The 55,772-nt window shown below is 56.3% G+C and carries 55 protein-coding genes, 1 pseudogene and 1 riboswitch (1 of these 57 running past the window's edge); of the genes and pseudogenes, 17 read left to right on the plus strand and 39 right to left on the minus strand.

Annotation, left to right across the window (positions count from 1 at the left end; translation table 11 throughout):
• Nucleotides 1–53 precede the first annotated feature (53 nt).
• Nucleotides 54–1,556 carry a UvrD-helicase domain-containing protein gene (locus AD949_RS06235; RefSeq protein WP_048836367.1) on the minus strand — a complete coding sequence of 501 codons (1,503 nt, stop codon included), beginning with the start codon at nt 1,554–1,556 and terminating at the stop codon, nt 54–56.
• Between the two features lie 155 nt (nt 1,557–1,711).
• Here AD949_RS06235 and AD949_RS06240 point away from each other — a divergent pair, with 155 nt between their 5' ends.
• The 6 genes from AD949_RS06240 (at nt 1,712) to AD949_RS06265 (ending at nt 7,586) form a co-directional block, all read left to right on the plus strand.
• Entirely contained in the window at nt 1,712–3,178 is a 1,467-nt protein-coding gene (locus tag AD949_RS06240) for an AMP nucleosidase (RefSeq protein ID WP_371277366.1), read from the plus strand.
• Nucleotides 3,179–3,221: 43 nt separating this feature from the next.
• On the plus strand, nt 3,222–3,653 hold the full coding sequence (locus AD949_RS06245; protein WP_048836369.1) for an acyl-CoA thioesterase: 432 nt from the start codon (nt 3,222–3,224) through the stop codon (nt 3,651–3,653).
• Nucleotides 3,654–3,841: 188 nt separating this feature from the next.
• On the plus strand, nt 3,842–4,666 hold the full coding sequence (locus AD949_RS06250) for a ferritin-like domain-containing protein (protein WP_048836370.1): 825 nt from the start codon (nt 3,842–3,844) through the stop codon (nt 4,664–4,666).
• A gap of 96 nt (nt 4,667–4,762) precedes the next feature.
• Nucleotides 4,763–5,968: an acyltransferase family protein gene (locus AD949_RS06255; RefSeq protein WP_048836371.1), complete on the plus strand. Its 1,206-nt coding sequence runs from the start codon at nt 4,763–4,765 to the stop codon at nt 5,966–5,968.
• 606 nt (nt 5,969–6,574) lie between these two features.
• Nucleotides 6,575–6,781, plus strand: a complete 207-nt coding sequence (locus tag AD949_RS06260; protein WP_048836372.1) for a hypothetical protein — start codon at nt 6,575–6,577, stop codon at nt 6,779–6,781.
• A 37-nt stretch (nt 6,782–6,818) separates the two neighbouring features.
• Nucleotides 6,819–7,586 (plus strand): SDR family NAD(P)-dependent oxidoreductase, encoded by a 768-nt coding sequence (locus tag AD949_RS06265; protein WP_082064790.1) that lies wholly within the window; start codon nt 6,819–6,821, stop codon nt 7,584–7,586.
• Nucleotides 7,587–7,672: 86 nt separating this feature from the next.
• On the opposite strand, the gene AD949_RS06270 is transcribed toward AD949_RS06265, so the two are convergent.
• From AD949_RS06270 to AD949_RS06280, 3 genes are all read right to left on the minus strand, one after another.
• The gene (locus AD949_RS06270) at nt 7,673–9,049 is read right to left on the minus strand and encodes a hypothetical protein (RefSeq protein WP_048836374.1); all 1,377 of its coding nucleotides are present in this window, start codon (nt 9,047–9,049) and stop codon (nt 7,673–7,675) included.
• A 188-nt stretch (nt 9,050–9,237) separates the two neighbouring features.
• Nucleotides 9,238–9,564 carry a hypothetical protein gene (locus AD949_RS06275; protein ID WP_048836375.1) on the minus strand — a complete coding sequence of 109 codons (327 nt, stop codon included), beginning with the start codon at nt 9,562–9,564 and terminating at the stop codon, nt 9,238–9,240.
• Between the two features lie 244 nt (nt 9,565–9,808).
• Nucleotides 9,809–10,822, minus strand: a complete 1,014-nt coding sequence (locus AD949_RS06280; RefSeq protein ID WP_174766753.1) for a DMT family transporter — start codon at nt 10,820–10,822, stop codon at nt 9,809–9,811.
• A gap of 198 nt (nt 10,823–11,020) precedes the next feature.
• Nucleotides 11,021–11,086: riboswitch (Fluoride riboswitch) on the plus strand.
• An 83-nt stretch (nt 11,087–11,169) separates the two neighbouring features.
• On the opposite strand from AD949_RS06280, the gene crcB reads away from it, so the two are divergent.
• Both crcB and AD949_RS06290 read left to right on the plus strand, forming a co-directional pair.
• Nucleotides 11,170–11,622 carry a fluoride efflux transporter CrcB gene (gene crcB / locus AD949_RS06285; protein WP_048836376.1) on the plus strand — a complete coding sequence of 151 codons (453 nt, stop codon included), beginning with the start codon at nt 11,170–11,172 and terminating at the stop codon, nt 11,620–11,622.
• A gap of 278 nt (nt 11,623–11,900) precedes the next feature.
• The gene (locus AD949_RS06290; RefSeq protein ID WP_043551757.1) at nt 11,901–12,107 is read left to right on the plus strand and encodes a cold-shock protein; all 207 of its coding nucleotides are present in this window, start codon (nt 11,901–11,903) and stop codon (nt 12,105–12,107) included.
• Between the two features lie 94 nt (nt 12,108–12,201).
• On the opposite strand, the gene AD949_RS06295 is transcribed toward AD949_RS06290, so the two are convergent.
• Nucleotides 12,202–13,143 carry a metallophosphoesterase family protein gene (locus AD949_RS06295; protein ID WP_048836377.1) on the minus strand — a complete coding sequence of 314 codons (942 nt, stop codon included), beginning with the start codon at nt 13,141–13,143 and terminating at the stop codon, nt 12,202–12,204.
• Between the two features lie 158 nt (nt 13,144–13,301).
• Between AD949_RS06295 and AD949_RS06300 the strand changes: the two genes are divergently transcribed.
• Nucleotides 13,302–14,258, plus strand: a complete 957-nt coding sequence (locus tag AD949_RS06300) for a DMT family transporter (RefSeq protein WP_048836378.1) — start codon at nt 13,302–13,304, stop codon at nt 14,256–14,258.
• Nucleotides 14,259–14,302: 44 nt separating this feature from the next.
• On the opposite strand, the gene AD949_RS06305 is transcribed toward AD949_RS06300, so the two are convergent.
• Nucleotides 14,303–14,692, minus strand: a complete 390-nt coding sequence (locus tag AD949_RS06305; RefSeq protein ID WP_048836379.1) for a VOC family protein — start codon at nt 14,690–14,692, stop codon at nt 14,303–14,305.
• Between the two features lie 182 nt (nt 14,693–14,874).
• Between AD949_RS06305 and AD949_RS06310 the strand changes: the two genes are divergently transcribed.
• Nucleotides 14,875–15,408, plus strand: a complete 534-nt coding sequence (locus AD949_RS06310; RefSeq protein WP_048836380.1) for a GNAT family N-acetyltransferase — start codon at nt 14,875–14,877, stop codon at nt 15,406–15,408.
• A 275-nt stretch (nt 15,409–15,683) separates the two neighbouring features.
• Here the strand turns inward: AD949_RS06310 and AD949_RS06315 are convergent, their stop codons facing one another.
• A complete protein-coding gene (locus tag AD949_RS06315) occupies nt 15,684–16,166 on the minus strand; it encodes an RrF2 family transcriptional regulator (protein ID WP_048836381.1) in 483 nt (160 codons plus the stop codon).
• An 89-nt stretch (nt 16,167–16,255) separates the two neighbouring features.
• On the opposite strand from AD949_RS06315, the gene hmpA reads away from it, so the two are divergent.
• The 4 genes from hmpA to AD949_RS06335 all read left to right on the plus strand — a co-directional run bounded on the left by hmpA (nt 16,256) and on the right by AD949_RS06335 (nt 19,760).
• Entirely contained in the window at nt 16,256–17,512 is a 1,257-nt protein-coding gene (gene hmpA, locus AD949_RS06320; protein WP_048836382.1) for an NO-inducible flavohemoprotein, read from the plus strand.
• Nucleotides 17,513–17,541: 29 nt separating this feature from the next.
• Nucleotides 17,542–17,946 (plus strand): DUF488 domain-containing protein, encoded by a 405-nt coding sequence (locus tag AD949_RS06325; protein ID WP_048836383.1) that lies wholly within the window; start codon nt 17,542–17,544, stop codon nt 17,944–17,946.
• Nucleotides 17,947–18,322: 376 nt separating this feature from the next.
• Nucleotides 18,323–19,168, plus strand: coding sequence for a formyltetrahydrofolate deformylase (gene purU, locus AD949_RS06330; RefSeq protein WP_048836384.1), 846 nt, complete (start codon nt 18,323–18,325; stop codon nt 19,166–19,168).
• Between the two features lie 16 nt (nt 19,169–19,184).
• Nucleotides 19,185–19,760 (plus strand): CPBP family glutamic-type intramembrane protease, encoded by a 576-nt coding sequence (locus AD949_RS06335; protein WP_048836385.1) that lies wholly within the window; start codon nt 19,185–19,187, stop codon nt 19,758–19,760.
• A 32-nt stretch (nt 19,761–19,792) separates the two neighbouring features.
• On the opposite strand, the gene AD949_RS06340 is transcribed toward AD949_RS06335, so the two are convergent.
• The 12 genes and pseudogenes from AD949_RS06340 to AD949_RS06395 all read right to left on the minus strand — a co-directional run bounded on the left by AD949_RS06340 (nt 19,793) and on the right by AD949_RS06395 (nt 34,398).
• A complete protein-coding gene (locus AD949_RS06340) occupies nt 19,793–21,343 on the minus strand; it encodes a PepSY-associated TM helix domain-containing protein (protein WP_052944580.1) in 1,551 nt (516 codons plus the stop codon).
• Nucleotides 21,340–21,642, minus strand: a complete 303-nt coding sequence (locus tag AD949_RS06345; protein WP_048836386.1) for a hypothetical protein — start codon at nt 21,640–21,642, stop codon at nt 21,340–21,342. The genes AD949_RS06340 and AD949_RS06345 overlap by 4 nt, the downstream gene beginning before the upstream one ends.
• Nucleotides 21,639–21,932, minus strand: a complete 294-nt coding sequence (locus AD949_RS06350; RefSeq protein WP_048836387.1) for a hypothetical protein — start codon at nt 21,930–21,932, stop codon at nt 21,639–21,641. The genes AD949_RS06345 and AD949_RS06350 overlap by 4 nt, the downstream gene beginning before the upstream one ends.
• On the minus strand, nt 21,929–24,211 hold the full coding sequence (locus AD949_RS06355; RefSeq protein ID WP_048836388.1) for a TonB-dependent siderophore receptor: 2,283 nt from the start codon (nt 24,209–24,211) through the stop codon (nt 21,929–21,931). Before AD949_RS06355 ends, AD949_RS06350 begins: the two co-directional genes overlap by 4 nt.
• Nucleotides 24,212–24,526: 315 nt before the next feature.
• Complete coding sequence (locus AD949_RS06360; RefSeq protein ID WP_048836389.1) at nt 24,527–26,710, minus strand: pyrroloquinoline quinone-dependent dehydrogenase; 2,184 nt, start codon at nt 26,708–26,710, stop codon at nt 24,527–24,529.
• Complete coding sequence (locus tag AD949_RS06365) at nt 26,703–27,095, minus strand: hypothetical protein (protein WP_048836390.1); 393 nt, start codon at nt 27,093–27,095, stop codon at nt 26,703–26,705. The genes AD949_RS06360 and AD949_RS06365 overlap by 8 nt, the downstream gene beginning before the upstream one ends.
• A gap of 183 nt (nt 27,096–27,278) precedes the next feature.
• Nucleotides 27,279–27,860 (minus strand): nicotinamide riboside transporter PnuC, encoded by a 582-nt coding sequence (pnuC, locus tag AD949_RS06370; RefSeq protein WP_048836391.1) that lies wholly within the window; start codon nt 27,858–27,860, stop codon nt 27,279–27,281.
• Nucleotides 27,857–29,071 (minus strand): phosphotransferase enzyme family protein, encoded by a 1,215-nt coding sequence (locus tag AD949_RS06375; protein ID WP_082064791.1) that lies wholly within the window; start codon nt 29,069–29,071, stop codon nt 27,857–27,859. The genes pnuC and AD949_RS06375 overlap by 4 nt, the downstream gene beginning before the upstream one ends.
• Before the next feature lie 5 nt (nt 29,072–29,076).
• Nucleotides 29,077–31,424 (minus strand): annotated as a pseudogene (locus AD949_RS06380) (TonB-dependent receptor).
• A gap of 207 nt (nt 31,425–31,631) precedes the next feature.
• Nucleotides 31,632–32,894, minus strand: a complete 1,263-nt coding sequence (locus AD949_RS06385; RefSeq protein WP_048836440.1) for a cation:proton antiporter — start codon at nt 32,892–32,894, stop codon at nt 31,632–31,634.
• A 97-nt stretch (nt 32,895–32,991) separates the two neighbouring features.
• Nucleotides 32,992–33,402 (minus strand): hypothetical protein, encoded by a 411-nt coding sequence (locus AD949_RS06390; RefSeq protein ID WP_244463411.1) that lies wholly within the window; start codon nt 33,400–33,402, stop codon nt 32,992–32,994.
• A 558-nt stretch (nt 33,403–33,960) separates the two neighbouring features.
• The gene (locus AD949_RS06395) at nt 33,961–34,398 is read right to left on the minus strand and encodes a hypothetical protein (RefSeq protein WP_048836393.1); all 438 of its coding nucleotides are present in this window, start codon (nt 34,396–34,398) and stop codon (nt 33,961–33,963) included.
• 402 nt (nt 34,399–34,800) lie between these two features.
• Here AD949_RS06395 and AD949_RS06400 point away from each other — a divergent pair, with 402 nt between their 5' ends.
• Nucleotides 34,801–35,505, plus strand: a complete 705-nt coding sequence (locus tag AD949_RS06400; protein ID WP_048836394.1) for an MgtC/SapB family protein — start codon at nt 34,801–34,803, stop codon at nt 35,503–35,505.
• Between the two features lie 96 nt (nt 35,506–35,601).
• On the opposite strand, the gene AD949_RS06405 is transcribed toward AD949_RS06400, so the two are convergent.
• The 8 genes from AD949_RS06405 to AD949_RS06440 are packed head-to-tail and all read right to left on the minus strand — an operon-like array spanning nt 35,602 to nt 42,793.
• Complete coding sequence (locus AD949_RS06405) at nt 35,602–38,037, minus strand: hypothetical protein (RefSeq protein WP_048836395.1); 2,436 nt, start codon at nt 38,035–38,037, stop codon at nt 35,602–35,604.
• A complete protein-coding gene (locus AD949_RS06410; RefSeq protein WP_141325340.1) occupies nt 38,034–38,600 on the minus strand; it encodes a hypothetical protein in 567 nt (188 codons plus the stop codon). Before AD949_RS06410 ends, AD949_RS06405 begins: the two co-directional genes overlap by 4 nt.
• 11 nt (nt 38,601–38,611) lie before the next feature.
• Nucleotides 38,612–39,139, minus strand: coding sequence for a phage fiber-tail adaptor protein (locus AD949_RS06415; RefSeq protein ID WP_048836397.1), 528 nt, complete (start codon nt 39,137–39,139; stop codon nt 38,612–38,614).
• Entirely contained in the window at nt 39,136–39,564 is a 429-nt protein-coding gene (locus AD949_RS06420) for a hypothetical protein (protein ID WP_048836398.1), read from the minus strand. Before AD949_RS06420 ends, AD949_RS06415 begins: the two co-directional genes overlap by 4 nt.
• Nucleotides 39,564–40,637, minus strand: a complete 1,074-nt coding sequence (locus tag AD949_RS06425) for a hypothetical protein (RefSeq protein ID WP_048836399.1) — start codon at nt 40,635–40,637, stop codon at nt 39,564–39,566. The genes AD949_RS06420 and AD949_RS06425 overlap by 1 nt, the downstream gene beginning before the upstream one ends.
• Nucleotides 40,634–41,209 carry a DUF2612 domain-containing protein gene (locus AD949_RS06430; RefSeq protein ID WP_048836400.1) on the minus strand — a complete coding sequence of 192 codons (576 nt, stop codon included), beginning with the start codon at nt 41,207–41,209 and terminating at the stop codon, nt 40,634–40,636. The genes AD949_RS06425 and AD949_RS06430 overlap by 4 nt, the downstream gene beginning before the upstream one ends.
• Nucleotides 41,209–42,417 carry a baseplate J/gp47 family protein gene (locus tag AD949_RS06435; RefSeq protein WP_048836401.1) on the minus strand — a complete coding sequence of 403 codons (1,209 nt, stop codon included), beginning with the start codon at nt 42,415–42,417 and terminating at the stop codon, nt 41,209–41,211. The genes AD949_RS06430 and AD949_RS06435 overlap by 1 nt, the downstream gene beginning before the upstream one ends.
• Nucleotides 42,418–42,439: 22 nt before the next feature.
• Entirely contained in the window at nt 42,440–42,793 is a 354-nt protein-coding gene (locus AD949_RS06440) for a hypothetical protein (protein WP_048836402.1), read from the minus strand.
• A 387-nt stretch (nt 42,794–43,180) separates the two neighbouring features.
• On the opposite strand from AD949_RS06440, the gene AD949_RS06445 reads away from it, so the two are divergent.
• Entirely contained in the window at nt 43,181–45,304 is a 2,124-nt protein-coding gene (locus AD949_RS06445) for a catalase (protein WP_048836403.1), read from the plus strand.
• A gap of 232 nt (nt 45,305–45,536) precedes the next feature.
• Here the strand turns inward: AD949_RS06445 and AD949_RS06450 are convergent, their stop codons facing one another.
• The 4 genes from AD949_RS06450 to AD949_RS06465 all read right to left on the minus strand — a co-directional run bounded on the left by AD949_RS06450 (nt 45,537) and on the right by AD949_RS06465 (nt 48,363).
• Nucleotides 45,537–46,250, minus strand: coding sequence for a Gp138 family membrane-puncturing spike protein (locus tag AD949_RS06450; protein ID WP_158319957.1), 714 nt, complete (start codon nt 46,248–46,250; stop codon nt 45,537–45,539).
• Complete coding sequence (locus AD949_RS06455; protein ID WP_048836404.1) at nt 46,247–47,215, minus strand: hypothetical protein; 969 nt, start codon at nt 47,213–47,215, stop codon at nt 46,247–46,249. Before AD949_RS06455 ends, AD949_RS06450 begins: the two co-directional genes overlap by 4 nt.
• Nucleotides 47,216–47,247: 32 nt before the next feature.
• Entirely contained in the window at nt 47,248–47,631 is a 384-nt protein-coding gene (locus tag AD949_RS06460; protein ID WP_048836405.1) for a phage baseplate plug family protein, read from the minus strand.
• A gap of 192 nt (nt 47,632–47,823) precedes the next feature.
• On the minus strand, nt 47,824–48,363 hold the full coding sequence (locus AD949_RS06465; protein ID WP_048836406.1) for a DUF4142 domain-containing protein: 540 nt from the start codon (nt 48,361–48,363) through the stop codon (nt 47,824–47,826).
• 436 nt (nt 48,364–48,799) lie between these two features.
• Between AD949_RS06465 and AD949_RS06470 the strand changes: the two genes are divergently transcribed.
• Nucleotides 48,800–49,294 (plus strand): hypothetical protein, encoded by a 495-nt coding sequence (locus tag AD949_RS06470; RefSeq protein WP_048836442.1) that lies wholly within the window; start codon nt 48,800–48,802, stop codon nt 49,292–49,294.
• 117 nt (nt 49,295–49,411) lie between these two features.
• Here the strand turns inward: AD949_RS06470 and AD949_RS06475 are convergent, their stop codons facing one another.
• From AD949_RS06475 to AD949_RS06510, 8 genes are all read right to left on the minus strand, one after another.
• Nucleotides 49,412–49,705 carry a hypothetical protein gene (locus AD949_RS06475; RefSeq protein ID WP_052944585.1) on the minus strand — a complete coding sequence of 98 codons (294 nt, stop codon included), beginning with the start codon at nt 49,703–49,705 and terminating at the stop codon, nt 49,412–49,414.
• 279 nt (nt 49,706–49,984) lie between these two features.
• The gene (locus tag AD949_RS06480) at nt 49,985–50,761 is read right to left on the minus strand and encodes a phage baseplate protein (RefSeq protein WP_048836408.1); all 777 of its coding nucleotides are present in this window, start codon (nt 50,759–50,761) and stop codon (nt 49,985–49,987) included.
• Between the two features lie 44 nt (nt 50,762–50,805).
• Entirely contained in the window at nt 50,806–52,347 is a 1,542-nt protein-coding gene (locus AD949_RS06485; protein WP_143224149.1) for a hypothetical protein, read from the minus strand.
• A gap of 132 nt (nt 52,348–52,479) precedes the next feature.
• Nucleotides 52,480–52,947 (minus strand): hypothetical protein, encoded by a 468-nt coding sequence (locus AD949_RS06490; RefSeq protein ID WP_048836410.1) that lies wholly within the window; start codon nt 52,945–52,947, stop codon nt 52,480–52,482.
• Nucleotides 52,948–53,114: 167 nt separating this feature from the next.
• A complete protein-coding gene (locus AD949_RS06495) occupies nt 53,115–53,552 on the minus strand; it encodes a phage tail fiber protein (protein WP_048836411.1) in 438 nt (145 codons plus the stop codon).
• A 155-nt stretch (nt 53,553–53,707) separates the two neighbouring features.
• A complete protein-coding gene (locus AD949_RS06500) occupies nt 53,708–54,874 on the minus strand; it encodes a DUF3383 family protein (RefSeq protein WP_048836412.1) in 1,167 nt (388 codons plus the stop codon).
• Nucleotides 54,871–55,650, minus strand: coding sequence for a phage neck terminator protein (locus tag AD949_RS06505; RefSeq protein WP_141325338.1), 780 nt, complete (start codon nt 55,648–55,650; stop codon nt 54,871–54,873). The genes AD949_RS06500 and AD949_RS06505 overlap by 4 nt, the downstream gene beginning before the upstream one ends.
• Nucleotides 55,599–55,772: the end of a hypothetical protein gene (locus tag AD949_RS06510; RefSeq protein WP_048836413.1), read on the minus strand. It continues 216 nt past the right edge of the window; 174 of the gene's 390 nt are visible here — the last part of the coding sequence; its start codon lies beyond the right edge, outside the window; the stop codon is at nt 55,599–55,601. Before AD949_RS06510 ends, AD949_RS06505 begins: the two co-directional genes overlap by 52 nt.

A 55,772-nucleotide genomic window follows, 5' to 3' on the forward strand; every position in this document is an offset into this window, starting at 1 on the left:
GCTCTGCTCTGCTCTGCTCTGCTCTGCTCTGCTCTGAAAGAGCTATCGTCTGGCTAAACAGTTTTCCAGAACTCAAACAACGCTTCCGGTAAAGATAATGTCAGCCGCGCACGAGTGCAGGCCACATAGAGCAAATTGATTTCCTGATCACAATTATCCAGATCACGCTTCAGCTTTGCCTTCAGGCGCGGGGAAAGCGGGCCGTTTTCCTGCTCCAGCTTTCTCGCACGGTCCTGAAACTGCGTGCGCCGCCTGCTCCATTCTTCGGGGGAGAGGAAGTCATCCAGCATGATAACCGCATCAAACTCCCGCCCCTTGGCCTTGTGCGTGGTAGAGCAGACAAGGCTGACCTCATCCGCGCTCTCGCGGTAGAGCGTCTGAATGGTTTTTATTTTTTTATCAAGCGTATCCTTGTGTTTTTCCACAATACCAAACAGCCGTTTGGCAACCGGGTCCGCATCCCGCCCTTCCGCCGCGTTTTCCAACTCCCGCCATGAGCCATACTCCAAAGCTGCCCCCTCCGGCTTGAGAGAAGGCTGAAACTGGCGTTGATACAGGCTATAGGCCGCCAGAATTTCCTGCACCATATCATTAACCCCGCCTAGCACATGGAACGGACGCGTGCTGTCGGCCAGCCCTTCAAACAACCGGGCATTCGTGCGGGCTAGAACGAGTGTATTATGCTCGGGCTTTACGCCTTTACGGTGCAACTGCACCCGGCTTTTTACCGCAGGGTTACCGTGTAGCAGGTGTGCTGGTTTACGGGAGTGGTGCGCAAGAATAGCGTTAGCCATACGCGCCACAGGTTCACCAAAACGCCAGCTATGGGTCAGCGGCAGGCATGGACCTTCCAGATCACGAATGGCTTCCACCGCGCCGCGAAACGCATAGATGGACTGGTTCGGGTCCCCCACCGCAACAATAGGCAGGCCGGATTTTTTCAGGATGGAAATCAGAACCGGGTTCAGGTCTTGCGCTTCATCCACCATAACATAGTCATAACCGGTAATTTTTTGTTCACGCTCGAACTTCTTCAGGTAAAGATCATGCGTGATCGGCAAATCATGTTTTTCAAACGCAACCAGATATTTATAAGCCTGCGCCACAAACTGGCGAACAAGCCTGTTACGCCCACTATCTGGCTCCGGGCAGTGATCTGCCGTTATTTTGGAACCTTCACTAATCAAAAAATTGTTCAGCGTTTTTAGCACCACATCCGGCGCACCGCCTGCCTTGCTGCCCAGCAGTTTTTCCAACCGCCAGAGGTCACGCGCCATGTAGCGTCCCTGCACCTTGCGGCCAAGTTCCCCAATATTCAGGCTGCGATAAGCGTAGCTGTTGGCCGTGCGGGCCTCAATCTGGCGGGAAAACCGAGCACGGGCCTCTTTGGCAATGGCGGTGTTAAAGGCCAGATACAGCCCGCGATGGCGCGTCCATGTCTTGCTGAACCATTCCAACGTGGACGTCTTGCCGCACCCGGCCCCGGCAATCACGCGAAAGCTGGACGTCGGTGCCGTGTCCAGAATGGCGGTCTGTTCCGGGGTGATGGCTATCATCGCGCGTCTCGGGCCTCGTCTGTCAGCAGTTGGGGGCGTATAGCGCACTTTTTCGTGCGCAGATACGCCGCGCAGCGCAGAAAACCGTCCCCCGGCCTGCCTTACCCCGGCGGACACGGTTGCCTATCGGCCATGTTCTCGCGTTATGGTGCGGTATGACTTTAACAAACCCCGACATGACCGCTCTGCGCGCTACCGCCGGGACGGATTTTGAAGCCTTCACTACAGCAGACGCCGCCATTGACCGCCTGTGCGCCCTGTATGACGCCAGCGTCCAGCGGCTCCACGGCGCATTCCGTGACCGGCAGGGCTGTCCGCCGGATCAGGCCACCTATCCCTGCCTTGCGTTGGAACTGCCCCCCGGCACCCCCATCAAGGGTCGTCCGCCGTTTGATGTGCTTCTGGACCCCGGCTTCTACAGCACCACCATCACCCGCCCGGCCCTGTTCCGGGACTATTTGCGGGAACAGATTACGCCGCTGCTGCATCACTACGGGCAGCCGGTGCTGGTTGGGTGCTCGCACCACCCCATCCCGCTGCCTTATGTGCTGGAAGAGACCGTAACCAGCCTGACAGAAGCGGACTTGCCCCTGTTGCAGGAACAGTTCGCCCTACCCAACCTGCACACCACGGATGACAGCATCGCCAACTGCGAACTCCTGCCCGACCCCACCCGACCGCGCCCGCTGGCGCTGTTTACGGCGGAACGCACGGATTATTCTCTCGCCCGCCTGCATCATTACACCGGCACCACACCCGGTTCTTTCCAGCGATTCATCCTGCTCACCAACTATCAGCGTTATGTGGATAGCTTCCGTGATTACGCCCGCACGCAGGTGGATGCCGGAGCGGACTACACCGCGTTTATCGAACCCGGAGAGCATATCTATACCGGCCCCGGCAGCGCTGCCCCCCACACGCCCTCCGGCAGCCTGCCGCAAATGCCCGCCTACCATCTGTGCCGCCCGGACGGCGACGGCATTACGCTCATCAATATCGGCGTCGGCCCCGCCAATGCCAAAACCATTACAGACCATCTGGCCGTACTGCGCCCGCATTGCTGGCTGATGGTCGGCCATTGTGCAGGCCTGCGCCGCTCCCAGATGCTGGGGGATTATGTTCTGGCCCACGGTTATGTGCGGGATGACCACGTTCTGGATGCCGACCTACCTCTCTCGGTGCCGGTGCCCCCCATTGCCGAGGTTCAGGTAGCCATGCAGGAGGCCACCACGCTGGTGACAGGCCTGCACGACTCCGCCATCAAGACCCGCCTGCGCACCGGCACAGTGATGACCACCGACAACCGAAACTGGGAACTCCGGCTGGCGCAGCTCTTTACCCAGATCAACATGAGCCGCGCCATTGCCGTGGACATGGAATCCGCCACGATTGCCGCGAATGGCTTCCGCTTCCGGGTGCCCTACGGCACGCTGCTCTGTGTTTCAGACAAACCTCTTCACGGAGAACTGAAGCTGCGCGGCATGGCCAATACGTTCTATCGTGAGCGCGTAAGCCAGCATCTGATGGTAGGGATAGAAACCATGCATCTGCTCAGGCAGCAGGGGGTAACCCGGCTGCATTCACGCAAACTGCGCGGTTTTGATGAACCTCCCTTCCGATAACACACCCTCTGTTTTTTTTACTGAAATAAGGACCCTCAACATCATGGCTGACGCTTCTGCTTCTCATTTGCCCAGCGGTATTCCCACCATCCGCGTGGTCGCCATGCCGAGTGACACCAACCCCGCGGGGGACGTATTCGGCGGATGGATCCTCTCCCAGATGGATCTTGCCGCGGGCACCACGGCGGCCATCCGAGCCAACGGGCGCGCCGCAACGGTTGCCATCAATGGCGTTATCTTTATGGAACCCGTGGTGGTGGGGGATGAAGTCAGCATTTACACAAACATCACGCGGGAAGGTCGCACCTCGCTCACCATCCATGTGCAGACATGGCGGCGCGCACGCCACACGCATCTGACCTCCAAAGTGACGGAAGGGGATTTCACCTTTGTCGCACTGGATGAAAACCGTCGTCCCCGCCCTCTGCCCCCGGCAACAACCTGTAACTCCCCCAACATTACCCCGATGGTCTGAACAGCACCCCCGCCCCCTCTTTCTGCCCGACTGGCGCCGCTGCTTCTGTATTTTTTTTGTCATGGCATTCCGTCTCGGCGGGGAATGGTCTAGAGCAACAGTCTGGGCCATCTCGCGAACATGCGCACCGCGCAGGCGGCCTGACGCCTACAGGTTTAAAGAGCAGCAGGACGGGAGACCCGGCGCAGATGAAACATTGGCAGATTGACCAGCTACCATGGGATGAGTTTGACCCCTCCCGCGTGGACCCTCAGCTTGTGCCCGCCATCAAGGCCGCCGCCGTGGTGGAACGCAACAGTGTGGATTACGCCCTGTATCTGAACAATGTGTTTCATGATGACCCGGACTTTAAACAGGCGGCGGACCACTGGGCCGTAGAAGAAATCCAGCATGGAGACGCGCTAGGCCGCTGGGCGATGCTGGCCGACCCGGAATGGGACTATCAGGCCGCTTTCCAGCGTTACCGGGAGTTCTATCATATCCCGCTGGAAGTTGAGGAATCCGTCCGTGGCTCCCGCACGGGGGAACTGATTGCCCGCTGCATGGTGGAAACCGGCACGTCCTCCTTCTACTCCGCGCTGGCTGACGCCGCAGAAGAGCCCGTGCTCAAAGCCCTGTGCAAACAGATTGCCGCAGATGAATTCCGGCATTTCAAACTGTTTTATGACCATATGCACCGTTATCTGGAACGCGAGCGCATCAGCACATGGCAGCGTGCCCGCATCGCACTGGGCCGCGTGACGGAAAGTGAGGATGATGAACTCGCCTCCGCCTATTACACCACCAACGAGCCCCCCTCCCTGCCTTACGACCACAATCGCTGCATTGCGGCCTATATGTCCCGCGCCATGAAGAACTACCAGCCGCGCCACCTGCGCCGGGTGACCAGCATGGTGTTCAAGACCATCGGCCTCACTCCGCACAGCAAAGTGCAGGATCTGGCCTTTTTCGTCACGGAAAAGCTGTTCTTCAGCCGCCAGCGCAAATTTGCCCGCGAGGCCGGGATTTCCTGAACGGCGCTACAGGCCGTTACTCGTTCCGTTTTCGTCTTATTTTCACCATGAAAGCCCGCCAGAACCGTCCGGACATCATTCTGGACAGATCTGCGCATGGCCTCCCAGCTTTCTGAAACACCGCCTGTCACCCCCGGCCTGCGCAACCGGCGGATCGACCTTCTACGCGGCATTGCCATCCTTCTGGTGCTGTTCCACCATTTCTGCATTGCCTATCCGCTCGGCCATTCCGCGCTGGCCGCGGCACTGACACCGGAAGGCGTGCGGGCTGTGGCGCGCAACGGCAATTATGGAGTCACGCTGTTTTTTGTGATTTCCGGCTTTCTCATCACCAGCAACGCACTGGCCCGCTGGGGCAGTCTCGCCGCCATACAGGCCCGCGTCTTCTATAGTTTTCGCATAGCGCGTATTGTACCGTGCCTGTTGCTGCTGCTGGTTCTAGTTAATGGGCTGGCACTTGCCGGGGTACCCATTTTTGCCACGCATATTCCGGGCGTTTCCCCGCTGGCCGCCATGCTCCGCGCCAATCTGGCCGCCCTCACCTTCAGCACCAACATCTTTATTGCCCATTATGGCTGGGCCAATTACGCGCTGGGCGTGCTGTGGTCCCTGTCCGTGGAGGAAGTGTTTTACCTCACCTTCCCGCTGGTCGCCCTCACGCTCCGTCGCCAGCCGCTTATCATGCTGTTCTGGGGGTTAATTGCACTGGTAGGCCCGTTTTACCGCATGGCGCATCAGGATGATGAGGCCGGTTTCCTGTTCGCCTATCTGGCGTCTTTTGACGGCATTGCCATCGGCTGCATGGCCGCTGGTCTCGCCACGCGCTGGCGGCTGGACGGGCTGATCGGACGCCTGCTCCAGCCTACTGTTCTCCTCGGGATGGCCACACTCTACCTGTGGCGGTCCATCGGGGCCACCAATATCTGGGGCGTCTCCGCCATGGCGCTGGGGACTGCGGTGCTGCTGATCGCTTCCGCCCATCATGAAAACGGCCCGCTTGCCACCCGATCCCGCCTGCTGCGTGGACTGGAATGGACAGGCCGCCTGAGTTACGAACTCTATCTGTTCCACCTGATTATTCTGGGCCTGCTCCGCACCCTGCTACCCCCCGCGACTGTGCCCGCAACCGGATTTGAACGTCTGGCTCTTCTTGCCGTCTTCTTCATCGGCTCCGGTCTGTTGGCCAGCGCGATCAGCCGCACGTTTTCTGAACCGTTAAACCGCATCCTGCGCCAGCGTCTGAACCAACTTGGAAAACCCTCCTCACCGTGCGGGATTTCACCAGAACAACCCAGACCTTGACGCTGCACAGTTATTTTCAAGCACGAATGGTATAAGAAATGATTTTCAGAAATAGTATTTCATAAACAAAAGAGTCATCCCCACACGCCTTTCAGGTCCACCCTTTAAACTGAACTCTTATTGTCCCTTTAGGCGGATATATAAAAGGACTTTTAGGAGCATGACGCCATAAAGGAACCACTTCGAAAAAACACCTCTTTAAATCTTAAATTTTTTCTAGAGAGAATATGTAGTCTGCTCCCATAAACTGTCCGTCCGATATGCGTTTTATTGTGTCATATCGTACACGCGCAACATCCGTGAAGTGAGCAATAGCATTATTGACTATACATAGTCCTTTTCCATAAAGGCGAGACCTTCGATATCGCCTTTTTTGATAAACTAACGTCAAAACACCACCCTCAAGCATCATTTTTGTCCGGAGAATTGTAACGCCATCATCCGAGCAGCCTACGATCAGGCACACGTGGCCACCCTCCGCACGCTTTGCAGCAATGGGCAGCAGAGGCAGTTCGATCATCACCCAAAGAGCATCACAAACAAAAGGGGTGACGTTGCCCGCACATTGGTGAACCAAGAATCAAATTTCCGCAGAAACTTCGAAAGATGCCGCTGTCTGTGCCTGATGAAGAACGGGGGCAGGCTTTGCTGGACGCCATGGCGCCGTCTGAAGGCTATAACGTGAAGCAGCCTGCCTCTAAACCGCCTGCGCAGAAGTCGCAAAGCTCAGCCGAGCTGAGACTGAGGCTGGAACTGGGGCTGGGACTGGCCTTATCGGTGAACCGTGACAGGGCCCGCCTTTTAGGCGCATGATGGGGTAGGATTTCGCCATGTTATGGAGAAAAGAGCAATGACACGTCCTCTCAAAACAGTTCTGATAACGGGTGCCACGGCAGGGTTTGGCCATGCCATTGCGCTGCGGTTGGTGAAGGATGGATACCGTGTGATTGCCACGGGCCGTAGGCAGGAACGGCTGGATGCGCTGGCGCAGGAGGCTGGTCCCGCGCTGCTGCCGGTCCGACTGGACGTAACAGACCTTGCGGCTGTGCAGGCACTCCCCGCCTCCCTACCGGAAGGTTGGCGTGAGGTGGATGTGCTGGTGAATAATGCCGGTCTGGCACTGGGTCTAGAAAAAGCGTGGGAAGCAAAGCCGTCTGACTGGGAGCGTATGATTGCCACCAATGTAACGGGCCTTGTGGAAATAACCCGTGCGCTGCTGCCGGGTATGGTGGCGCGTAACAGCGGGCATGTCATTTCATTGGGCAGCACAGCAGGCACGTATCCCTATCCCGGTGCAAATGTTTATGGGGCGACCAAAGCATTTGTGGACCAGTTCATGCAGAACCTGCGGAGTGACCTGCTAGGCAAACAGGTGCGGGCGACCACCATTGCGCCGGGCCTGTGTGGTGGCAGTGAATTTAGTGCCGTGCGTCTGGGTGATCAGGCAAAGGCTGATGCGGTTTATACCGGGACCAAGCCTCTTTTGCCGGAGGATATTGCGGAAACCGTGGCGTGGATTCTGGCGCTACCTGCGCACGTAAACATTAATCATGTGGAAATGATGCCCACCTGTCAGGCGTCCGCTGGCCTTGCTGTGGATCGGACAATGGCTGACTGAGCAAAACGAGGCGTCTGTGTGCTGATTCTGAGAAGATAAGGCGCCGTGCCCTACGGAGGGAGCACGGCATTTCGGCATCAGGGCAATCAGACTGCGTGGCTGAACAGACCATGACGCTCCATTGGCAGCACGTTATGCTGGGCAGACTGTGCCATGGCATGGTTTGTGGCCAGCACGGCAGCGGCTGCGGTCTGAAGTTCCGGCTGTGCGGCGGCACTCGCCCATTCAGGTACGGGAGCCTGTGCGGCGGCAACAGCGGCAGGTTGCGCCGTGTGGGGGGACGCAGCAAGGAAATCCGCCATGACATTGGCGGACAGCGCCTTGAGGGACGTCTGTGGTGTCGTGTTACCGTTACCCAGCTTGGAAATAACGGCATTGACCAGAGTGTTATGCTCGTTAGCATCCTTACCGGGGTTAAAAGGCTGCGGATAAGGCTGGTTCGGCAGTTCCATATAGGTGCCGTCCGGTTTTTGCAGTTCTGAAGGAACTGGAATTAGGCGGTGTGCGCCTTGTGCAATGGCCTCGTAAATATTGGTGGCACCATTCCCTGAGCGCGTGTCCTGCTGGGCAATGCGGGTGGCGCGCAGGCTGTCTAGCTGGTTGGTAATCCAGCCATCTTTCAGGGACAGATGCACAGGGGATGTTACAACCCCGACCGTCGGCACCCACTGGCTGTGGCCAAACAGGTCTTTCCCCAGATACACATAGCCATCAATCATGTTGGGGTTGCCTGCGGCACTTCCGCCGAAAAACTCAACATCCACAGCACGGGCAATAATGTCGGCTTTGACGTTAATCGGGCACGAGGAATTGACCAGCGTTGGCACGCCAACATTGAGTGCATTAACAAAATTATCGATCAGAACTGGAAGAGAGCCAGATTGCACGGACAGGCCAAGCTGTTCGATAACCTGATTGCCCGTTACGCACAGCGCATTGGCGGTGGTGGCGACAAATTTGTCATATTCCTGCGGGTTTGCCAGAATTTGCTGACCAACGGTAATTTTCCCGTCGTATGGCGTATTCCAGTAATAAAAAGACCCGCCCCAACCACCCAGAGTCATGTGCCCAACGTTCAGAGAGGCCTCAATATCATCCCGCAGCATGGTGTTGATCTGCTGGAGTGAGCCGGATTTTAATGCATCCTGAATAACGGAGCCCGCAATAATGTCTGACAGCGGCTGAAAGGTAACGGACCCGCCATCCCAATGTGATCCATAAGCAGTCGCGGCGTGGATGAAGATGTTGCCAAAGCTCGTCATGTCATTACCATTGATGGTAATGGCCTGCTGGTACCAGAAGGTGCTATCTGGGCTGAGGGTATTGCTGCCGGTGCTGTTAGCCTGCGCAATGAAGGATACAATATCCTGATAGCCTTTAAGAACATTTTCCGTGCCGCCATTTGTATCGGCGCGGAGCTTTGCAAGCTGTTCTTCTGTCAAGGCAAGGGGAGCATATGACATGCGGTAATCCTTTGTTTGAAAGGATATTTCAAAGTAAGGCCATGAGTCAGGGCGTGACAACTCCGGGGTAGAAAACTGGTGTAGACGCACGTCTCCCACCCCGGAAAAGGCTCGTTTTTACTCACAGGTCTTTTTGAAACAGCCTGTGTTTTTAGTGTAAAAAGAAAAGAGAAATGGAAAGAACGGGATTAGTTGATTCCGTGGATCCATTCATTTTCGTAGTGATAGTCCGGCGCGATGGTACCGCCGAGAGTCTGAGCAAAGGTGTTCAGGCCCTGCGTGGCTTTGTAGATAACGTAATCGTTAAACTGGTGCAGCGCGCCTGTAATGGGTCCGCTGAGTGCTGTCAGCACCACGCCAATGGGGGCAATGGCGTCCTGAAAACTGTTGATCGTGTTATCAATGCCGATGATGGTGTTTCCAGCCAGTGCGCCAATGCCTACAAGCGTGGGGGGAATGAGGAAAGAGCCGCCACCGGAGACGTCATTCAGTTCGGATTCAGAAAGTGTGCGCATGAAAATGCTCCAGAAATATGAGGGCTATAGTTGGGGTTTTGATAAGCTCATCAATGATTAAAATCATGTAACTAATCTTGAGCGGAAGTCAAAAGACTTTTTCTCGAAAATGAGACAATTGACGTTAATAAAACATCAAATGAGTACACGTTTTTGAAAGAACTCTACTTGCCCAGCGTCTAAACAAAAAAAGCCCGACGCATGGAGATGCGCCGGGCAAGAAAAAGTCTCACGGTGGAGGCCGCTATCGGGTGGGGGAAATTTTGTCCGCAATGGCCTGCTGGCGGTCCCGCATTGCCTGCTCCTTGGCCTGTTTGGCAGCGATTTTTTCCGCAGCTTTGGCCGCCTTGCGAGCGTGCATGCGCTCTAGACGTTCCCTTAACGCCATGCGTTCATACCGGATGCGCTGACGGATCCAGTTGAGCAGCCCGGAAAGGGTAACAACCAGAATCCCCACAAACGTCCAGCCATCCAGCGGTTGATGGAAGACCAGATAGCTGAGCGCCACGCCCCACACCATCTGGCTATATTGCGGCAGGGCGACGCGGTTGGCCGGGGCGCGGGCGGTGGCCATCATCATCAGAAATTGGCCAAAGGCGGCCAGAAACCCGTATCCGAACAGATAGACCCACATGGTCACGCCGTGCGGCCATGTCGCGTGGGCCCACATCAGCAGCCCGTTACCCACCAATGGGCCGACTAGGCTGGAACCAAACAGGGAAAGCCGTGCGCTATCCTGCCCCGCCAGACGGTAGGCAATGACACTCACAGCGTTGGCAACGGCGGCAATCAGGGCGCACAGATGCCCAAAATGCAGGGCACGCACACCGGGGCGCAGCACAATCAGCACACCAATAAAGCCGAGCACCACGGCCAGCCATGCCCATGAGGTCACTTTTTCCTTCAGCAGCACGACCGAGAGGATGGTGACAAACAGCGGCATGAGGAACATCAACGAAAGCGCTTCTGGCATAGGCAACAGCATGAAGGCTTCCACGCTGGCTGCCGTGGCCGTAAAGGTGCAGAACGCCCGCAACACCCACATGCCGGGCTCCTGCGTGCGGAACACATCGCTGTAAGACTCTTCAGGCTTACGGATAAAAGGCAGCAGAAGGAGACCGAAGACCCCGCCAGAGAAGGCAACCTCAAACGGGTCAAGCTGCCCGCCAAGCAGTTTGGAGAAGGCATCACTGATAGCGAAGGAGGCAAACGCCCCCAGAGCCAGCGTAATGCCGGAGAAAAGAGTTTTGGGGTCCATAGACTGCCTGTGCTGTTCTGCTGGTTGCGTCGGTGGGTGAAAGGTGTGGTTCTTGCACACCGGCATGTTCCGGCTTCTGCCCGCGCACTAAGCAAAAAATGGCGCAGGTTGGAAGTACATTTGCGCCTGTTGGGCTGGCAGAGGTGCAGGGTTGCATTTCTCTGCCAGCTTGAGCCGTCGTGGCGAACGCCTTATAAAAAGCCGCAAGGGGATGGGGTTCACCCTTTAACCGCCCCAGTAAGGGCTGATGACTCCTGCCGTATCCATCTGGCGGGAGACGTGCGTCTTGTTCCCGCCGCAGCGTGGCGGGCTTTCAGCACCACCCGCTGGAATGAAGGGCTCTGGGAATGTCTTTTACTGCTTGTCTTCTGGTCATGCTGGGCGGTGCGTTGGGTACGCTGGCGCGCTATGGCGTAACCCTGCTAACGGCCCCTTTTAGCCGAACCATGCCGTGGGGAACCATGGTGGGGATCAATGTCGTGGGGTCTTTTATCATCGGGTTTTTCAGCACACTAACGCTGGCCGACGGACGGTATCCGGTGTCTGACAACATGCGTCTGTTTGTCATGATGGGCCTGTGTGGTGGCTACACTACTTTTTCTTCCTTTAGCCTGCAAACGCTGGATCTTCTGCGTAGTGGCGCGTGGGGACGGGCACTGGCGACTGTAACGCTCTCTGTCCTGCTGTGTCTCAGCGCTGTCTCGCTCGGCCATCTATTGGCCACGCGTCTAAACGGCCAACCCGTACCGCTCACACAGGCGGAGGCGCAGAGTGATCTGGAAGGGGAGATGGAAGGCTGAGACCCTCTAACTGCAAGTGTGTGAAGTGGGAAATTCCCGTCCTAAAAAAGGCAATGAGCCTCCCTCAGTAACGGATAAAGACGGACTTCTGGCTCCTTTTAGTCTTTAAAGATGTGCTTTAATCCTTGCATTCCATCCCGGATAGGCGCATGGCTTAGCTCAGCGGGTGCTTTTATCCGGGTTTTCGGCGCGTGTTGCGTTCGGTATATCTCCTTAAAAGTTATGATTTCGTGTGTGTTTTGTGCACGACCGCTTTTGTTTGTGAAGGAGCCTTTGTTATGGCAACAGGCACCGTAAAATGGTTTAACCCCACCAAGGGTTTTGGTTTCATTCAGCCGGAAGATGGTGGTCAGGATGCGTTCGTTCACATCTCTGAACTTGAGCGCGCTGGCATGCACACTCTGAACGAAGGCCAGAAAGTCTCTTATGAGCTCGAAGCTGGTCGTAACGGCAAGACATCTGCGGTAAGCATTAAAGCGCTCTAACGCTTTAAACCGCAGATTTGCTGTGTGAAAAAGCCGCCCTTTGGGGCGGCTTTTTTGTTGGCGCGGGGTATGCTTCCACACCGGATTGGTGTTTTCAGGTATTACGCGGGTCTACGCTTTGAAAGCCGTAGGTTTCATAACGTGTTTTTAAAGCGCCATTTTTGACATCCACCACCATAAAACCTTCCGGTGTGCCAAGACGTGTGCCATGCCACCAGTTACCGCAGACCGCGCCGCCGGTAATATAGGGCACACCATGCCATTCCACGCGTTCCAGAATATGCGTGTGACCCTGTAGCACGCCAATCACGTTGTATTTGTCAAACAGCGGCAGCACCTCATACGCATTGACCACACTTATACCGTGGTGTTTCTGCGGTTTTTCCGGCGGGGCGTCATAGTCCTCAATTGCTGTGACCAGCGGAATGTGGGTGACAATAATAATGGGCATACCTTCCGGCTGGCCAGCAAGATCGCGGCTTAGCCACGCAATCTGCAGGGCATCAATCCGGCCTTCATACATCCGGTCTACCGTAATACCGATGGAATCCAGCACTACAAAATGCACGCCTTTATGGTCAAAGGAATAATAGAGCTGGCCGAACTGGTCCTCGAAATATTTTTTGCCGTAAAACGGGTCCGTCGGCTGTGCGCCGCTTTTGGTATAAACGCCAAAACAGTCATGATTGCCGATGGTGTGATGCACCGTCATGGTGAGATCATCCGCCGTGCGCTTATAGAGATCCATCAGCATTGTGGCGCGGCCCGCATTCACGCCGAGGGCATCAAACACATGGTCTCCGCCCTGAATGGCAAAATCTGCCGGAACGGTGCGGGCTTTCAGAAAGGCGCTGTGGCAGCCTGCGTTGGCGTTCAGTTCAGGCTGAAGATGGGTGTCCGTAATGAACAGGAAGGTAAATGGATCATGCTTGCGCAACGGCGGCCGGTTAGGCACGGCGGCGAGGGAGCGGGTAAGCGGAGCGAATGTCAGGCCCGCGGTCAGCGAGAGAAATGTGCGGCGGTTGAACTGGACCATGAGCGGCGGTTTCCGTATCCATTGAGAGGGTGAACTGCTGGCCTCCACTGTGCGCAAAACGCCGTGCGCTGCCAGATCTGTCACAAATGTTTAATATATGCGCGGCCGTGTGGACGGATTTGGCGCGCATAGCATCTGCGGGAAGGATAGCAGACCCCATGGCGACAAAGCCGAAGCCGATGAGCCAGACAGGACAGGGTATTCTCTGTGCGGCAGGCGCTGGAGCCTTGTGGGGGGTGGCCTTGCTTGCGCCCGAACTCGTGCGGGACTTTAACCCGCCACTGTTGGCCACCGGACGATACCTTGCATACGGGGCGATTGCCGGGTTGCTGATTCTGCCGCGCTGGCAACGGATTTCCGGCGTGCTAAGCGCACGGAACTGGAAGTCTGTGGTCTGGCTCTCTCTAGCCGGAAACACGATTTATTATATTTTGCTGTCTCAGGCCGTGCAGAGCGGCGGAATTGCTCTGACATCCCTCATCATCGGGTTTTTACCCGTGACGGTCACACTGATTGGCAGCCGCGATCAAGGAGCGCTTCCCCTCAGAACGCTGGCGCTCTCGCTAGCCCTGTGTGCCGCCGGGGCGGCGTGTATTGGCTGGCAGGCGCTTATGGTGCCGCAGGCGTCCGGGCATACGGTGCAAGGTTTGTTTTGCGCCGTAGGGGCGCTGGTTTCATGGACGGCGTATGCCGTAGGCAACAGCCGTTGCCTGACCCGCCTGCGCGCTGTGTCTGTGCATGACTGGAACCTGCTGATCGGTGTCGTGACCGGCGCACAAGCCGCCCTGCTGTTACCGTTTGCTCTGCTGGCAGAACGGGGAGGGCATTCGGCAGCCGCGTGGAGTCGATTTTCTGGCGTGTCCCTTGCGGTGGCGCTGCTGGCTTCCATTGTCGGCAATGCGTTGTGGAACCGCATGAGCCGCCTGCTACCGCTGACCATGACAGGACAGATGATCCTGTTTGAAACGCTTTTTGCGCTGCTTTATGGATTTTTGTGGGAACAGAGACTGCCCCGCCCGCTGGAACTGGCGGCGTTCGGACTGGTGGCCGCCAGTGTGCTGTCTTGCGTGACAGCACATAGGAAACAGCCTGCTCCTGCCACGCACCCCGGCTAGACCGGGCAAGCCAAGCACGGGCGCGCGTAGTTCAGGAAACTTCTTTATTCAGAGGGGATGTTGAAAAGCGCGCATAGCTTGTTTCCGTCCGGGTCACGCAGATAGGCCAGATAATAGTGACCACCATCGGCGGAGTTGCGGATGCCCGGCGGATTTTCAATAGCTTCTCCACCATTGGCAACGCCAGCCTTGTGCCAAGCATCTGCCTCTTCCGGGCTGCTTACGGCAAACCCGATGGTGCTGCCATTGCCTGCGGTGGCAGGCTGGCCATTGAGCGGCTTGGTAATAACCAGACGACCACCGCGATGCACGTAGGCCAGCCGCCCTTTGGCATTCGGTTCCACCGGGCCGCAGCCCATGGCCCCCATAATGGCATCATAAAACCGTTTGGAGCGGGCGATATCGTTACTGCCAAGCATAATATGGCTGAACATGACGTGTTTTTCTCCTTACCCGATATGGGGCGGTGCAGACTAGCCTGATACCTGCTTCCGTCAAACTCTGTTGCGGTGAGCGTGCCGTGCTGGCACTCTTTGTTATGGAATGAAAATAACCGGGTGCGTTGCAGTAAGTACGCTGTGTCACCGGCCAGAGTCTGAGGGCGCGGAGTATAAGAATGTCTGAAATACCGTCTCTGGAAACGGAGCGTCTGCTGTTGCATGCGCCTTGCAGGAAAGATTTTGAAGAATTCACGGTGATGCGGGCTGACCCGATTGTGGCCCGCTACACGTCCCGCCAGCCGGAAGATGGTAATGCCACATGGCGCAGGCTGCTCCATTATCGCGGACTGTGGGGCATCATGGGCTTTGGCTTCTGGATGGTGCGGGAAAAGCAGACTGGCCAGTTTGCGGGCACTATCGGTTTTAATGAAGCGCATCGTGGGGTGACACCGTCCATGGATGGAATATCGGAAGCCGGTTGGGTTCTGGCCTCATGGTGTCACGGGAAGGGCTTTGCAACCGAGGGCGTAAAAGCCGCCTGTGTCTGGCTGGATAGCGAGACACCTTACAGGCGCTCCGTGTGCATTATCGCTCCGCAGAATAAAGCGTCGGTTCGTGTTGCCGAGAAAAATGGATTCACGCTGTTTACAAAAACAACTTTTATGAAGGAAGAGGTTCTAATGTTCGCGCGTCAAGCGGCGGAACCTTAAAAATTTGCAGACAAGCGAGCCATCAGACTGGGAGAACACATCCGTGCGGCACCAGTTCTAACATGGAATAAGCAACACTCAGCCCGCTGGTCATTATATCAAAAATTCATGACGCCAGACAGCACAACTGTTGTGCCAGCCTTAAGCAAACGCATGTCACTGACCGTCACCACCGCGTTGGCGGTATCATAAAACTCGTTCACAAATTCCCAAAAACACATACCAGAAGCCGACATACCAGCAAAGCGAGGATAGAAAGGAGGAGTCCAGCGTGTTTAAGCCTCTGGCACGACTTTTTCCTGCTTTGGCGCAATGGCGCGCAGAGTCTGCATCTCATAAGGCCGTAGCAAATCGGCCAGTGTCAGCTTGTCCAGCACAGCCATAAACGCGCCGAGAGCCTCCCCTAACACGCCGCGCAGAGTGCAGGCTGGAGCCAGAATACACCGCTCCCCGGCACGGCCACTCTCCTTACCGGGGGGAGCCATACAGCCGACAAGCGCCATATCATCCTCCGTATGCCGCACCACATCGCCCACATTGATCTGCTCCGGCGGTCGGGAAAGCATCAACCCGCCATGCCGACCACGCAGCGTATCCACAAAGCCACCCCGGCCCAAATGATGAATGACCTTCACCAGATGGTTTTCTGAAATGCCGTAGGCCTGCGCCACCTCACGGATGGAAACACGGCGGTCAGCATGCCCCCCTAGATAGAGGAGCGTTCGCAGGGCGTAATCTGTGTACAAGGTCAAGCGCATAAGGCCGTGTGTACTCCACTTGACAGGCTTTTAGCCAGCATCCTATAAGGTGTATGAAATATACACCTTATTGAGCAGGACTCCTTCCCATGACTGCCTCCCTCGACGACAAAACCCGCGCCATCGTCACCGCCTGTGTTCCCGCACTGGAAGCACATGGTCTGGACATCACCACGGAAATGTACAAACGCCTGCTGGCAGACCCGGCCATCAGCGCTCTGTTTAACAGCGCCCATCAGAAAAACGGTAGCCAGCCTACTGCTCTGGCGTTGGCGGTTCTGGCCTATGCCCGCAACATCAACAGCCTCGATAAGCTGGGGGATATGGTGGAACGCATTGCGGAAAAACATGTCGGGCTGAACATCCTGCCCGAACATTATCCGCATGTCGGCACCGCTTTGTTGGGTGCTATTGCGCATGTGCTGGGAGATGCCGCCACACCCGAGATCATGGATGCATGGGCCAAAGCCTATGGATTTCTGGCCGACGTACTAATCAATCGGGAAAGCCAGATTTACAAGGCGCATGAAGCCGCCCCCGGTGGCTGGGCAGGGTGGCGGTCCTTCACCATTCAGAACCGCACGCAGGAAAGTGCGCTGGTCACCTCCTTTGAACTCATGCCTACAGACGGCAAACCCGTTATGGCGCACACACCCGGCCAGTATCTAAGCTTCTCACTTGATGTGCCCGGCCATGGCAACCAGCGGCGCAATTATAGCATTTCCTCCGCGCCCAATGGCCACAGCTACCGCATCAGCGTGCGTCGGGCTGATAATGGGCTGGTGTCCGGCTGGCTGCATGACAGCGCACAGGTCGGCACGGAACTACAGGTCTCCGCTCCGGCTGGTTCCTTCACCCTGCCCTCCCCCCAGACAGAGCCTGTTGTGCTGCTAAGTGCGGGTGTTGGTGTAACGCCGTTTATTGCCATGCTCGAATCCCGCGCTGCCAGACTTGCCGCAGCCGCACAGGGCTGCCCGGCTGGCGCACAGGGTCCGGTGCATTTTATCCACGGCACAGACACACCGCAGACGGAAGCCTTTGGTGCACTCGTGCGTTCCCTGTCTGCCAAAAACGTCGCGAATGCGGATATTTTCTACACCCATACCCCGGCGGATGCACTGGCCAGCCAGACCACATCCGGCACCACGGCCCACGCCGGACGCATCACACCTCAGTGGGTTAAAAACAATAGCCCGGCTGATGCGTTCTATTACATCTGCGGGCCGGAAGCCTTTATGCAGGACATGATTGCCGGCCTGCACGCTGCTGGTGTTCCAGAGGACCGCCTGCGGCACGAAGTGTTCGGCCCCGCCACCACGCTGGATGATGCGCTGAACGCAGCGTAACACCACGCCACCTAAAGAGGAGACCTGTAATGTCCACACTGTCTGACACGCACCACCCTGCGTCCACCCACCACGGTGCGGGCATACAGGTCCGGCGTATTTATGATGACCCAGCCCCCACAGACGGCACCCGCGTGCTGGTGGACCGCCTGTGGCCGCGCGGCATGAGTAAGGAACACGCCGCGCTGGACCTGTGGCTAAAGGACATTGCGCCCTCCACGGAACTCCGCGAGTGGTTCGGGCATGACCCAGCCCGCTGGGCGGGGTTCTGTGAGCGTTACCGGGCGGAGCTAGAGTCCAACCCCGCCTGTGTGGAACAGCTTGAAACACTGGCCAAGAAAGGCCCGCTGACCCTGCTGTTCGGCGCGAAAAACACGGAAGAGAATGAGGCCGTTGTGCTGGCCGCGTATCTGCTGGAACGTTCTAGCCAATAGAGAAGAACAAACCGGGAAATGTGAAAAGAACGCACTGCCTATCTACACTCCACAAAACTATCCACAGACTTTTCCCACAGTCTTTCCCCGACTTCTGTGGATAAACAAAGCCCAAGCCCTAAGGTCAGACCTACCGCAAACGGCGGTTTTCTGCGCCTTAGGGCTTTTTTTACATTTTTATGATTGACATAGCGGCACATTGAACAGTCCGAGCGATTCGAGAAAAAGCGCGAGTCATCCACATCACCCCTGCCGCCCCCGCACACCGGGCAGTCCTGCGGCAGTTGCGGGAGAGCCCCGAGCTTGGCACACTTTGCGCCTCCCTACGCCATGTCCTTTCCGGCTGGCCTGACGACACAAGGACCACTGACGCGCCATGCACTTTACCCTGACTTTTTCGTGCCCAGACCGGCCCGGCATCGTGGCCGCCATTTCCACCGCTCTGGCAGAAAAAGGTGCTGATATTCTGGAAACCCACCAGTTTAGTGATCAGTCCACCCGGCGGCTATTCATGCGGCTGGCTTTTACCGCTCCCGCACCCGGCGGCCTTGAAGAAATTCGCGCCAGTCTGTCACCCGTGCAGGCGAAATTTGGCATGACCATGCGCCTGCATGACAGCGCCGTGCTGCCACGCCTCATCATCATGGTTTCCAAGTTTGATCACGCCCTGCTCAACCTGCTGTATCAGGTTCGCGTCAACTGGCTGCGGGCAGAAATTGTGGCCATTGTCTCCAACCATCAAGAGAGCGCCACCGCCGCCAAACAGGCAGGTATTCCCTACTATTACTGGCCGGTCACCAAAGACAACAAATCGGAACAGGAAGACCGCCTGCGCGCTTTGGTCACGGAAACCAGAGCGGACCTGATCGTGCTGGCCCGCTACATGCAGGTACTGTCCGACGCGTTCTCCACCGAGATGAGCGGCCGCATCATCAACATCCATCACTCTTTCCTGCCCTCCTTCAAAGGCGCACGCCCTTACCATCAGGCTTTTGCCCGCGGCGTGAAACTCATTGGGGCCACCGCCCATTACGTCACGCCAGATCTTGATGAAGGCCCGATTATTGAGCAGGAAACCGCCCGCGTTACCCACAGCCTATCCGCCGAGGATTATGTGGCGACTGGCCGTTCCGTTGAATCTCAGGTGCTAGCCCGTGCAGTCAAACTGCATGTGGAACAGCGCGTGATGCTTAACGGCCACCGGACCATCATCTTTTCCTAAAAGCAAAGGCGCACGCATGACACCTCCTGACAAGACAACAACAGACATCACGCCGACAGACATTCCGGGCACGATCGCACAAAACCAAAGCCGCTTTACTGTAAACTGGTTTTACTGCCTGCGCTGTCTGTGCGCTCAGGCCTCACTCAGCACTCTGAGCATGATGATTGTCTTCCTGTCCGGAGCGGTGAGCAAAACAGCCACCCCCGCGTCCATCCCGGCTTTTGCTCTCGCGGCGATTGTGATTGCGCCGGTGTTCGAGACTTTTATTTTCTTTTTTCTGCCCTACTGGTTTTTCGGAAAATTTATTAAAAACCAGACGTGGCGATGGGCCTTGTCCTTTATAACAACGGCTATATTTTTCACGCTAGACCACCATAGCCGTGGGCACGGCATTACCCCACAACGGAACTGGTCCATGGCGCTGGCGGTCGGGCTTGTCGGGTCGGTCTGCTTTTTTGCCTGTTTTTATCTGACCACCAAATCCCGCCGCGGCAGCCCCTTCTGGACCACCGCCTGCTGCCATGCGCTCTATAACACCGGCGTTTTCGCCATTGTGATTTTGCAGATTGCACTGACAGTCCAACATTAAGCAGAAAAGCCGTTTTTATAACTTGGAGCTTTTCAAAGCTCCCGCGTATGCTTCATCGCACCAACAAACAAAAACAGGCTCAATAAACAGGCCATAACCGCTACCCCCGCCCCAGCCGTTATGCGCAATAAATACGCACCGTGCAGGCAGAGCATGAACGGCACACATGCCGTCACCACACCCGACGCTGCCAGCAAAAATCGAACCCCACGTTGACCCGGCAAGCAGAACGCCGTGACAACAAACAGACAAAACACACTGTAATAGACAGTGGAAACTGCACTATAAGTACCTCCAGAAGGCAACACTGGCACAGCGCAGAACACGGCAGAAAGACCTGCCACACAGCCTATGATGCAGCCGCTTGTCAAAGCCGCCAGAAATTTTGTGCCGCGTGTTTCCACCACGGCACCATTCTGCCGCTCCCGCCGCCTCCGGCTGACAATCCAGAGTTGGTTTCCCGTGTAAAACAGAAACGCCCCACCCAACCCCAACAGCACATACCCGCAGCGCACAGGCATCCCGCCATAACTGCCAAAATGCAGCGCAAAAAAAGAAGTCAGAATAGAGAATTTTACAGGTTGATGACCCGGCATATACTCGCCGGACTGTACTGCTCCGGTATGAGCGTTGAGCACAACAAACCCGCCCGTCGGCCCCCGTGTAGGGTAGCGCGCATCATGCCCAAACACACGCACCACATCTCTACCGTGTGCAAGCTGCCTATAGTTCAGCGTCTCTGGTACAAATCCCGGAGCCTGCCGCGCCATAAGCGCAAGAATGTCTGTCGGCGCCAACACCGGAGAAAGAGTAGGCGCGGCGTTGGTCGGGGCAGAAACCATGAAAGAACCCGCCACACCACCGTGCCGAGCCGCAACAGGGCGCGCAAACAACAGATGTTCAACCGTGAAAATCTGATCATGAAAAGCAAAAACAACGGAGGAAACCGCCATAACCAGATGAAAAGGCAACGAGAACAGGCCCAGCAAGTTATGTAGATCCAGCCAGCGTTTGCGCACACTCTGGCCCAGACGCACCGCAAACAGCGTTTTGAAGAGCGCAGGCAGATACGCAATAACGCCTGACACAAGAGCTATGGTATAAAGCAGAGCGACAAGACCCATCAACACCATAGCGGGCGTATGCGGCAAAGGCAGCCCAACCTGCTGGTGCAGAACATCTATAAAATGCGCTGCATCAGAATCTGTTTTGGGAACAACGATAAGGGATCCCTCCCCGTCCAGACCCGCCGCCATAACCGGCGTCGGTGCACGGTGCGCCTGCCCGCCGCTACCACCCCATGTCACGCGGGCATTCTGCCCATCCTGCGGGGCGACAGTAATGGTATAGTCCGTTCGGGCTTCCGGGTAGGCCGCCAGCACTTTCTGCAAAAGGTCCGGCGTGTGTTCAAGGCTTACAGGCGGCGGGAGGGCAACAGGAGAAGAGGCCCAGTATTGCAGAGGCTCCTCAAACATCGTGATAGAACCGGCATAAAACGCCACAAACAAGAATAATCCGGCAATAACTCCCACCCAGCTATGCACATCGCGGTAAAGCTGCACAAAATCAGCGCGCAGTTTCATGCCATGACACTCCGTAGCAGAGAAAATAATCCCCACGCCGCACTATTGGCTAAAGCCAGAACGCCCCATGCCTGCCACCCGGAACGAAAAAGAAAACAGCCGCTTAACACGACACTCCAGACAAGAGCGGCCATCCACATCAGATATTGGGCGGATGCTGTGCGTGGGTTGCCATCAGTATGACACACCACCCCCACAACCCCCATCATCCCACAGACCAGAAGTGACCCCAGAAAAACCGAAGCCAGAACCTTAAAAAACCACTGATCTGTGCTGAATTTTCGCACCTCTCTACTCATGATGCCCCTTGCCTCCGGCGCAACAAAGCCACGCAGAGCGGCAGGAACGACCAGACGCTCATCAGGACAACCACCAGTGCAAACACGCTGGTCAGCACACCTGCCACCTGACAAAACAGCCATAACGCCATCACTGCGGAAACGCCTGCCAGTCCAAGCCCTGTTCTGGCAGGCAACGCCTTGCGCACCATCATTTGACGCGGGGCGGACAAATAAACGCTCACCCCAGCCAGCACACTCCATAAGACGGCCAGAATACTTACTGAGACGTCAAAAATAACAGAATTCACCAGCGATATTCCAAGCGACCAATTACACTCCGCCCCTGCCCGTAATAGCAGGCGGAAATAGCAGTACAGGTCGCTACAAACCGCTTGTTGGCAATATTGCGCATGTTGATGGAAAAGGTCAGCCCCTTCCACTCTGGTCGCGCTTCTGCAAAATCATACCGCAAGAACATGTCAAACACCGTATATCCGGGGATGGAAAGCGTATTGGCAGTATTCCCGTAACTATGCCCGGTATAGCGCACGCCGCCGCCAGCGCCCACACCGCGCAACAGCCCAGAACGGAAGCGTTTGTCCACAAACAGGGAAGCCATCCATTTTGGGGCCTGCGGCAGATAGTTCCCGACCTGAGCCGCAAAATTGGACCGCGTAATTTTGGCATCACTCCGCGTGCCGGTAAAAATAACTGAGGTATCCCACACAAGATTTGCGCGACCCTCCAGTTCCAGACCCCGCACCCGGCCCTTGCCTGTCTGCACAAGGCAGGTCGCCGTGCCGCACTGTGTGCCTTCCGGGTCCGGCGTGGTCATGTTTTTCTGGGTAATCTGGTAACCACCAAAGGTAATATAGATGCTTTTACCGTACTGATAACGCAACCCGGCCTCATACTGGTCCCCCTTGGTGGGTTTAAACGGCAAGCCGTCCCGCGCGGTGGATGGGTCAGACACCTGAGGCTGGAAGGACTGCGCATAACTGAAATACGGGGCTAGTCCGTTATCAAACAGATACACCGCCCCTGCCCGCCAAGTGAAGGCATCGGATTTTGTGATATAGCGTTTTTTGGTCAGCACATTCAGAGTATCGTCCCGCGCCCAATCCTGCCGACCGCCAATGGTAACACGCAGGCGGTCAAACTTGAGCTGATCCTGAAAATAGACGCCATTTTGCTGACTTTCCGTAGCGGTATAAACCTGTGGCCCCAGTGCGCTTTCATATCCCGCCGCCCCACGGGAATGCGGATCAAAAATATTCAGCAGAGGAGCAACAAGGGAGGAATTGACCAAATCCCGTGAATGGTTCCAGTCAGTATAAAAATAGTCCGTGCCCGCTAACAGCAAATGCCGCACCGGACCGGTTATGACATGCCCTTCAATCTGTGTATCTGTCGCTACGCCCTGTGAACGCCCCCGTCCTTCCACTGCCCGGCGGTTAACGGTTTCTCCCGCCACGCAGCCTTTCAGTGATGGCGGGCATTTGCCCAGCGTGTCACCAGACAGAACCGTGGCGCGGTAAAGAGTATCCAGATAGGTATAGCGGGTGTTATTCCGCACCGTCAGATATTTGCTGAATTTATGCTCCAGAAACGAGCCAATCAACGCCTGATTACGGTCAAACGTGTCCCAGTCCGGCTCTCCGATATTGGCATCGTTCTTGATATAGCGACCATGAGATGGATACAGCGTGCCGGTAGCAGGCAGGAATTGGAAGGTGGAGCCGCCCTGATCGCGCTGATACTGGGCCAGCAGCGTCCATTTGGTGTTGAGCGTGGGCTGCCATGTCAGACTTGGAGAAATATAATAGCGCCCGGTATTGACGCTATTCACCTGTGTACCGCCATAGCGCGCCAGAGCCACCACCCGGCCCATGACCGTGCCGCTTTTATTCAGCTTGCCGGAAACATCACCCGACGCCTGCCCCTGCCCATTATTGAGGTTGGTAAAACCCGAGCCCTGCACAAAAAACTCACCCTCACTTTTGGCAGTCGGACGTTTGGTGACAAGATTGACCACGCCCCCCGGTGCCGTCTGACCATACAGCGCACCAGAGGGGCCTTTGAGCACTTCAATCTGTTCCAGCGCAAAGGGGTCAAACGAGGTCCGGGTCCATTGCCCCCCGGACGGTAGGCGCAGGCCATCCACAAAGTTGTTGTTGGAGGAAAACCCGCCTGCGCCAAAACCACGGACTGAAACTTCATCCACACGGCTATCAATACCAGAGGGTTCCGCCTGCACACCGGCTGTGTAGGACAAGGCGTCCGCCACGGTGGGAGACGCCCGGAGTTCAATTTCTTCTCGGCTGACAATAGAAATTGTCTGAGGGGATTCAATAATGGGCGTACGGGTTTTGGTGGAGGCCGAGGCACTGGAGCGGCCTGTTGCCGTAACAATGACGACTTCCGGATTGGCACTGGCCTTGCGGGTGCGGATATTCTCTACATTTTTTTCCGTATCGGACCGGCTTTCCGGCACGGGCACGGTTTCCGCCATTGCGCTGGGTGACGTGGCCACCCCCGCCAGAAAGAGCACGGGGAATACACCCGTCACAGAACGCGAAATTCTCATAACGACCTTGCCGCCTGCCCATACGTTACCGATATGTGCCGCTTACATGATAATGAGAATTATTGTCAAGTAGAGATGGTGCGCAGGCTCTTAACGCAAGTTGTCTGCTGCCTCACATGGAAAATCATGACCATGCCGAGACCGTCTGTTCTGAGATTTTGTTCTGAAAAATACAGGCAAAAACTCCCTTGCGATGGCCACATCAAAAACACGCAACCTGCCATGGAGTGTGGCCATAATGCTTGAAGGCGACCGTATTTTTGTCAACAACACGGCCGCCCAAGTTTCTTATCGTCTAGTGTTTTCAGTCTTGCATTAGTGGCTGTCAGCCGGAAGAGCGTAGACAACCAGCGCATCACTCACAGGTGTCATCATAAAGTGATGTCCGCCTGCCATAATGGCCACATACTGCCGTCCATTCACCTCATAAGTCATCGGATTAGCCTGCCCACCACCGGGCAGCACGTCACTCCACACATCCTTGCCGGTCTTGATATCAATGGCTCGAATTTGATTGTCGGTCGCTGCGGCAACAAACACCAGACCACCCGCCGTCACAACAGAGCCCCCGTTATTAGGCGTGCCAATATTCAAAGGCAGACCAGTCGGCAGACCCCACGGACCATTCGCGCGTGCTGTGCCCAGTGGCCGCTGCCATAGGACCTTCTTCGTCTTGATGTCAATTGCTTCAATCATGCCATAAGGCGGCTTGTTACACATCATGCCCGTAAAGCGATTCCAGAACGGCTCCACAGACACACCAAAAGGTGTTTCCGCCATAGCACCAGCACCTTCGGCACCACCTGCGGACGGATTGAAGCCGGGCGCGTCAACCGGCATCAAGCCCTGCTTCACAGCCTGTTCACGGGTCAGCAACTGGTCATACATCGGGGTATTGTTCCAATTGGCAATAACGATACCCGACTGAGGATCATACGCCATGCTGCCCCAGTCCGAGCCGCCGTTATAACCGGGATATTCGATTGTCGGACGGTGCAGGCGCGGCGGCGTGAACTCCCCTTCATAATCAGCCTGCCGATATTTGATACGGCAGAACAGCTGATCAATGGGAGACATACCCCACATGTCGCTTTCCTTGAGCGGCGGAAAACCGAGACGCGGGAACGCGACCGACCAAGGCTGCGTGGCAGAGCGAGGGTCACCCTGCACTGGTCCCGGTGACGGAGCAGCCCGTTCCTCAACCGGAAACTCTGGCAGCGGCTTGCCTGTGCGGCGGTCCAGCACAAATGTCTGGCCGCGTTTGGTAGGCACAAGCATGGCAGGCGTCACGGTGCCATCCGCTGCCTTGTAGTCAAACTTCGTCACCTGAGAACCGATATCATAGTCCCAGACATCTTTATGGACTGTCTGGAAAACCCACCGGGGTGAGCCTGTCTTGACATCAAGCGCCACGACTGACGATGAAACAGCATTCTCCTGATCTGACCGAAGAGCACTATAATAATCCCCGGCCGAATTGCCTGTCGGCACGTAAACAAGCCCGAGTTCATTATCACCCGTCATCGCAGCCCATGAATTAGGCGTGCCACGACTATAGAATTTGCCCGGACCGGGCTGATGATGATCTTCAGGGTTGTTAACGTCCCACGCCCAGACAAATTTGCCCGTCTCAGCATCATACCCGCGAATAACGCCACTGGGTGCCCACCGCCGCTGGCCATCAAGCACTTCATGATTAACGACCACAATGCCGTTAATAACAGGCGGCGGAGTTGTCATGGAGACAAAGCCCGGAACCGATTCACCCATCCCCTGCATCAGGTTAATCTGGCCGCCAAAACCAAACGCCTCACAGGATTTTCCCGTTTCCGCATCCATCTCCATCAGGCGCATGTCCAGCGTGGAGGCGATAATACGATTATGGCAGGGCTGCCCTTCCTGAACGGTGGAGGACGTATAGTACGTCACACCCTTACAGGCGGCAGTATAGGGGATCGACTGGTATTTGACCCCGGATGCATGTCTCCAGATTTCCTTCCCCGTCGCGGCATCAATGCGCATAACGTCATTCAGGGCGGAGCACATATACAGAGAGTCTCCCACCTTGATGGGTGTCGTCTCGGCTGCCCATTTATTCTGCTGGCCGGGAGCAGGCTTGCTGCCTGTATGATAAACAAAAACCCGCTGTAATTTCCCCACATTTTCCGGCGTTATCTGAGCCAGAGGGGAATAGCGATTCTGCGCATCACCGCGACCATAGGCGGGCCAGTCCGCCGGGGCAGGATTTGCACTGGCCTGCGGTACCATTGGCGGGATGTCGGCAGCGTTTATTTCCGGATTATCCGGCAAGTTCGCTGCATTGACCCCCGGCGCCTGCGGTGCTGATGGCGGCGGTGCCCGAAACTTTTCGGGTACGTTCTGCTGGTCATTCATGGTTTCAGAAGGCGCACCGTCTGACGTCCTGACCTGAGCCACAGCGGGCTGGAACAAAGCACCGCCCAGAAGAGCCGTCGTTGCTAACGCTATTGATTTACGCATGGTCAAAGCTCCCACTCCGCAGGTCCTGATTTTCCTGCCGACGCAGGAGCGGAAGGCAGGCCACAACCAATGCCGCTATAATCGTCGGGCCGAAATCTCTGGGCAGCCAAGCCCACCAGTCGAACCCGACTTCATAAATCGTCCACAGAATTGTCGCAGCCCAGCTTGCCAGATAGAGCCACGCGCCACGGATGTCCCCGCTGCCCAGAAGATACCCGGACAGCAGGAGTGCGGTCCCCATCAGCACATAATACGGGCTCCCTCCAAGAAACAGGAGATACGCCCCGCCGAGAAAGAGAACCAACCCCAGCAACGCGATAAGAAGACCGAGAAGCGGCACCAGTATCCTGCCTGCTCCCGACGTTTTGGAAAAACTGACCATCATACTATTCCATTCACAGGAAATTATTTTTCAACCTTTAAAGCAAAGCTCTCATTTACTAAGCCTTTAAGTTAAAACTATACAACAGTATTCGTTAGGAATTATTTTCACACATTCTAGAGAGAGCAAAAAATCCATAACCAGTTATAGTCTTGGCTTGGAGTTTTTTGGCATCGTGTAACACGCTCATTCCCTTTGGGCGTTTATACCTTCTGCCGCATCGGCCGCCCGCCACTGCACCCACCCTGCCACTGCCAGCGCGACAAAGGCGGCGTAGAGGCCCGCTGTCAGATACAGCTCGCGCACCACAAACAGGCCAGTATAGAGCACGTCCACCACCAGCCACACGACCCAACTTACCAGATAACGCCGGGCCATCCACACCTGCCCGAGAATACTGAATGCACTCAGCAGCGCATCCAAAATGGGATTAGGGTCATCCGTCCAGTGCAGCAGGGCGGCCCCCATAAGCAGTCCGGCAACAAGGCCCAAGGCAACACCGCCCACCACCGCATTACGTGGGGGCTGCACACTCCACACTGCGCCGTCATGCGCCACACCGCGCAGCCAGCCCCACCAGCCATAGAGCGACAAGGCCGCAAATACCCCTTGCAACGCTGTATCCGCGTAGAGATGCGCCTGCCAGAACACCACGCCATACAACACGGAAGCAACCAGCATAACCGGCCAGCACAGCATGAGTCTGCGGCCCGTTAGCCACACGCCTGCCGCGCTGAACAGCACGGCAAGCACTTCCAGCAGACTCATTGCGGAGCAGCCGGAACGCGGGCCAGTTCAGCAGGTAGCCAGTCCAGCAGGTCACGCCCCTCCGCTGAGGCAAACCAGCGGGCATGGTCCAGAAGATATTCGGTATAGGCGACCTCGGCGGATGCCGCGTCCTTCAGCAACGTGCCGAAATACGCCACTTCCGAAAAAGCAAATTCCACATGCACCAACGGCATAAACGCCACCAGCAAGGCGCGCTCTACAGCACTCAGCCGCCGCACACTCTGGTAGCCTTCCATTACGGCCCGCATCTGCTGATAGACCACAACACCCGGCGCGGGCAGGTCCAGCCACTTCACCCCACTGCGCTCCAACGCTACGGCGAGATCAAACACCGCACAGGTGCGGTCTGCCATGCCAAAATCCAGAACGCTGGTAATGCCCGCCTCATACCCCGTCGCCCAGAGAAGGTTGGAACCGTGCCAGTCCCCGTGCCCCCAGCAGGGTGTTACATGCGCCAGCAAGGGGCGCAGTTTTGCATGAAACGGCTCCAACACGGCCTGCACATCCTGCTCCCACGGGCGGCCTGCCAGTTGTGGGGCCAACCCCGGCTGCTGCGCGCACCATTCCCGCAAGGCAGGCAGAAGGTCCGCCTGCCCCACAGCCACCATGCTGGAAACCAGCGGACAGGTGTTACCTCGCGCCGGGGCGTCAAACCCCTCCGCCGCCTTGTGCAGCCGCGCCAGTTCAGCTCCAGCCACACGCGCGTGGTCAGCAGACTGATAGGGCTGCCACGACATGGTGTCCCGATACAAATCCTCCCCATGTGCGGGTAGAAAAAGCTCGTACGTCCAGATGCCTTGCGTAACCGCCGTGGTCCCACTGCCTGTGCTCAGCACCGTGCTGACAGGAATGGAACGCTCCCGCAGATGCTGCATAAAGGCGTGCTCTACCTCCAGCGCGGCCACGCTCCGCAACTGCGCATGGTGGCGTTTGACCACGACCGTCTTGGCGCCAACGCCTTTTAGCAACACAATCCCCGCAGCGGAAAAAGGCCGCATACTATGCCAGAGGATAGCCGTAACAGGGGGCAAAGAAGGATAATGCGCCAGCACGGACGCCACTTCCTCCTCTGTTAAAGGTGGCCAGTCGCGCTTGTCCTGCACACCATGCACACCAAACTGGCCGGGCGCATCGGCCTTTGGTGACTGAGGGGATTGGCCGCTAAAAAGACGTGCGAGAATACCGCTCATAACGGTCAGAACCCCGTGGACGCGGTAAATAACGCAGCAAACCCACCGCCGATGTAATAATCCGGTGCACTGCCAGCAAGAGTGCTGCCGTAGCGGCCTGTTGTGCTTTTTGCATTCAGCGTTGGGTCTGCCACGCCGGACAGGTAATGCTGGTTGCTGATATTGATAAAGTTCATACGGAACTCCGGCTTGTGCAGCATGGCCACATCAGAAAGCCGGTAGCCCACGGCCAGATTGCCTGTGACATGGTCGGACATCCGTTCATCATTCATGAACGTAGCATATTGATGGCCGGTATATTTGAGGGTCGCGGTGCCAAAAAAATGCCCGTCATCGTAAGTCAGCCCGGCTGCGGCCTGAAGTGTCGGGCTGCGCACAGCCGTTTTACCGCGTGTGGGCAGCAGATCACCATTAGAGGCAATGTCATTATCAATCGTGGCATGCAGATACTCACCGGACACATAGGGGCTGAAATGGTGCCATGGCCGCAAACCAAACTCCACATCCACGCCCCGGCTGGTTTGTCCACCGGCATTCAGGGTAGATTGCACGAAGGACCCGTTTTCTGAAACCAGTGTAGCAACCTGCCTGTTTGTAAAATTGTAGTTAAACAGAGTAACGCTCCCCACAAACCTGTCATCCGCATAACGGTAGCCGAGGTCTTCCGAGATGGAATACTCGTTCTTTACATGCGTGCTACCCTTGGTTTCCGTCTGGCCGGATGTCGGGTCAAACACATCATACAAAGCAGTTTCCGCCGGGGTGCGAAAATTGGTGGTTGCGCTGAAAAAGACCTGATGATGCGGTGTAATCTGGAAACGGGCGGCCAAACGCGGCAGCGGCACCTCGTTATTTGTATTCGCATGGTAGGCCGCACCGGGCATGGCGTTGGTGCCGGTACGCGTCATCATTACTTCCTTAAAACCGGCTGTCAGCAAAAGCCGGTCATGCAGCAAGGAAATTCTGTCACCCAGAAACAGCGCATTCGTTTGCGTCATGGTGTGGTTATTGGTGCCAAGCAGGGATGACCCATCGGAGAGATGAATCCCGCTGCCCTCTCCACTGCTCCAGATGCTCGCGGCATAACCGGCATCCGAGACAGCAGTAAAACGCTGTTTTTGGTTATCATCTGAATAATCATACCAATATCCGATAACCAGATCATTCACGCCGCGCTTCCATTCCAGCGCAGTTGTAAAGCCGGAACGATAACTGCGCTGTGTGTAATCGGACCGCACGGTGGCCCAACCATTTTGCGTGCTGGGTAACGTCAGCTCATCCGCCAAAGGCTGCGTGCCATTGTATAGGCCGGAAGTGGGCAGTTGCATACCACCAGCGGCGTTGCCGTAAGCTCCTTGGGCGTACGGCGTCGCTTTTAGGGTCAAACCGTGTGCCAGATGCAACTCCACCGGGGCAGCCAGATACAACGTGCGTTCTGGTTGCCGGTAGAGCCGCCAGTAATCCGAGCCACCGGCTGCATCAGTCAGGTCATAATGTGAGGCGAGATTATTCGCGCCGTGAATACCGTCCTGTGCCCAGCTCTCTTTGGAAACCTGCGGATAATAGCTGTCAATCGCCTGATTCCATGAGCCGAGCAGAGAAGCCGTATTCCCGCGCCCCCAGTCCTTTTGCAGTTTGAAGTCCACATGCTGGCGCACATCCCGCCCCGGCCCGCGCCAGTTATCCGTGGCACCATGAGAGTAGGACACAAAGCCGCGCAGACCAGTCTTGCCAATCTCGCCGCTATCCAGACGGATAAACTCGCGGTTGGTGTCATAGGAGCCGTAAGAGATATCCACCTGCCCCCCGGCTTTTTCCGCCGGGGTACGAAAGCGCAGGCTCATCAGCCCGCCAGCAGCGTTCAGAACAGGACTGTCCAGATCGGCCGCCCCCTGCTGGAGGGCGACGCTGTCATAGTTCTCACTATCGGCAAACTGACTGGGGTAGCCGGTATAATAGGCAATATCATTCAGCGGCGCGCCTTCCAGCACATAGCCAATGGCATCACCGTTCAGGCCGCGTACGGAAATATTGGTCTGTGGCGAAAACCCCAGCGGATCAGAAGACGCGACGTTGGCTCCGGGCAACAGCGCAACCAGATCAAACGCCGTGGCGGAGGGAGCCTGACGGGCAATAAAATCCGCCCCCACAACACTAATCGCCTTTGGCGCATCCTGCGGGCGCAGCAATCCCCCCCAGCATGGAGGGCCACTGGATCCGCATGGACCTCCACCTGTTCCGCGCCATGCGCCTGCACAGGACCGAGCGGGCGGGCGGCATTGCGCGGCACATCTTTAGCGGGCGAGCCGGAGGGGGGTAGGTGCTCTTCCGTTACGTTACGTCTGCCGACCACCCGCCTACTGCCGGTTTTTCCTGCCTTTGTCCTGTGCGCGGGATGGTCTACCGCATTACTTTTCTCAAGGCCACGCTCTGCAGCCAGACCACTTGTTTTCGCGCGCTCTGGCATAGTCTGCGCCCAAGCAGAAGCCGTGGCCGCTCCAGAGATAACAACAGTGGCCAGCAAAATCTGCCGTGTGTGCGCGCGCACCCGCATACGGGGTTATCCTTTCTCTCTTCCAGTCTGGCCAACAGGGTAAAATTTCTGCACCAGCGGCTTAATAGTCATCCCCTGTACAAGAATGGTGAAAACAACAACACTGTAACTGACAAACAAAAGCAGTTCCCGCTCTGGTCCACTCGGCAGGCTCAACGCCAGCGCAAGAGAAATCCCGCCCCGTAGGCCACCGCCCGTCAGCACAGCCAGAACCCCAAAGCGTTCCTGCCGCAGAACATATAAAGGCAAGGTGGCCAGAAACACGCTGGCTCCACGCACAAGCACCGCAAGCGGCAACGCCAGACAGGCGGCAAGCATGACAGGCAGGGAAAAACTGAGTGAGAGAAGCTGAAACCCGATGATGACAAACAGAAGGGCGTTCAGCACTTCGTCAACATGACTCCAGAATCCCGCAAGGTCTACGCGGCCGTGCGGAGTAAGAGCCGCCTGCGCAACGGGTGCGCCAAAGATAAGCCCAGCCGCGACAACCGCAATCGGGCCGGACATACCCCATACAGCAGCAACGCTATACACGCCGCTGGCCAGCGTGAGGGAGATCAGCAGTTCTACATGCTGGTCCTGCACAGCCCGCAGGCCCAACACAGCCAGACCGCCCCCCAGAAGCCCAACGAGCAGACCTCCGCCTACTTCCCACAAAAAGGCTTCCGCAAGGCGCGTGGCATGAGCGGACCCACCCTCTATGGCGACACTGAGTGCTACTGTAAAAATCACCACGCCTACGCCGTCATTCAGCAGACTTTCTCCCGCAAACAGAGCCTGTATCGGGCCGGGCAGCCCCAGCCGCCGCAACATGCCCACAACGGAAACTGGGTCCGTAGGGGCCAGAATAGCGCCCAGCACCACACACCATGGGAAAGAAACGGAAAACCCCAGCAGGCTGAATACCACCCAGATGCCCAGAGCAAACAGCAAAACCGCCAGAAACGTGCCCAAAACGGCCAACGCAAGCACGGAATATCTGCGCCCCCACAAGGCCCGCACATCGACTGTCTGTGCCCCGGCAAACAGCAGGAACGCCAGACCACCGTCCAGCAAGGTATGCGGCAGATCAACCTGCGCCAGCACAGCACGGGCCTGCCCCGCACCGGACCATGGCAGCAACGCCTCCGCCAGCAACAGTCCGCCAGCGGCAAATAGGGAAAACAGCAAAATACCGATGGTCAGCGGCAGACGCAACAAGCGTTCGTTAAGCAGGGCAAACAGGGATGCCAGTCCAATAACCAATGCAAATAGGCCCAAAGACGTCACGCGCAGCACTCCCGCAAAACCTGCCTCCTGCTGAGCGGAAACAGCGCATCAAAACATTTAAGGTGCGGTCCGCCGCGTGGGGCTTTAACCGGCTGTATCACTCTGCGATCCCGTCGCTTTGGACTTCTACATCCACAAAAATCTGGTTTGAGATGGAAAGATTTTCCAGCTCTGGCCGTTGCAATGCTTCAGACGCGCTCTGGGTCAGGGCCGCGGTAATGCCCTTCAGGTCTGCCAGCTCCTCCCGCACGTCCGCAAGGATTTCCAGCAGGGTCTGATGGTCTTCCGCTGCTCGCTTGTCCGTTCCACGACTGAGAACCGCACTCCCCACCATGAGTGCTGGTAACGCTACAAGCTGGATACAGTTGCTGATATAAAGCAGCGTATTCTGCCATTGCGGTGCCAGCAGAGGGATAAGCGAGAACAGGAGAAACACATAAACGCACCAGATACTGCCAAACAGCACGGTCATTCGGACTGCGATACTTTCATTCGCCCGGTTCAGCATGTCCCTGAAAGTTTTTTCCACTGTCACTCCCATATCCCTGCCCGCTTTATATTACCCGGCCATGTGTTCATGGTCGCTTTGCCGGTCGGCAAGGACGGAGGTGTATCATACCATTTTCCAGAAGTCCGCAGCAGGATACGCGGAGCGATCACATACACGCACGAGCAAGACCCTTACTATGGACAGAACCCCGTTTTCGGCTGTGGCACACTGATTTTACAGGATAATAAAATTCTACTTCTGCGTCTCCTGCGTGCGCCAAAAAACCGGATGTAGGAGCCTGCCCTGCTGCGGAGGCGTTGCGTTTGAGACCATCCCTGCCGCTCTCGCACGGGAAGTTCTCGAAGAAACAGGATAGCGATCCAGCCCCCCAACTCTGCCCGGTGGGCCAGATGGGCGCCGCAGCGAACACATACAGGGTCGCCCCTGTTTGCACAGTATCGGTTTTACCGGACAGGCGCCAGACATGAGCCTCGCAAACATAGGCGTCTGGACTGGTTTGCGCTCACCTCCCTAGCCATATCGCTCACCCACGCCACAACTGTGGCGCTGGCAGCGTTAGGGGGTCAGCCCAGTGTCTGAAGCTTCCGCCACAGTAAGATGCAGACGGAAAAATGCGGGCTGTCCCTTCCGCGTGGCCGGATGCTGCTGGTAGACAGCCAGCGTGTATTTGCCGGGAAATGCGGCTTGCCCGGTCCACCTGTCGGGCTGCGGGCTTTCCGCACTCTTATAAATCACAGTCCCAGACGGGTCTTTTACAACAAAAAATACACCCTTCTTGCGGGAATGACACAATACATCCAGCCTCTGCCCTTCCCTGAGGGCGAGATGAAATGGCATGATCTCCGCCCCTTCTACCGTGCCGGAGACCACTGTGCTGGTGTTATAGGCTGTAAGATGTACCGTTCTGGCCTGCGCCGGAGCGTGTGGCTGAAGTGCTGCGCCTCCTAAAAGAAGGCTCCCTGCAAGCAGGACAATTTTTGCTTTTTTTGTCATGAATCCTGTCTGCCTTTTTTGGGATTATCCCACACGCAGCATACTAGAGCCGCACCAGACGGATCAAGCAGAACACACGGCAGCACGAAATCGTCATAAACAGCTTGTTTTTTGAATCTTCACTACAGTTTTTTAAGAAAATTACTTTCTGACAAACTGTGCCACAGGATGCGCAATAGCAGGGACACCTCATACTACGCATACCCCTCTGCACAGCCTACGGGATCCGTCATAATTTCTTTGCGCAATGCACTGCGCTTGCCTACCTGCACCAGAATGTCATGTATAATTTATGGATTGGTTTATAGTGCCCCGACCTGACACTCTTACAGCCGGAAGATACTCCATGTTTCACGCAAAGCATAAATCTGCCGGGCACACCCACGCTCGCCTGTCCAACGCATGATGACGACCCACCATAATTTTTGGGACACCGCACTTGCCTTGTCGGTTGCCTTTGCGCTTGGGACCATTATTGGTCTGGAGCGCCAGTATCGGCAACGTACAGCAGGCTTACGGACAAACGTCCTTGTCGCCGTTGGGGCCGCCGCATTTGTGGATCTCGGGATACGCATGGGGGGTGCGGATGGATCTATCCGGGTAATTGCCTATGTCGTGTCCGGCATAGGTTTTCTAGGAGCTGGCGTCATCATGAAAGATGGAGGGCAGGTTCGGGGGCTGAACACAGCGGCAACACTCTGGTCAACCGCAGCAGTCGGTGCCTTCTCCGGCACAGGTCTGCCGGGAGAGGCCGCACTGGTTGCTCTGTTTATTCTTGCAGGCAACACGCTGTTGCGTCCGCTCGTTGCATTTGTTGATCGCCGTCCGTTGCGTCCAGATACGACGGAAGCGCTCTATCGGATGCATGTGGTCTGCCACCCGGAACATGTCTCCACAGCGCGTGATCTCTTGGCCGATGAACTGGAGCACCATAACTATCCCATACAGGATATTGAAACCTTGTCTGAAGGGGATGATTACGTCGAACTGGCGGCTCTGCTCGTCCCCACCTCTGCCGATCCGAAAGAATTGGATACCATGAGCGAGCATATTGCTCAAAACCGCGACATTATCAGCGCCACATGGAGTGTCAGCACCACCAACTGAAGCAACCTCACATTCCGAACCATCTTGTGGCGGTGCGTAGAGCAGCCAATGCCTGCCTACCGCCCCAGAATACGCCACGAAACAGATGCTGCTCCCTTAGGGAATGGCATTAAGCGCCATCATCTTCCAGCCAGCGGACGTGTAAACAGCAGGAGTGTCATCATCGGCATCATAGACTGTTGTGCCAATGGGTAGGCCGCTCATGGCTTTAATCGCCACGCGGGAAAATGTGGGCAGGCGAACACCACCAGCCGGTGTCAGCGCGCCGCTCAGATTTTCATTCCCTGCCGTATCTAGGAGACGTAAAGCGGTGCTGCCGTTGGCGTCCCGCAGGCCGTTGGCGGTATAACCTGTTGTGATCACACCTGTGGGCTCCCACGCTATAGCTTGCCCGCTCCCCAACCTGAACGCCTGTGGTGTGCTCAGCCCAGACAGATTGACACCTATGGCCGCCGTTCCGGTAAGTGTCACTGCGCTGGCGGAGGTGTTGTTTACGTTCGTGGTCATACCGCTATTCAGACTGCTGCCTGTCAGGGTTTCGTTTCCGCCCTGGTCCAGCGTACGCAAGACCGTTCCACCCCAAGCATCCTGCAATTTACTATTTGCAAAACTGGTCTTTACAGTTCCTGTCTGCTCCCACGACACATTTTGCCCACCCGCCAGACGCAGCGCGTCTGGTGCGGTAAGGCCCGTGGTATCCAACCCGATGGCAGCAGTACCCTGCGCCACAAAAGCGCCTGCCGTGGGCTGGGTGAGGCTGACAATCGTTTGGCTATTATGAATAGCGCCCGGAATAGTCTCATTCCCCTGTGTGTCCAGCGTACGCGCTACGCCTGCGGCAACCTGATCTATCAGTTGTCCATTGGTAAAGCGCGTTTGCACAACAGCAGTTGGCTCCCATGACAGAGCCTGCCCCGCACCCAGCCGCATAGCCTCCGGCGTGTTCAGGTTTGCCAGATTCAGGCCTATGAGCGCCTGCCCGCCAAGGGTCCAAGCAATCCCACTGCCGGGGTTGGCGATTGCGGTTGTGATATCTCCATTCATCCCCACCGAAAAAAGTGGTGTGGTGTCATACCAGTAGCGGAGGGTATAAGCTGCGGAATCAAACTGAAAATGCGGCTTGTGATCATCGCTAAACGCAAGATTTCGATTTGCGCCGATATTCAGCACCGGGGCATTATTAACGGGTGTGCTACGTGAGAGATCAATACCCGCTGTGTCAAACCGACCGGCTGCGTCAAGCATGATGCCATAAGTGCTGGTGCTGTCATTATTGCCTAGCGCAATACCCTTACCGATACGACCCGGCGTTCCGCTGCTGCTCGCCCCGGCAATCTGGAGTTGGAGGCCAATGCGCCAGTTATTGGGATCATCCGCATTGGCATAGACATCAATCTCCCGCCCGACCAGACTACCAGCAATGTTGGAAGGCTGGCCGGTGTCATCACGGGTTTCATCATAACCAGCCCAGATCTGGGACCGAGAGCCCTTGCCGTCCGCCAGCGCATTGGCGGGCCGTTGGGCCATACTGGCCTGCGCCACATGCTGGCCGCTACCAAAGGCCGCGCTGTTCAGCACGGTGGAATGACACCAGACATAATCATTCAGCGCCGCCCCGACGGAGGGAATGGTGCAGTTCCCTTTTTCCAGATTCATCACAAAGCCTGTGGTGCCACCGGAATGGGTAATGTCCAGATCCTTGCGCAGCACGGGCGGCATGTCCGCCGCGGTCTGGCCTCGGGCAAAATATTTTCCGCCTTCCAGCGTACTTTCCAGCACGTCCGTGCCCAAACTGGTCAGCGGACCGCCATCAGCCTGCATGGTACCGTTAGCCTGCCACAAATTGGGCGCGTTACCCGTGGGCGGAGCCGTAAGAGCAAGTTTGCCTGCGGGAAGCCGAATGACTGCCCCGGACGAAGCCGCATTTTTAGCCGCCTGAAGGGCAGCGGTATCATCCGTTTTGCCGTCCAGCGCTAAACCGAAATCCTTCGCGTTCAACAGATCCGCAAACCGGGCGGCCAATGGTCTGCCCACCGCCCCTTGCGCACCAATTTTTGCTGTCGCGGTAGACAGATCGCCAGAAACCGGCGCGGTTACTGCACCGTTTGCGTCCAGAGCTGCCACACCATTGGGAGCCCCTTTGTCTGACTGCTGCACGCTGCCATCCGCCATGGCACCAATTTGCCCGATAGTGGCGTTCTGCCACAGAGCGGGCACGCCTGTTGCGGCATCCAACCCACCCGGTGGGTGCGTAGGCAGATAAGGCGGACTGCTGCTGGCCAGAGAGGAAACCGCCAGTAAGCTGCGCAGACGCACAGGTGGCGTGGCGATACCCTTTGGTGTGTTAAGGGCTTCCGTAGAAAACGAAGAAACCGTTGGATCAGTTTTGGAAAAATGCTGAGGCTGCCAGACGGACTGGTATTCCGGTAGCATATGGTTGGGCCGCGCTGATGCCGCAACCCCGACACCAACCAGAAGAGCGATACCCGAACACAGGCTGAGCAAAAAACGTATCTTTAGAAGAGTGCTCATGAAGACGTGCCTTGTGAAATACAGAGATAACCGCCATTGTTCCACCATACGCCCCGCATCTCGGGATCTGTGGTGGGAAGGTCCATGGCCATCAGTACATGGCCGTTTTGAACACCCAGACAGTCCAGCCCGCCGAGCACCAGATGACCATCTGCCGAGAGCGTGGCGAGGCCGTTTGGAATCCCCTTCTGCTCGGCAATGACGGCTGTGGCGGCGCCGGCAGCCTGAGAGAATGCTGTCTGCGCCTGTGTTGCGGCATCCTGCGCCTGCGTGACGAGTGTAGAGACAGTGCTGTTTACCTGCCCGCTTTGGGCATCCACATACGCCTTGTTTACCAGATGAGCGGCATCGGTTGGTACAAGGGCGCAACTCAGCAACCCTGATAGACTATCGCCTGTTTTAGAAACTGCGCCAGCCCAAATGGCAGACTGTGGCACAAACTGCCCTTGCCCGTTGAAAATACCAAAAACAAGATCAGCGGGTGCAGGCTGCGGCTGTACCGGCAACGCCGAAAGCGGCATACCACTGGGTGTGGATGCCGTGGAACTTGATGACCCTGACATGGGTTCTCCCGTTACGCGATAAGATAGGGGGTTCCGGACGGGCCGGTGAGAATTGCGCCACCCGGCAGTGCGATGGCGTTGGGCGGCACAGGTGTACCATCTGCCAGACACGGCACTGGTTGAGGCTCGGCGGCCGGTGCTTCCGCCAAAATGGCCACAGCGATGGGCTGCACAAGACTACGCCCCTGCTGGGTGGTAACAGCCACCCGCACCTGCTGGACCGTGCCGGGCACACCGCCGCCGAGAAAAACACATGCCATGCCGTGCAGAAGTGTTGTCCACACCACGGTAAGATCGGTTGAAGTGCCGGTAGCCGTTAAAACATCCGCTTGAACAGACGCCAGATAATCTCCTGTTCCACAAAGCCAGCTTTGTGGATCAAGCGTGAAATCCAGATTATCGCCACTGGCCTTGGGAGCCCATGCCAGACAGACCTCTTCCGCCACCAGTCCACGCAGACGCAAGCCCGGTGGGCGCGTGAGCGGAATAGTGCGTGCGGCAGCGGGCTGCCAATTGGGAGACGGCAGAGGCGCTGTCATGCTGGAGCCTCCGGCAATGTTGTGCTGCTGGTATCCTGTCCATCTGCAAGAGCTCGCAGGGCTTTGAGGTATGTCACCCATGCTTCGGGCGTAGGATCATTCAACACGCCATACTCCGCCCAGACTGTCTGACGCGCAGCGATGAGCGCCGTCTTGGCCTGTGCCGACAGGGACAGGGGCCGGAGGGGAGGCAGATAATCCACAATATTTCCATCCTGCACACCCCGGCCTGTAGGCAGGCGGAAACGGGTTGTATCGGCCCAATCTTCCGCACTGACAGCAATCAGGCTGGCTACGGGCGGCACGGTGGCGAGGCTGCCCATGCTCCATGTGTCATACCAGCCTGTTACGGCCGTGGGTTGGGGGTCTGTTGGGTTAAAAGCCGCATAATAACGGGCAGGATAAGCTGTTTTTGTGTCTATCATTACTTTGGCCCGATTGCGATGATTGACACGGTTTTGTTGTGATCACCGCTTGTAGAAGGAATATTGATGGCAAACTGCGTGCTGGACCAGTTATAAGTCCACACATCCATATCCCCGTCCTGACTGGTGTTGGCGAGAACCGCCACAGGAATACCGGAAAAAGCAACCGGAAAAGTCACATAATTTGTTCCACCAGCGGAGTTTTGGACATTTGGCACAGTAAAGGCCTGAATACGGTGCCCATATGCAAGATTGATAACGCGGCTGTCTTCTGTTCCGAAATCATTATTATACGTGCTGGAAGCAACATAATTTTTCAGATCAGACGCGTGGGCAACTCCTTGCAGGTCGGAGGTATACGCAACGTCTCCGAACTGGCTGTCATGAATACGTGTATTCTGGCCCCATCCAACAAAACGCCATGATCCATCAGAAAATTGTAGAGACATTAGGGCGCTGAACGTTGTGCCCACTTTTTCCTGAAGGCCGACATAAAACTTTCCACCCCGCCCCTCCGCTATGGAACCAAAGGTTGGATAGTTGATGAAGTCACCGGTCTGCGGGTTAGTAGGACTAGCCTGCGCGATAATTCCGCCAAAGCCTTCCTGCACCAGTTGCCCCGACACATTCAGCCACGACACTGTGCCACCTGAAAGAGGCAAATAGCCTGAAAACAGATTTTGCCAGCGTGCCCCGGCCGCACCGGGAGGAGAGACGTTATCGTCCGCCGTGGAAACCCAGAATGTACCGGGTGTAGAACCTGCCACAACGGCACCGGCAGGGTAGCCACCAATGGCCTGCGCAAACCCAGCATCAAACATCCCCCAGCATCCAGCCTGATAGGCCTGAAGAATTTTTGAAATGAGATTAAGCAAACCATTCATGTCCTGCCCGCGCGGCGGCACCCCCCCTGCGGAACGCGCTATGAAGGTTTCCGGTGGAAAACCTAGCGCGAGCGAGACTGTGCCATCTCCCGTACTGGCCTGTGTGGCAGGGATTGCTGAAACATCACTGGCGGCGGCATTCTGTGCGATGGGCACCGCAAAACGCTGTGGAAAATCAGACTGCTTCATGCTTGCCCCCTAATGGCATAAGAGACGGCGACACCGGCAGGACGTGGCAGGACGCCGCTGCTTTGAATGATGGAAGCCTGCACATCTGTCGGGATAAAATTGAAAACATAGGTCATGCTCATATCTCCGTGGTCCTCCACCCATGCATCGCCCTGCCCCACAAACAACGCCAACAAAATGGCATTCAGGCTGAGAACGGACCCATCCGTGATATTAGCCATAGCCTTGGCATAAATGAGTTGCCGGAACCCTTCATCCGACAGGCTCACATTACTACTGGTGGCAGTCCCTTTGTACCATGCCGCTGTGTTAAATCCTTGCTCGGTAAGGTCTGCTGCTTCTGCAAAACCGATAAAATTTTCAGAAGAAATTGTGAGCACGCGTTGCACGCCCACAATCCGCCCCCATACGTCCAACCCGTAGCCTTGCGCGGTGACGATATTCCATATCCTGTCATACCACTGGTCAATAAGCGCTGCTGGATCAAGCGCCTGATTCCACGCGGCGATGATGTTGTTGAGGCTAGGAGCACAGGCATATTGCGAGAGGATGGTTTTCTGTACATCCTGCATTACACCTGCTCCACAGCAATGGTGCTACTGTCCAGTGTCGGGATCTGGTCTGCCTGTATCTGCACAGTAAAGCCGGTGGGGTTTACGCCGGTGCCCACTGTAATTTCCGTAATCTGCACCCAAGGCCCAAGTGCTGCCACGGCGGCATAAAACCGACTGGCGTAGATTGTGCCGCCAATACGGACGCGTGTACCGCCATCATCTCCCAGAAAAGCAGACTGGATAGCCGCCTGAATATCTGTTGTCACGGTGGACGGCACCGCAGCGGAAGACGCAATACACACGGTAACATAAACCGGCGTGGCAACAGGCCTTTGAAAACTGACCGTATAGCTTGGCGGTGTGCCATATGTACCGGCAGGGTCCGTCACCGTAACGGTCGTGCTGCCGTTATATGCGCAGCCGGGTGGCTTTTTACGCAGGATGGCCAGTGCAATATCCGCATCCGCTCCGCCATTGGCACAGACATACAGGCTATGCGGAGCGAGTGTTACGCCACCGACTGTCACGCTCGCAGTAGTGCTATTGTCCATAACATATGCGTCCGTCACGCCAGAGACAGCCTGCACAGAAGCGGAAATAGCATCCAGAGGGCCAATAGCGTTCAGGGCAACGGATGTTTTACGCCGTGCCTCAAACGCTGTTCGACTCTCCACCGCACGACCTGTGACCCCCGCTATGGGGTTGTTAACCGCACTCCATCCTGCAACGGATTGACTAATGGTGACACTACCTGAAGGACAGACAACCTCCCCGACGCTGGTACAGGTAAAACTGCCTTGCACGGTGCCGGTAGCATCCAGTGTAAGGACGGTATCCGCCGTATAGCTGTTGCCGGACTGATCTGTAATGAGGGCACCTTGCGGAATGACCGTTCCCGCCGCCCCGGTGCAGACGCAAGTCACAGTGGTGCGTGTTGCTGGCAGGCGGGACATAAAATAAAGCCGCCCAATAGCATCCTGCATCCGGCCTTGCGCGCGCGCAGGATCTACACCGTTGGCAAGGGCCAGAAATTGATCATACGTATCCCCCAGAATAGCCGTGAGCGACATGGCAAGCTGGCCCTGCGGGGTGGAAAGGTCGGTATTTAGGGTATTGCCAAAAGCGGCGTTGATGTCGGCAAGAACGCCGGTGAGCATGTCTGCTTCCTCCGGCATGATAAAGCCTGTGGCATTCAGTATCGGAGCCGGGACGGAGGTGGTGCCCATAGAGGATACGCCTGTGATGGAATTAGAGGCTGACAACTGTGCGGCTCCCATCGGTAAGAGTAAGCTGGATCACGCCGGACAAGCGGCGGGCGGGACTGAGGCCAGTAAGAACACATACGGCTTGTGCGACGCCCTCTACGCTCAAGGCTATTTGCTCCACATCCGCCCTAAACAAGGCGGCGGACTGGGTGCGCCCCAGAATATTGGTGAGGTAAGGCAGCCCGAGCGCCGTGTTGTACCAACATTCCCCCAGAAACACGCGCACCGCACAAGCAACGTTCTGTGCGACGGCATAAGGGGCTGAGGCGACAGCAATGTTGCCTCCGGCATCGACCACCAAATCCCACGTTGATCTGTCGAGAAGCAGGGTTTGCATCTGGAGGACTCTTTTGCGTGTGAAGGGAGGAATATGAGCACCGTCATCAAAGAGCGGCGCGTACGTTGGCACTACGGAGGATGAGGCCCAGCATGTACGAACGCTAGGAATGACCACGCGCATACGCAACCAGCATATTAACGACAAAAGTGAATAGGCGTTATCCGGAAGCAGCCCGGAAGATCAGGCAACTTTGCCTTTCTGGTGGCGTTGAGCACACAGATACGCGACGGCGTGGGTTTTGAAGGCTACTGTCCAGCCCTACATTCTGCACGTCCTGTGAGGTGTGGTCGTGTTAAGGCTGGAGGTCACCACAGAAGCATCTGCTGCGGACCATATCTTGACAGTGCCGTCGTTTTTGATTTCAGAAGGCAGAGGGACAGCACCATGAACGCCAAATCAGCCCATACTGACCACACCACTGTAAAGCTGGGGAACGAAACCGTGCAGCGCGGGGCGGGAGGGGAAACCCATCAAACAGCCGGGGGTGACGTGCCTACCCTGACAACCCAGCAGGGCGTACCTGTTTCTGACAACCAGAACACCTTGAAGGCCGGTGTACGCGGCCCGAGCTTGATGGAAGATTTCCATTTTCGGGAAAAGATTTTTCATTTTGACCATGAACGTATCCCCGAACGGGTGGTGCATGCCCGTGGCTATGGTGCTCATGGCTTTTTTGAACTGACCCACTCACTGTCCAATATTACCAGCGCAGATGTGTTGCAGCGTGAAGGTGAGCGCGTTCCGGCTTTCGTGCGTTTTTCTACCGTGACGGGCAGCAAAGGTTCCACCGATCTTGCACGTGACGCGCGGGGATTTGCCGTCAAACTCTATACCAAGGAAGGCAACTGGGACATTGTTGGGAACAATATTCCGGTATTTTTCATTCAAGACGCCGTGAAATTTCCCGATATGGTGCATGCGGTAAAAGAAGAACCAGATCGGGCTTTTCCGCAGGCACAGTCCGCGCATGATAATTTCTGGGATTTTATCTCTCTCACCCCGGAAAGCATGAATATGATCATGTGGGTGATGTCTGACCGAGGCATTCCTCGCTCTTTCCGCTTTATGGAAGGGTTTGGGGTACATACTTTCCGTTTTGTGAACAAAGCGGGGCAGTCCACCTACGCCAAGTTCCACTGGAAGCCCAAGATGGGTTTGCAATCTGTTGTTTGGAATGAGGCGGTCAAGATCAGCGGGGCAGATCCAGATTTTCATCGTCGGGATTTGTGGAATGCTATTCAGTCCGGGGAATTCCCGGAATGGGAACTGGGTGTTCAGCTTTTTGACGATGAGTTTGCGGATAAATTTGACTTTGATATTCTGGATGCGACCAAGCTAATTCCAGAAGAAATTTTGCCGGTGCAACCCGTGGGCCGTCTAGTTCTGGACCGCATGGTAGATAACTTCTTTGCCGAAACCGAGCAGGTGGCTTTCTGCACGCAGAATATTGTACCGGGCGTGGATTTTACCAATGACCCGCTTTTGCAGGGCCGGAACTTCTCTTATCTGGATACGCAGCTTAAGCGACTAGGTGGGCCCAACTTTACACATATCCCAATTAACGCACCGAAATGCCCGTTCCATACGCTACAACAGGATGGACATATGGCGATGCACAACCCGAAAGGGCGTGCGAATTATGAGCCGAACTCATGGGGTGGAGAAGCCGGTGGCCCGCGTGAAAATCCGCAGAAAGGATACAAGACATTCCCGTCTGAGGTCAGCGGTGTAAAGGAGCGGGTGCGTTCCGAGAAGTTTGCCGACCATTACAGCCAAGCTCGTCAGTTTTACAAAAGCCAGACCGACGTAGAGCAGACGCATGTTCAAATGGCCATCACCTTTGAACTCAGCAAGGTGGAAACACCAGCGATCCGAGGCCGCGTGGTCTCACACCTGCTAAATATTGATAAGGATCTCGCCAAGGCCGTAGCGGATGGTTTGGGTCTGGAGAAGATGCCCGAAGCTGCTCCACCCGCCCGCGCTGTTCTGGACCTGCCGCCGTCCCCTGCGCTGAGCATTCTGAAGAATGGTCCAAAAAGCTTTGCGGGCCGCAAGATTGGGGTTCTGGCGACCAATGGTGCGGACGGCGCTTTACTTGAAGCCCTGCAGACAACCGCAAAGGCTGAAGGAGCGGAAGTGGAAATTATCGCGCCACAGATCGGCGGGATCAAGACCGCTGACGGCAAGCATATCGCTGCCGCACAACGCGTACCGGGTGGACCGTCCGTTTTGTTTGACGCAGTAGTTCTGCTCCCCTCAGCAGAGGGTGCAAAGCAGCTTGCACAGGATGCCGACGCACGGGATTTTGTGACAGATGCCTACGCTCATGCAAAATTTATTGGCTATGTTCCCGCAGCACTTCCTCTGCTGAAACGCACCGGAGTGGTGGACGATGCCGTGGATGACGGTGTCATTCCACTGAAAGCCGCGAAGGATGCAGAAGAGTTTATAAAATCCTGCCGTGCCCTGCGTTTCTGGCAGCGTGAGGCTGGGGTGCACGCTGTTTGAGAGAGACGTATGAGACCGTTACCGTTTATATGCGTGCCAATCTAATCACGAAGCTGCCGGGCGCCATAACAGCATCCGGCAGTGGGACGTTGGCAGACGTGACTTATGGATTGCGCTGGTCAATGTGCATTAACAGCCAACGCGCGTTAAACATAAGAAGAAACGCAACGATGGTTTAAATCTGTGGTCGCGTTTTTCTTTTATAAATCTGCATATGCCGATACCGTGCCGTCTAACCCTCCGGCGCACCCGTCATGCCAGAACCAGACTGTACGCCGGGGTGGATATGCTGGGTAAGAGAGATGCCTTGCGCCGTGGCGTCTTCTGAAACCGTGAGAGTACCGTCTATGGAGACGGGACCGGCAATATGGGTGCTCTGGGCTTCTATGCTGATTGTGCCGGCAGTTTTTATCGTAACGCCGTTTTCATTAAACCAAAGATAATCCTGTGGTGTTCCGTTGAGAAAACCGCCGATATAGAGGGCGTCTGCCATGTTCTGCTGCCTGAACGAGCCGGGGGCTGCGCTGGCGCGGGCGGTTTTGACGTTAAAAATATCGCGATCTGCGACAAGGGCGAGGCCAATATCGCCTTCTGCCGGGTCAAGAATAACAGCGCGTGTGCCACCCTGAAGGCGGAAATACGGGACATTATAAAGCACGCCATGTGGCATAACGCGGCCCGAGGCATCCTGCTGATGCACCAACGGTTGCACGTCCACCATGCCTACCGGGTTGAGCCCTACCCCGGAAACAGCCCGCACCTGCACAGGCACAATGGTGCGGCGGCCTGACAACAGGCGGTTGATAACGGCATTCAGAGCGCTGAAATCTGACGCAGCCGCATCTGCTCGGTTGAAAATAGGATAGCCGCTGGCCGGTGCCTGAGGGGTATTTTCGCTTATGGGCTGTGAAGCGGACCAGTCAGAAAAAAGGGGAGATTGGGTCATAGTGCTGGCTCCCGACTGGCTTGTGCGACAACATTCGTAAACCACGCGCCGTGGGGCGTTTGTGTTTGGAGGGTGTGATGCACCTGTGTAACGGTCCACAAACCAACGGGCACAGGTCCGTTTTGCTGACCCCAGCCGGCAGGCTGGTATCGACTATGTAGAGCAATGAGACTATTAAACGTGACAAGTGGGTTGAACAGCATTCGCAAGGCTAGTCCACCTGCGGACCACGCAGGATACCCGATCAGCCCGGTTTCTGCCGAGACAGACAGGGCTTGTGCGGGATTAACGAACATGGGGGGCGTAGGAGCAGAATGCAGAATGGTAGGGGAAAGCGGAGTACGGTTAGCAAACGCGCTGGTGGGCCAGACTGAAAGCTCACCACGCCCGAGGCCCGCGCATAAAGGCACGGTTTCCAGACACTGGCCGAGTTGCTGACCGGGACTGCCGTGAAAATAGGGGTCATGTACTATCGCTGTGACACCCTGACCGCGCAGGGTTAATCCTGCTTTATCTGCGATGGTTTTCAACACATGGCTGACGGGGATTGCACCACGGTAACCTGTTGGTGTGGCAGGCATGGCGTTGGGAAGCACTGTAGAAAAGGCCTGCGCAACAAAGGCGACATCGGGTGCTGTCGTGTAGTCCACATAAGCCAGTGTTACACCGCCCTGAAAAACGAGCGTGTTGCCCCCTGCCCCGTCACCTGTGGTGAGAATGAGTTCACTGGCACTCTGCCGGGCCGAATCTGGCGCTGCCATGCTAAGGCGGTTCATGACATCCGGTGTCATGCCCTCAATCCGCACTGTTGCGCTTTCTGCCGTGGGAAAACGCGCCTGCGTGATCTCCGCGTGAACACGCAAACCAGACAGAGTGAGTGTATCCTCCCCATTTGGACCAAAAGCCTGTGAAAGCAGGCGAAATGTGACATCCACAGCACGGTTCTGGAGCGATGTTTGCGACATGATGCGGGAAATCCGAAAAGAGTGAGAGCAGGTCAGGGCAAAGCAGACGCCCGATAAAGCAGAAGAAAGCGGGAGCCGAGACCAGAGGCGTCTGGGTCCTGCTGGCCCTGTGTATCGGTAAACAGGAAATCCCCTACCAGACCAAGCGCACTCTCCCGCACGAGCCATGTACGGTCCTGACACAGCACACCGGACAAAATGCGTGTACCTCCCGCATCAAAATCTGCATACAGGCCGGTGCTGCGTTGGCGCAGCGTGATTTGAATAAGGGCTCCTGAAAGCGAAACCTTTAAGGTCTGAGCAGGGACTGTGGACAGAGGCACTGCAAGCAGAGAAGAGGAAAAAACCGTGCTACTCTGTTGTGTAAAAAACACGCCGGACGAGGGCAGAGAGGGTTGTTGTAAGGCTGCGGACATAGGGAAGCCTCTCCGGTTTGCGGATTTTAACGATTGTCTTGACTATTTTACGAAAAACGCACGGGATGGTGTACACCGCTTCAATCAGCGTGGAAGCGAGTAAAAAAGCCTGCGGTATCCAATATTGTCTTGGGACACCGCAGGCGATTTACTCCTCCTAGACTGGAGGCAGGAAACTTTCAGAAGCTAAGTTTACTGAATCTGCATTGTATAACCGAGGAGTTTTGTTTTTAGATCTCCAGAGATCTTGAGCAAATCAGTATTTTTGCTGGCGACGCTTTCAGCATCAAGATGAGCGATTGTGGTCTTTGTGCTACTCGCCAGATAACGGACATAGTTTTTATCAAATGTCGCACCATGCAGATGCTGCATCTGGTCTATAACCTTCTGACTGTGCGTGAAGGGTTTTTCGGCCATCGTGGCTTTGCTGGTCGTGGCCAGTGCCACAAGACTCGTGCGATTGTCAGTCAGATTTTTGACAATGACGGTTCCGAGTTGTGCGATATCGCTACGGGCAGCATGCGTCTGGGCGAGCGTAGCTAGCGCGATCTGCGTCAGATCCGCATCGTTAATAGCAGCGGCGAGGTTAGTATCCGCAGCAACAAACGGCGTTGCCAGAGCGGGCAGAGGAGGAGCGGACGGCTGACCCGGATTCATGCAAGCAGTCAGCGCGAACAGCGAGACAAGAAGGGACGAGCAGGCACACACCTGATGACGGGACAAACGCAGCATGATCAGCAAATTCTCCTTTTGACCGCAGTGACCGTTTACGGGACGACGCGGACCTGAGATAACACTCTAATATACGTTGCTATGATAATAGCGTATGATACGGAAGAAAAGGCAAGATATAAGATAAGGCAACCTTCTCATTCGAGATGAAATGATATGGAACTTCCAACGTAAACATGATATTAATGGATCAGAATTATTTTTTATACGAATGGAAAATATTTTGCGTTCTTTCTGTCCTTCTGCATTGCAAGACAAGACAACAGCAGCGTAATAATTCCACATGGTTTGACTAAGAGCGTTTTGGATACGGTATAGGATAGTCGGAAAAATGAAAAGTCGTCTCTGGGGTTTGCTTGCTGTTACCTCACTTGCTGTCAGTTTAAGCGGATGCGGATATTTTGATTCCCGCGCAGCGCATAAGGCGCAGGTTACAATGATCGGGATGACATCCTACGATCTTCAGGCCTGTGCTGGTCTGCCTGCAACGACCAAACAGATTAATGATACGACGCAGATTTTTGTCTATACAGGCACGCAGCCAGCGCCGAGTTATGGTGGCTCAACCCTTATTCCGGTTGGCGACATTTCTACACTTGTCAACGTGCTGGGCGGCGGTGGCGGTACGGGCTGTACTGCTGTGATCCGTCTCGATAACGACCGCGTTTCAGACGTGCATTATACCGGCAATGATGATGAAATGATCGGCACCGATGGGGTGTGTTCCATTATCACCCGTGGCTGTGCGCGCCAACCGGAAGGCACCATGCAGCGCTCTGCAGGTGGTCTGCTTGGCCCAGTTTCAGCTTTCCATCCGCCGAGAACGCCGCAGCAGACCCCATCTGCGACTTATTCCACGCAGTCTGGCAACACGATGCTGAATACGGAAAAAAATTCCACGGCACCGGCTATCGTGCCACGCTCCCAGTAAGAAGCGGTTATAATAAACCAGCCCCAATGGGCTGGTGCAGAGCTTTGATGTTGGAAATCTGCTCTATAACTAACAAGGGAATGTTGCTTTGGCAGCGTTCCCTTTTTATTTTTATGATCAGCTTTTTGGGGCAACAACCGTGCTGCTGGGGCCTTGCGTGGCCTGCCTGAAGGCTTTGTCTGTAACCCAGCGAAGAGTTGTTCTGCCTTCATCCCGTGTCAGAACACCTGAATCGACATCCTGCCCCACTTTTAGCGAGGCCACATCTATTTGCAGAAGCAAGAAAGACTGTGGACCCAGAGCAGCCGGTCCATAATGAGAATGAACACGATAAATGCAGTTAAAGCGCTGATAGGCCGTGCCTTTCGCAAAGGGATAATGCACAAAGCAGTTGGAAACAGCGGCGTGCATATCGCCTTTCCCGCGATCATCCACACAGCCAGCCAGCAACATACAGGCAAACGCTACACCGAAGCATCGTGCCCAGAAAATGCTCGGTGGATGTTCCGCAGACAGATTTAGTTTTGCATGAACTGACTGGGATAGGTTTGAAAAAACTCTCATAAAACGGACGGTAATCACAAAAAGAAAACATTAAGCCTAATCATAAGGAAAATTATGAGGAAAGACCAGAGGGTTTCCCTCTTTCCTTCTCTACTCTACAGACGCGAATGCGGCAGATGTTCTGCTTCAGAGGGAGTTGCGCAACAGGTTGGCTATATCTGCCATAATATTCTGGCCGATACCGGAAGAGGAAGACAGAGAAGAACCTGAGGCTTGCAGAGGACGGGCAGACACCAAACCCGTGCAAACAATGCGGCTGCCTTGCGGTGCTTGTGTTTTGGTGAAGGTTTGCGTGCCTGTCAGCCGGACTTCCTGCAAAGTGATTTCCACTACGGGCATGGTAATACCGTGCCGGGCGTCTCGTACCCAGCGGTGCCCGGTAATGCTGACATTGCTATATTTTCGTTCAGGCGTGATCACAGCGTAAAGTGCCAGATCAGCTTCCAGTGCTGCGAGCATATTAAAAAATGTTTTGCGCACGTAAAGAGCTTCAACACCGATAAGGCGGGTGACATCAAGACCGGAGAAAAGCGTGGTATCCGTAGCGGACAGGCCGGTTTCCGAACCGTCACACACCATCAGAACGCGATGCTGCCGGGGAGTTTGCACTTTGCTGTAAGAGAGAAAAGCCCCATCTTCCAAAGGAGCGGTAGCAATGGGGCTGCTGCTTTCTGCAGAGACCGACATGACGCGGGCAGCAGAAAGGACGCAGGTGCCACCGCTAGTAAAAATACCCCACTGGCCTGCGGCCTGACTGATCATCAGATCATCCAACACTGTACCGACGCTGACGGACGCAGCGGCCCGGACGCCTGTGGAAACAGACTGGCCCAGTAGAGCGGGTACGCCTGCGGTGACGGGAATATCCCAAGCCGAAGGCAGCGTGACAGGCACCATAGGCATTGGAGATTTCCTTTTAAAACATGGCTATTTTCACGTGATATTTTTCAAACTGTGCCAATAGTGGCAAGACTGGTAAGCGTATGACTGTCACCGCCCCCCAGCCCTTGCAAAGCCTGTGCAATGGCCTGTGGGTTTCCTGATGGAATGGTGATGGTAATCGGGCCAATATGGGTCGTATTGATTGGCCGAACGGCCGGTGCCACAGGCGGAACGCTGTAAGGAGTTACCGCCTGCAACAATGGCGAACCGAGCAGATAAGGCTGCGCCGCCAACGTTCGCCCTGCGCGTGCATGGAAGCTGGCAAGGGTACGAGAAAGGGTTTGATTTTCTGCTTTGAGAACCGAGGGCTGCGTAACGTAGCGGGGAACCGCTTCGGAAAATGAAAAATAGGATGGCAGTTCGGATGGCGTTGTGGTGAGATTACGCTGGGAGCCGTGGCGCGGAAAAAACCGGGAATAACGAGACGAGAAAGAATGCGGATTGGCCGTGTGACCGGAGGCATTCTTAGCGCCTAGGTGCTGTCCGCGCTGGGGTTCCATGTCATTTTTAAAAACACTGACTTGAGACACACGCTGTGCGGCGTGTGTGATGATGCGGGCAACGATGGCGGAAAAATTACGTTCTGTCGGGAGAGAGAATGCTGCCCATCCAATAGGGATGTGAAGATCGGTCGCGTTGCTTCGAGAAGATGAAGAGGAGAAAATATTTCTGTCTTTTAAGGGTTTTTGAAAGAATTTGTTAGGATTACCGAACATGATCCGAGTTGTAAAAGGACGCTGGAGGCTGGACTCTGCGGGTTGGGTAGGGCGGCCTTGCAGATTGAGGGGAGTTCGTAAGACCGTAGTACTGTCTGGTCGGGCGGCGGATGCTGTGAGATGTGTACGGCGCGAAAGATAAGAACGAGTGCCCTGCCCTTCTGTCTGGACCCATGCCACTGGCGTGTGGCGTGAGATATCTTGACTGCCGGAAACCTGCCTTCTGACCGCTGTGCCTGATAAGGTGTTTACTGCGGCTGACACGGCTGGATGCTCTGAGCCTAATGGCCTCGCGAGGCGGTCTGCTGCGGTCGTGCGATGCTTGACAGGGGAACGCTCTGCATAAGGAAACTGAGCAAAAGCGCTGGCAACATGGGATGTTCTGAACCCAGAGGTGGAACTGGTCTGGTCATTTTGTGGGACTGGAACCGGCGGTGCCGAGGTTCGGCTTAAACTTTGGCCTGCGACCCGACGCTGCCTATCAACGGCGAACCGAGTTGTGGAGGATGTTGGAGCGGAGTCTTGCAGCACGGGACGTTGGCGGTTTCGCGCCCCTCCCATTGATGCCGCGGCAGGGGATGTGATATCCGTCAGCAGGCGGTTCAGGCCGCGACCACCGCTGAGAACGGCCAGCAGACGGACGGCTTCCCCCCGCATACTGGACAAAGCGGCGCTGGCCTGTGTTCCTGCCTGCCGGGTGCTAGCAGCGGTTTGCTCCGCATTTTGGCGGAGTTTATCCAAAAGCTGAGTGGTTTGCCGGGCATCGGTTTGCAGGGCGGCCGTGTCCAGCCCAAGCCGGACAACCAGTTCATCAATCAGCATTTCCGACATGCGCGGCGTTCCAGTTTCTGACAGACAGAATTTCCAGAAGATCATAAAGATCTTCACTGTCATAAAGGGTTTTTAACTCATGCAAGGTGGCAAGACCTGCTGTGATTACCGCTGCCAGAACGGGCGAAACATTTACGCAGCGGGCGGGCTCGGCGCCTCCTGCGCGGTATCTCCCAGCAAGGCCGCCACGACGGGAAAGAGTTGGTGTGCGGCGGCCAGCAAAAAACCCACATGCAGGCGGAAGGCTTCAGCCCGGACGAGACCGAGGGTTTCCGGTTCTTCAAAATCCGCGGTGATGACGGCGCGGGTTGTGTCCGGGTATGCGAGGTCTGGCCGCAGGGCGACGCACTGCATGAGACGCTCCAGTGCGCGGTCCAGATCGCTTTCTTCCATGAAACCGAAAATTTCGATGCCGAGACTGGCCAGACCAGCAACACCGGCTTCCGCCAGATCGGCCCCTACCCTCGCGCCGCCACGAATGGCGGCCTGAAGGATATGGCGAGCCCATTTGTCGGCCGAGAAGGCGTCCATACGTGTCAGAACAAACCGTTTACCGTGATCGGCTCCGTCTTTCGTATGCGTATAGTCGAGTGTTTTCATGCAGGTTTTCCTGATGCTGTGGAGCACGGACAAGGGAAAGAGAAACGGTGTGTTATCCCGTGAATGGTCGGAAGAGCTGACCACGGAACATCTGCCAGCCTGTTCAGCCAGCACCATGCGATGCAGGACTATGGGACCGAACGATTCTATGAACGGGATATTTGCCCTTAGATGGCCGCAGGGAGGACGCGCTCCCAGATGATTTCAAAATGACGGGCTTCCAGCACCCGGCCTGCGGTGGGCACGCCCACAATGGAACGCAGCAGGCCGCGCACCATGGTGTATTTGCGCCCGATGGCCGGGATCTGAATTTCCGCGCCCATGCGATACAGGCCTCGTCGGGCATCCTGTGCCATGACAATGGCCTCGAAAATCAGGGCACTTTCACTACTCGCAGCCAGAGCGATGGTCTGGGTGACAGGGTTGGGAATCCAGCCTGCGTTCAGATAGCCATCAATACTCATGGCGGTTTCGGCCAGTTCCCGCGCTTCGGTTTCAAACGCGCGGTCGGCGGCGTAATTTTCCAGTGTGATGGGGGCATTGTACAGCCCCGGAACAGTAATAGTGTAGACGGAGTTCGCGGCTGTAATGTCATAATCAGACATGAATGCGGGCTTTCTTGCGGGGATTTTGACGGGGCAGTTTGAAGGAACAGTTTGGCTGGGCCGTTTGCGGGGACAGGATGATCGGGCCCGTCTGCCGGGTGGGCTGTTGAACGGGCATCTTGCCGGATTTCCTGTCGAGCTTGCGACTCAGCGTCTTACTGGGCTTCGACAGAGGCCAGAGCGATGGACTGTACGGACTGCCCATCCATGTAGAAAAACCTTCCCTGCACCGTGCCGCGCGCGGCACGGACGGCGGCGGACGCGGTGGACGCGCCCGGCAGCAGATACCAGCCTCGAGTGGACAGGACGGCATCAATACTCCGCCCGGCATCCGCATTGACGGCCTGCTTCTGTGCATCAGACAGAGTGACGTTAGGCTGGATGGCCCCAAAGGACAGGGCGGTATCAATCGTGCCCTGTACCGCCGTGGCAATCAGGGAATCTCCCACTGCGTTATAGGGAATTTGCCCCGCATTGGAGAACAGGCTGATGAGGTCATTCTGGAAGCTGGCGTTCATCCAGATCTGGTTGATATAGCTGTCCGCCCATGAAAAAGGGCCGGATACAGCGCCATTATTCAGAAAGCTGAATGTGGTATCCGTGCTTTTGTAAGACCCGTAAAAACTGTAGCCATTGCCCAGAAGCGCCTGCGCTTGTGAGGCCGTAAGGCTGGCCGGGGGCACACCGCTATTATTGCGGAACATGAGCGTGGTGCGGCCACTGGCCCGGTTGGGATTGATGCTCGCGGCCCAGCCAAGGCAGAGGGCGGCGGCCAGCGTGCCACCAGTGCCGGGGCTGTCCGTGTTGCACACGCACGTCAGGCCCGGTGTGCTGGCGGCGTTGACTGTCGCGCCGAAACTTGCGGCCGCGTTGGCGCTGAGGATGGTGGCGTCACTATCCTGCACAACGCCCCAGTAGCGGTTGGGGTGGGCCGCCAGCCATGTGGCGATCTGGGTTTTGGCGGCGGCGTCCGGTTCCTGCGCGAATAGGAAGGGGCCCCAGTCCGTTGCCTGATCGGCTGCGGTGGAGAGGTAGGTGCCGTAGTCCGTGGCGACCGGAGAGGCCGGAATCTGGAACAGATACAGTTTTTCCGGCGTGTCCTGCGCGTTGGTGTAGGCCGAGAAATAGATACTGGCGGTGCTGGCTTCCACAGAGGTCGCGCCGCAGGTTGCGGCAACCTCCGCCGCAGAAGCGAATGTGGACACGCCTGACGGCAGAACGGTGTTCTGAGAAAAGACCATGCCATTCAGCAGGCTGACGGTGCCACCCGGAGAGAGAACGCCCGGAGTGACGGTAACAAGGGAGCTGATGGGGAGCGTCATGCGGAAGGGAAACCCTGTGGACTGGTGACATCTGCCAGCACAAGCCGGGCGGCAGAGGCCATTGGTTGCGGGAGTGTGAGGACGAAGCTGGCCTGAAGGTGGAGGTCGATCTGCCACTGCTCTTCATATTGTCGCTCCCCGTTGACGAACGGGATCTGGCGGGCTGGCCCGGCATAGAGCGGGGCGATGCGCGGGGGTGGCCCTGAAGCAGACTGGCCAGCGGACTGACCTGAAGACGGGACTGAAAACTGGGCCGCAGACGTGCCCGCAAACGGGGTGGACGCGGGCATGACGCAAGCGGGTGGGACAGCAGAAGACGCGGCGGACCGGGCGACCGGGAGGCAGGCTGGAGGCGGCTGGCAGGAAAACGAACTGGCGGGACCGGGTGTGACAGAGCCGAGGAATGAGGGATTCTCAGACAATGCGGTGAAAAATTCCGCCGCCCAGCCATTCTGGAACAGGGTGCTGAGAGCCTGTGCATTATCCGCAGCACCCTGCCCGAACAGGCTGACCTGCACCGTACTCTCCTGCTGTTGCAGAATGATGCGGCTGGTCGCGGTGTAGCGCGTGGCGCTTGTGGCGATGCGCTGGTGCAGCAGTACCGTCATGAGCACGAAAGGGCCGTTGGGGGCGGCCATGCGGTTCTGTCTGGCCAGCAGCACCGGTGTATCCGGCGGCAGGACGGCCAGCAGAAATGCCCGCAGCGCCGTGGTGATGGCCGCCGTTACAGGGGGCAGGCTGGCGGACATTGTCGGGTAACCAGAAGTTTCGACCATTGGCCGCCTCCCCATGTTTCGGGCTGACCTGTGACCAGCCATTCCGAGCCTTCGAACATCAGAAGGTCACCGCCGAACTGGTGGGCGCGGTCTATGCCCTTGAGTTCCGCAGGCAGGTACAC

It is taken from the genome of Acetobacter orleanensis (assembly GCF_001581005.1).
Lineage (GTDB): Bacteria > Pseudomonadota > Alphaproteobacteria > Acetobacterales > Acetobacteraceae > Acetobacter > Acetobacter orleanensis.

Excerpts from the sequence above, each read along its gene's own strand:
- AD949_RS06245 (WP_048836369.1), top strand. The coding sequence starts at position 3,222 with ATGGCTGACGCTTCTGCTTCTCATTTGCCCAGCGGTATTCCCACCATC.
- AD949_RS06505 (WP_141325338.1), bottom strand. The coding sequence starts at position 55,650 with ATGGTCGAAACTTCTGGTTACCCGACAATGTCCGCCAGCCTGCCCCCT.
- AD949_RS06235 (WP_048836367.1), bottom strand. The coding sequence starts at position 1,556 with ATGATAGCCATCACCCCGGAACAGACCGCCATTCTGGACACGGCACCG.
- AD949_RS06345 (WP_048836386.1), bottom strand. The coding sequence starts at position 21,642 with ATGAGTAGAGAGGTGCGAAAATTCAGCACAGATCAGTGGTTTTTTAAG.
- AD949_RS06405 (WP_048836395.1), bottom strand. The coding sequence starts at position 38,037 with ATGAGCACTCTTCTAAAGATACGTTTTTTGCTCAGCCTGTGTTCGGGT.
- AD949_RS06390 (WP_244463411.1), bottom strand. The coding sequence starts at position 33,402 with ATGCTGAACCGGGCGAATGAAAGTATCGCAGTCCGAATGACCGTGCTG.
- AD949_RS06470 (WP_048836442.1), top strand. The coding sequence starts at position 48,800 with ATGATCGGGATGACATCCTACGATCTTCAGGCCTGTGCTGGTCTGCCT.
- AD949_RS06440 (WP_048836402.1), bottom strand. The coding sequence starts at position 42,793 with ATGCAAACCCTGCTTCTCGACAGATCAACGTGGGATTTGGTGGTCGAT.
- AD949_RS06485 (WP_143224149.1), bottom strand. The coding sequence starts at position 52,347 with ATGTCGGAAATGCTGATTGATGAACTGGTTGTCCGGCTTGGGCTGGAC.
- AD949_RS06360 (WP_048836389.1), bottom strand. The coding sequence starts at position 26,710 with ATGCGTAAATCAATAGCGTTAGCAACGACGGCTCTTCTGGGCGGTGCT.
- AD949_RS06425 (WP_048836399.1), bottom strand. The coding sequence starts at position 40,637 with ATGAAGCAGTCTGATTTTCCACAGCGTTTTGCGGTGCCCATCGCACAG.
- hmpA (WP_048836382.1), top strand. The coding sequence starts at position 16,256 with ATGACTGCCTCCCTCGACGACAAAACCCGCGCCATCGTCACCGCCTGT.
- pnuC (WP_048836391.1), bottom strand. The coding sequence starts at position 27,860 with ATGAGTCTGCTGGAAGTGCTTGCCGTGCTGTTCAGCGCGGCAGGCGTG.
- AD949_RS06335 (WP_048836385.1), top strand. The coding sequence starts at position 19,185 with ATGACACCTCCTGACAAGACAACAACAGACATCACGCCGACAGACATT.
- purU (WP_048836384.1), top strand. The coding sequence starts at position 18,323 with ATGCACTTTACCCTGACTTTTTCGTGCCCAGACCGGCCCGGCATCGTG.
- AD949_RS06355 (WP_048836388.1), bottom strand. The coding sequence starts at position 24,211 with ATGAGAATTTCGCGTTCTGTGACGGGTGTATTCCCCGTGCTCTTTCTG.
- AD949_RS06465 (WP_048836406.1), bottom strand. The coding sequence starts at position 48,363 with ATGCTGCGTTTGTCCCGTCATCAGGTGTGTGCCTGCTCGTCCCTTCTT.
- AD949_RS06490 (WP_048836410.1), bottom strand. The coding sequence starts at position 52,947 with ATGAAAACACTCGACTATACGCATACGAAAGACGGAGCCGATCACGGT.
- AD949_RS06475 (WP_052944585.1), bottom strand. The coding sequence starts at position 49,705 with ATGCACGCCGCTGTTTCCAACTGCTTTGTGCATTATCCCTTTGCGAAA.
- AD949_RS06250 (WP_048836370.1), top strand. The coding sequence starts at position 3,842 with ATGAAACATTGGCAGATTGACCAGCTACCATGGGATGAGTTTGACCCC.
- AD949_RS06460 (WP_048836405.1), bottom strand. The coding sequence starts at position 47,631 with ATGTCCGCAGCCTTACAACAACCCTCTCTGCCCTCGTCCGGCGTGTTT.
- AD949_RS06295 (WP_048836377.1), bottom strand. The coding sequence starts at position 13,143 with ATGGTCCAGTTCAACCGCCGCACATTTCTCTCGCTGACCGCGGGCCTG.
- AD949_RS06480 (WP_048836408.1), bottom strand. The coding sequence starts at position 50,761 with ATGCCTATGGTGCCTGTCACGCTGCCTTCGGCTTGGGATATTCCCGTC.
- AD949_RS06270 (WP_048836374.1), bottom strand. The coding sequence starts at position 9,049 with ATGTCATATGCTCCCCTTGCCTTGACAGAAGAACAGCTTGCAAAGCTC.
- AD949_RS06240 (WP_371277366.1), top strand. The coding sequence starts at position 1,712 with ATGACTTTAACAAACCCCGACATGACCGCTCTGCGCGCTACCGCCGGG.
- AD949_RS06375 (WP_082064791.1), bottom strand. The coding sequence starts at position 29,071 with ATGAGCGGTATTCTCGCACGTCTTTTTAGCGGCCAATCCCCTCAGTCA.
- AD949_RS06255 (WP_048836371.1), top strand. The coding sequence starts at position 4,763 with ATGGCCTCCCAGCTTTCTGAAACACCGCCTGTCACCCCCGGCCTGCGC.
- AD949_RS06415 (WP_048836397.1), bottom strand. The coding sequence starts at position 39,139 with ATGACAGCGCCTCTGCCGTCTCCCAATTGGCAGCCCGCTGCCGCACGC.
- AD949_RS06315 (WP_048836381.1), bottom strand. The coding sequence starts at position 16,166 with ATGCGCTTGACCTTGTACACAGATTACGCCCTGCGAACGCTCCTCTAT.
- AD949_RS06290 (WP_043551757.1), top strand. The coding sequence starts at position 11,901 with ATGGCAACAGGCACCGTAAAATGGTTTAACCCCACCAAGGGTTTTGGT.
- AD949_RS06260 (WP_048836372.1), top strand. The coding sequence starts at position 6,575 with ATGCCGCTGTCTGTGCCTGATGAAGAACGGGGGCAGGCTTTGCTGGAC.
- AD949_RS06365 (WP_048836390.1), bottom strand. The coding sequence starts at position 27,095 with ATGATGGTCAGTTTTTCCAAAACGTCGGGAGCAGGCAGGATACTGGTG.
- AD949_RS06430 (WP_048836400.1), bottom strand. The coding sequence starts at position 41,209 with ATGCAGGATGTACAGAAAACCATCCTCTCGCAATATGCCTGTGCTCCT.
- AD949_RS06495 (WP_048836411.1), bottom strand. The coding sequence starts at position 53,552 with ATGTCTGATTATGACATTACAGCCGCGAACTCCGTCTACACTATTACT.
- AD949_RS06450 (WP_158319957.1), bottom strand. The coding sequence starts at position 46,250 with ATGACCCAATCTCCCCTTTTTTCTGACTGGTCCGCTTCACAGCCCATA.
- AD949_RS06400 (WP_048836394.1), top strand. The coding sequence starts at position 34,801 with ATGATGACGACCCACCATAATTTTTGGGACACCGCACTTGCCTTGTCG.
- AD949_RS06435 (WP_048836401.1), bottom strand. The coding sequence starts at position 42,417 with ATGGGCACCACCTCCGTCCCGGCTCCGATACTGAATGCCACAGGCTTT.
- AD949_RS06275 (WP_048836375.1), bottom strand. The coding sequence starts at position 9,564 with ATGCGCACACTTTCTGAATCCGAACTGAATGACGTCTCCGGTGGCGGC.
- AD949_RS06310 (WP_048836380.1), top strand. The coding sequence starts at position 14,875 with ATGTCTGAAATACCGTCTCTGGAAACGGAGCGTCTGCTGTTGCATGCG.
- AD949_RS06265 (WP_082064790.1), top strand. The coding sequence starts at position 6,819 with ATGACACGTCCTCTCAAAACAGTTCTGATAACGGGTGCCACGGCAGGG.
- AD949_RS06395 (WP_048836393.1), bottom strand. The coding sequence starts at position 34,398 with ATGACAAAAAAAGCAAAAATTGTCCTGCTTGCAGGGAGCCTTCTTTTA.
- AD949_RS06305 (WP_048836379.1), bottom strand. The coding sequence starts at position 14,692 with ATGTTCAGCCATATTATGCTTGGCAGTAACGATATCGCCCGCTCCAAA.
- AD949_RS06445 (WP_048836403.1), top strand. The coding sequence starts at position 43,181 with ATGAACGCCAAATCAGCCCATACTGACCACACCACTGTAAAGCTGGGG.
- AD949_RS06300 (WP_048836378.1), top strand. The coding sequence starts at position 13,302 with ATGGCGACAAAGCCGAAGCCGATGAGCCAGACAGGACAGGGTATTCTC.
- AD949_RS06325 (WP_048836383.1), top strand. The coding sequence starts at position 17,542 with ATGTCCACACTGTCTGACACGCACCACCCTGCGTCCACCCACCACGGT.
- AD949_RS06280 (WP_174766753.1), bottom strand. The coding sequence starts at position 10,822 with ATGGACCCCAAAACTCTTTTCTCCGGCATTACGCTGGCTCTGGGGGCG.
- AD949_RS06500 (WP_048836412.1), bottom strand. The coding sequence starts at position 54,874 with ATGACGCTCCCCATCAGCTCCCTTGTTACCGTCACTCCGGGCGTTCTC.
- crcB (WP_048836376.1), top strand. The coding sequence starts at position 11,170 with ATGTCTTTTACTGCTTGTCTTCTGGTCATGCTGGGCGGTGCGTTGGGT.
- AD949_RS06420 (WP_048836398.1), bottom strand. The coding sequence starts at position 39,564 with ATGATAGACACAAAAACAGCTTATCCTGCCCGTTATTATGCGGCTTTT.
- AD949_RS06340 (WP_052944580.1), bottom strand. The coding sequence starts at position 21,343 with ATGAAACTGCGCGCTGATTTTGTGCAGCTTTACCGCGATGTGCATAGC.
- AD949_RS06455 (WP_048836404.1), bottom strand. The coding sequence starts at position 47,215 with ATGTCGCAAACATCGCTCCAGAACCGTGCTGTGGATGTCACATTTCGC.
- AD949_RS06410 (WP_141325340.1), bottom strand. The coding sequence starts at position 38,600 with ATGTCAGGGTCATCAAGTTCCACGGCATCCACACCCAGTGGTATGCCG.